Here is a 41,558-nt window from a genome sequence, read left to right on the forward strand (position 1 = left end):
GCCATCGTGCGGTGTCGTCTTTCTGTGTGAGTTCTTGGTCGTTCTCACTGACCATCGCACGATGGCTCACCCCGTCGCGGTCACGACGCCGCGGGCCCGAAAGACCACCACCCCGCGGGACTCCAGGCCCGGTAGCCGGGGAACGACTGGGCCCGGCCGGTGAAACCATGCGCCCACTCGGTGAGATCGTCCAGCCGCCCCCTGTGCGTCAGGATGGGGTGAGACACCAGCACTGCTGACCTTCGCACTGCACGGGGCGAGAACGGACCAATACTGAGATGACGATGACGGTTGCTGACGTCGGCACCGATGATGGGGCTATGGCTCCTCGTGCTGACCGGCCCAAGAGGCGGACGTTCACCGCCGAGTTCAAAGCGGCGATCCTGGCCGAGTACGACGCCGCGGACCGCTCTGGGCGTGGGGAGATCCTGCGCCGGGAGGGCCTGTACACCTCCCACATCATCGAGTGGCGCAAGGCCGCGGCCGCCGGCTCGCTGTCCGGGCTGGGCAGCAAGCCGCGGGACCGGCGCGAGCGGGAGCTGCAGGCGCTACGGGCCCGGGCGGAGAAGGCCGAGGCCGAGCTGGCCAAGACCAGGGCGGCGCTGGACCTGATGGGAAAAGCACACGCGCTCTTGGAGACGCTCTCCGAGAGCGCGGACAAGCCGCCGCGGTCGCCGCGGTGATCAACCCGGCCGTCGACGGGCTGGCCGAGCACGTCGGCACCGCGGCTGCGTGCGCGCTGCTGGGTCGCTCCCGCGCCAGTCACTACCGGGCCAAGAACCCGCCACCGCCACGTCCACGGACACCGCGGCCGGCACCGGCGAACAAGCTGTCCGCCGCCGAGCGGGCCCACGTGCTGGCCGTGTTGACCAGCCAGCGGTTCGCGGACAAGTCGGTCGCCCAGGTCTGGGCCACGCTGCTGGACGAGGGCACCTACCTGTGCTCGATGTCCACGATGCACCGGATCCTGCGCGAGCACGACATGGCCGGGGAACGGCGCCGGCAGGCGAGCCACCCGCCCCGGACCCGGCCCGAGCTCGTCGCGACGGCGCCGGGGCAGGTGTGGAGTTGGGACATCACAAAGCTCAAGGGGCCGGAGCGGGGCGTGTACTACGACCTGTACGTCGTGCTCGACATCTTCTCCAGGTTCGTCGTGGGCTGGACCATCGCGGCCCGCGAGGACGCCGAGATCGCCAAGAACCTGCTCGAGCACGCCATGGGCATCCATGGCGTGCCGGAGGCGATCCACGCCGACCGCGGGACCTCGATGACCTCCAAACCGGTCGCTCAGCTGCTCGTCGACCTCGGGGTGGCCAGGTCGCACTCCCGCCCGCACGTGTCGAACGACAACCCTTACAGCGAGGCGGCGTTCAAGACGCTGAAGTACGCCCCGGTCTTCCCCGAGCGCTTCGGGTCCCTGGCCGACGCCGGCGCGTTCGCCGAGCAGTTCTTCGCCTACTACAACCACGAGCACCGCCACTGCGGGATCGGGCTGCACACCCCCGCCAGCGTCCACTTCGGCACCGCCGGGCAGGTCCGCGCCCAGCGCCAGGCCACCCTGGACGCGGCCTACGCCGCCCGTCCCGAGCGCTTCGGCCACCGCCGACCCCAGGCGCCCAAGCTGCCCGAGGCCGCCTGGATCAACCAGCCCTCACAGGAGGCCCTCATACAGACCGCCTGACGGAATCTGTCTCACCCGCCTTGACACTTTCCGGAAGACCACGGCCTGCTCACTCGCACCGTCTACCCCGAGGTTCCCGCTCGCGTGGAGTACGAACTTACTGACCTCGGACACAGCGCAGCCGCCCCGTTGAAGCATCTGCGCGACTGGGTTGAACACAACGTCGGAACCGACCAGTAGCGACCCCCTCGGCGCTACATCGAGCCAGGAGTCCCGGCCTCCGCGTAATACCGCGTCAACACAGACGAGGCGTCGCGGTCGCCGTCACCGGACACGACAGAGTTCAGCAGGTACCGGTACCCGTCACCGGTCGTCATCACCCTAATTGATAACGTCACACCTAGAAGGTGCGAAGTAACCGACGCGCGAGCACAGGAGCGCTTCTGTCATTTCGAAGGCGAGACTTCGCGCGATTGGGATTCGCCGGGCCATCCTTCTTCTCTTTCGTCGAACGTCACCGCAACACCGTGTCGCTGGGGTTCGTGAAATCTTCTTCCGGAAGCGAAACCCAGGTACTGCGCCATGAGGAACTCGCCGCAGCGATGCACAGGCGTTCGACAGTTCGGTCGCACGAACCGATCGTTTGTTAACGGACGGCACTGTACGTCGATCGAAAGTCGCGCCGACACCCCCTGCGAATTCGCGTCGCGGGATAGTTTGCCAGGATCCGGCGATCAGCGTGGTGCGCATCAAGGAGGTGCGCAGCGGCCTCAGCACGAGGAGCCTGCCCGCGAGGCCGACCACCCCGCCCCTAGGAACGGTAGGAGTGCGACGTCGGGGCGAGCTGGGGGCCACCCCCCGAGACCGAAAGTAGCACCGCAGCGACGATAAGCGCCACGCCAACCAGGGTGGTCGTCAGCTCCCCGACCAACGAACCGATCCATCCGCGTTCCTGGAGGTCTCGGAACATCCTTATGCTCAGCCCGAACGTTCCGTTCGAGCTGCGAACCGATCGTCTCGATGCGTCGTGGCAGACGCCTCAGCTGTCCACCGATGACCTGGAGTTGCACGCGGCCGTCGGCGAACATCTCCCTTGAGTCCATCGCCAGACGTATGAAATGAGGAGTTCGAGCAAGGGCCCGATCGACCAAGTCGTAGTCGGCAACGAGCTGGCACAGCGTTCCCTCGAGTGACACGAAGGAAACGACTGGCGTTCTCCTCCGCTGTTGGGGACGTCGGGTCGGCTGAAATAATGGCCGGGACGATACGGTGGCGAGTCAGAGCGCCGTGATCCACCGCGCGATCTCGTCAGCGATCTCGTCGCTATTGTCTTCGACCATCAGCGAGTGGCCGTTCCCAGCGAGAAGAGGCAGTTCGGACGACCAGAAGGTGACGGCGGCGCCCTGATCGGTGAGCCAGGCCACGATGTCCTGATCCAGCTGCGAGGGGTGGTCGGTATCGGCTCCACCCGTGAAGACGAGAATCGGCTTGTTCGTGAACGCGTCGGTCGGCCCGATCCTCATTTGGCTCCCACCGATGTTCTGACGCTGATAAAGCATCCGGGCCGGGATCGGCCGAAGGGTGCGGCGGAACACCTCGATGCACTCGCGGGGGAACCGCCGGCTGGGTCCGATGGCCTTGTCGTTCACGAAGGCGCTTGTGGGTTCCCAGAAACCCATCTTCGGGATGGTCCAGTCGATGGCCGCTCCACGGATGGAGACCTCCTGGTCGGACTCCCTCACGATCTCGGGCACCGCCTGTATATTTCCAGGCGGGCCCGGAGCGACGGCTACGAGCCCGTCGATGAGATCGCCATGCGTCTCTAGGAGGCGGAAGCCAATCGGACCTGCCATCGAGTGCACGACCAGCACGACGTTCCGGCCGAGACCAGAGAGGAACACGCCCATCCCTCGGCACACGCTCTCATAGTCCAGCCGCGCAGACGCCGCACGATCATCGACGTGTTGGGCCGCCTCATAGGACAACCCCAGCCAGTCCACCACCAGCACACCGTAGCCATGCGATACGAATCGTGCCGCCCAGCCCTGTCGGCCGTCGGGCGTCTCGAGATAGTACTCGTTCGAGGCACCACCCCCGTGCACGAGGACGATCCACCGAGCAGGCGCACCCGACGGCGCCAGTTCGGTGTACGAGATCGGCGCGACGTCGTCTGGGCGTGAAATCGAATCCATAGCTTCCCCAGGCCTGTTAGGCAATGACGGCGTCGAGGGCCCGTGCGAGCCTCTCCGGATGCGTGAGCATCACCAAATGGCTTCCGTCGATCTCGATCGTGCGCGGACTATCAAGCCGCCCGGCCGCGGCCTGGTAGATCTCAGCGGGAACGGCCTGGTCCTGAGCGAGGAACACATAACTTGACGGGATGCTGCTCGCCCAGAACCGGTCGAGGCGGATCGGCTCATCGGACCAGCCTGCCGGCGCTGGGACGAGCCTCGGCTCGAGCGCGGCGAGCTGCTGCTGCTCGAACGGGGACATGTCCTGCATAGACGCGGCCCAGAGCTCAGGCGGCATGACGATGGTGTTGTCGTCGGACTGACTCGCAAGCGCCTTCGTCGCTGCGACCAACGGATCGGGGAGCACGTCGTTAATGGTCTCGCCGTCGCGCAGCACCCAGGCGTCGACGAAGACGACCCGGCCGATGCGCTCGGGCATCGCCTCAGCGACGAGTTGGATGAGCGGACCTCCGCCGCTATGACCGACGAGCACGATGTCGAGCTGGGTGAGCTCTCTTACCTGATCGATCAGATCGCGCGCCATCATGCTCATCGTGACGCCGGAGCGGTCCACGTCACCGTCTTCGAGACCGCGCAGCGTCGGCGCGATCACCTCGTGCCCCATTCTGCGCAATTCGTCGGCGACGCCGTCCCACACCCAGCCGCCTACCCATCCGCCGTGCACCAGTACGATCTGCATTGATCATCCTCTTCGCATATTTATCTGCTGAGCAGAACTTGTTCCTAACTAGAAGACACAATAGCTTGCGCGGCGCCAACAGTCCAGCATGGCTCGAGCTCTCTTCAGAACGCGCCGAACGACCCCTGCACCAGGTCGCAGGGGAAAGAGACGACGAGCCTTCAGGAGGTCAGGTCGGCCAGACGTACGGCTGCCTCATCGAGGAGTGCGACGAGGGTCTTCACCTTGCGGGGAGGCAAGCGGAACACCGGGGCAGATGCGTTGATCGCCAACCGCAGCCCGCTCGCCGAGGGAACGGCCACGGCCACCGAGGCCACGCCCTCCTCGCTCTCCTCCCGGTTCGTTGCATAGCCCTGCTTCGCGACAAGATCCAGTTGTGCGAGGAGCTCGGTCTTGGTACGGATCGACTGCGGAGTCACCTGTGAGAGTTGCTCGTCGGGGTAGAGACGGTCCAATTGTTCTCGCGGGAGCTGCGCCAGGAGAACCTTTCCCGTGGAGGTGCAATGGGCCGGCATCTCCTTGCCCAACCGTGAAGCGACTCGCACCGCCGTCGTCGGTTCCGAGACTGCGAGAAAGCGAGTGGAGTTGCCGTCGAGCGTGCCGAGGTGAACCGTCTCGCCGGCTTGGTGGCTGAGTTCCTCGAGGATCGGTTGCACGATCTGCGGGATGTCCATCTTTCTCAGCACCGAGAAGGCGATCGTGGTCAACGACGGCCCTGGCCCGTATGTCTTCGTTCGCGGGTCTTGCCGCACGAATCCTCGCCATTGAAGCATCGCGAGGATGCGATGCGCCGTTGAGGTCGCGACACCCAGGTGCTTGCTGGCGTCCGTCAGTCGAAGTTCGTTCTTCTCACCGAGCAGGAGCAGGAGTTTCAGGGCATTGTCGACCGACTCGATCGGTATTGCGGAGCCGCATCGACTCCGTCGGCTGCTCTATTTCTCTGCACAACAGAAACTGTATCGTTCCTGCCGGCCCTCAGGGCCGCCATCAAGGGCAAGGCGATCCCGTCCAGGTCTATCCGGACGCCGATTCGAGCAGCCGGCCCAGTCGTACACGAACGTCGGAAAGCGACGATCCCGCTGCGATGGACCGGCGGACTTCGACGAGAGCGCGGGGCCAATTCAGTACCACTGCCCCGTCGAATGACAGACCATTCTGAGAGTACAGAGACGCGATCCGGTCGGGTGTTCGAGGGTCCGTCACCATCTCGGGGTTGACTGCCGTCGTGCGACCGACGATGTGCAGCTTCCAGTTGAACTGGTCACTCCAGACATACTCGACAGGCAGATATGAGCGTCGGTCGTCGGGATGAGCGATGTTGTGCGCGACACAGCGCGCCTGGTCGACCGCATTCGTCCAGTGCTCAAGACGGGTGAGATCGCCGCGAACCGGATGCCGCCACCGCGCAACATCGCCGATCGCATGGATTTCCGGGGCGCCGAGTGCCGTGAGGAATTCGTCGCAGACGAGACCGTCGTCGATCTCGAGCCCTGAGTCCTCGAGCCATTCGACGTTCGGCACTGCCCCGATGCCGATGACGACGACATCACCGTGGAGCTCGGAACCGTCATCCAGGAGCACGCGGAAGTCTCCCTTCGCACCGTCGATCTGCGCGACCGTCCGTCCGAGAACCGCATGTACGCCATGCCGGGAGTGCTTCTGCGAGAAGAGGGCGCCAATCTCGTCACCGAGCCGGCGTGACATCAGGTCGCGTGTCGCCGAGACCAGGGTGACATCGACTCCGAGCCCAAGAGCGGTCGCGGCGACCTCGGCGCCGATGAAGCCCGCTCCGATGACGATGATCCTGCGATCGGGAACTAGCTCGGCGCGCAGCCGGTCTGCGTCGTCGAGTGTCCGCAGCACATGGATTCCCTCGCCTTCACCCCACGGCGACGGCCGCGCGCGGACGCCGGTCGCCACCACGAGGTCATCGAAGCCGACCCGCCGTCCATTCGCCAGCCGGAGCTCCGACAACGCACGGTCCAGACCTACCGCCGGCACACCGAGACGAAGGTCGATGTTAAGCTCGAGCGCCTCCGCCGCCGTGAGGAGCGTGACCTCGGCTGCACCTGCACCGACGAGGTATCCCTTCGACAGCGGCGGCTTGTCGTAGGGCAGCACGGGCTCGGAGCCGATGAGCACAACGTCTCCGCGATACCCCTCTGCCCGAAGCGCCTGCGCGGCCCGTACCCCCGCGATCGACGCACCGACAATCGCTGTCGTCATTCGTCTTCCACCCGGAGCGCGGAAACCGGGCAGCTGTTCGCCGCCTCGGTGACCCGTTTCCGGTCGGCCTCGTCGACCTCTGTTCTGAGCAGGATCACGACGCCGTCGTCATCGAGATCGAAATAGTCTCCCGCGGCCATGATGCAGTTGGCGTAGCCCTGACAGAGCCCGAGATCCGCTTTCACGACAGGCATGTGTCACTCCTCTCCTGCTTCTTCAGGCGTTATCTCAGGGAACATCGGTGCGAACGGTTGGGCGATCATGGCGGAGAACGTCGCCGTAGTCTGCCAGGTCAGCGCCTCGAGCTCGAGCGGATCGAGAGCGACCCACTGCCCGGATCGCGGCGACTCGATCAGGAGCCGGGAGCCGTTGCGTGTCTCCACGCGAGATACCCGGATCTCCGAGAACTCATTGGCGATCGAGATCGGAGCCCCTACCCGCTGGTCTTCGAGCCGCTGACGTTCGTCTGCTGCTGCGATGGCCGCGATGCGGTCGTCCTCTTCGCCTTCCCATTCGAGTTTCATAGGAAGATCGCCAGATTCTGTGTGCGCAAGACCGACTCGTCGACCGTGATGGTTCGGCGTGCGAGCTGCAACCCGCCGCCGACACGTCGCAGAACGTCTTCGCGGCCGGCCGAGATCACCGCGGGCTCGTGCACGTCGCCGCGACTGCGGAAAAGAAGCACCGCAGAATCGACGACGACCTCGCCCGGGACGTCGCTCTCGAAGGTGCGCACGTTCGTGACGAAGTGACGGAGCCGGGAGGGCGGATCCTCTGTCCAGGCGTGTTCCGTGAGGAAGCGGGCGACCCGCCGGCTCAGGGAGTACTTGTTCTCGTCCCAATGCGCCATGCCCGGAGACGTCGAGTACCCGGCGCCGAGCGCGGTAGTGACCTGCACGGGCATGATGTAGTGCACATCGTCGGCGATGAGGTCGAGCCAGTCCTCGTACCGCTGCTCGTCGAGGATGTATGCCTCTTCGACGAGCCACCTGTGCGTCTCCAGATGCAGGCCGTCCGAGAACGACAACGAACTCCCCACCCGCGTGGCTTTGGTCGTATGTGCTCCGAGCGGCGACTCTTTCAGTCGAACCCAGCGCGCCTCGGTCATGACAGCCCCTCCGGCATCCCCACCGACGAGATGATCAGCGCGGTCGGCTCCGTCTCGAGGTAGTCCGCCCAGCGCTCGAGCAGATGCCGCTGGTTGTACTCTCCGTAACCGACGTGGGCCACGCCCGGGCCAGAGAACGCGTCCGGTCCGAGCGGCTCCACGACGAATCTGCCGTCTTTCAGCACGCCCATCCGGCTGTTCAGCAGCAAGCGCCGCGCCATATTCCCTTTCGCGGTGTTCGTAAGGGACACCCAGTTCTCCACATCGTCCTGCTCGAACATCCCCGTGCTGCCGAAGCACATCAGGTACGCCTTGTACGACAGAGCCTTGAACTCCTCCGGTGCCGCTGCGTCGACGGCGAACCAGGAAAGCACCTCGGTCTCGTTCTCGCTGATCGGCTGCCAGGTACGGATCGAGATGAACGGGAGCACGTCGTCGCCGTCTTCCACCTTCGGCCAGTTGTGCACGAAGCTCATGTTCGGGAAGATCGAGGCCGCCGAGATCATGAAGCCGTTCTCGCCGATCACATTGAGCTGGTCCTGGGACCAGACCTCCTTCATCCGGTCGATCATCTCGTCGGGGTAGCCCACGTAGCGCAGCCGCTCCTCGAGCGTTCCCTCCGGAAGCTTGTAGGTCGTGCCTCCGCCGTTGCCCGCCCAGTACGTGTTGCCGTCTTTACGCTTCTCCGCCTTCGGTTCGCGGAAGAGGCCGATCTCGACCACCGAGGTGTGGGTCTGTGGCGTGTGGTACATGTCGCCGGCGAAGTTCTCTGCGCCGATCTTCCAGTTCGCCTTCACCCGCCAGCGCTGCGGGCCGCGGAGCTCGATGCCCGAGGAGCTCTGCTTCGTGTAGTAGTCGAGATAGAAAGCGAAATCGCCGAGGTAGTCGATCAGCGGTGGCGCATCCGGATCCATGCTGATGAAGATCAACCCGTTGTAGCTGTCGAGGCTCGGCGCCGGAAGCAGGCGGGCTCCCTTGCGATTGAAGCCAGCCTCGCCACCGTACGCCTCTTCGTGGAACGGCAGCCCCACGATTCGTCCGTCGTTGCGGTACGACCAGCCGTGATACGGGCAGCGGAAGTGCGAGGCGTTGCCCATTTCCGCCCGGCACACCTGCATTCCTCGGTGCAGGCACATGTTGAACATCGCCTTGACGGAGCCACTCTCGTCGCGCACCACGATGAACGAGTCGTCGAGCACTCGCCGCACCACGTAGTCGCCGGGCTGAGGGATCTCTGATTCGTGACCCACGAAGATCCACGCGCGACTGAACAAGCGCTCCCGCTCGAGCCCTGTGCGTCAGGATGGGGTGAGACACCAGCACTGCTGACCTTCGCACTGCACGGGGCGAGAACGGACCAATACTGAGATGACGATGACGGTTGCTGACGTCGGCACCGATGATGGGGCTATGGCTCCTCGTGCTGACCGGCCCAAGAGGCGGACGTTCACCGCCGAGTTCAAAGCGGCGATCCTGGCCGAGTACGACGCCGCGGACCGCTCTGGGCGTGGGGAGATCCTGCGCCGGGAGGGCCTGTACACCTCCCACATCATCGAGTGGCGCAAGGCCGCGGCCGCCGGCTCGCTGTCCGGGCTGGGCAGCAAGCCGCGGGACCGGCGCGAGCGGGAGCTGCAGGCGCTACGGGCCCGGGCGGAGAAGGCCGAGGCCGAGCTGGCCAAGACCAGGGCGGCGCTGGACCTGATGGGAAAAGCACACGCGCTCTTGGAGACGCTCTCCGAGAGCGCGGACAAGCCGCCGCGGTCGCCGCGGTGATCAACCCGGCCGTCGACGGGCTGGCCGAGCACGTCGGCACCGCGGCTGCGTGCGCGCTGCTGGGTCGCTCCCGCGCCAGTCACTACCGGGCCAAGAACCCGCCACCGCCACGTCCACGGACACCGCGGCCGGCACCGGCGAACAAGCTGTCCGCCGCCGAGCGGGCCCACGTGCTGGCCGTGTTGACCAGCCAGCGGTTCGCGGACAAGTCGGTCGCCCAGGTCTGGGCCACGCTGCTGGACGAGGGCACCTACCTGTGCTCGATGTCCACGATGCACCGGATCCTGCGCGAGCACGACATGGCCGGGGAACGGCGCCGGCAGGCGAGCCACCCGCCCCGGACCCGGCCCGAGCTCGTCGCGACGGCGCCGGGGCAGGTGTGGAGTTGGGACATCACAAAGCTCAAGGGGCCGGAGCGGGGCGTGTACTACGACCTGTACGTCGTGCTCGACATCTTCTCCAGGTTCGTCGTGGGCTGGACCATCGCGGCCCGCGAGGACGCCGAGATCGCCAAGAACCTGCTCGAGCACGCCATGGGCATCCATGGCGTGCCGGAGGCGATCCACGCCGACCGCGGGACCTCGATGACCTCCAAACCGGTCGCTCAGCTGCTCGTCGACCTCGGGGTGGCCAGGTCGCACTCCCGCCCGCACGTGTCGAACGACAACCCTTACAGCGAGGCGGCGTTCAAGACGCTGAAGTACGCCCCGGTCTTCCCCGAGCGCTTCGGGTCCCTGGCCGACGCCGGCGCGTTCGCCGAGCAGTTCTTCGCCTACTACAACCACGAGCACCGCCACTGCGGGATCGGGCTGCACACCCCCGCCAGCGTCCACTTCGGCACCGCCGGGCAGGTCCGCGCCCAGCGCCAGGCCACCCTGGACGCGGCCTACGCCGCCCGTCCCGAGCGCTTCGGCCACCGCCGACCCCAGGCGCCCAAGCTGCCCGAGGCCGCCTGGATCAACCAGCCCTCACAGGAGGCCCTCATACAGACCGCCTGACGGAATCTGTCTCACCCGCCTTGACACTTTCCGCTTCGATTACAGCCCGATCACGGAGCGACCGACGATTTCGTGGCCGAATGGGGCCCGAGTGGCGTTCTATGTCGGGCTGAACATCGAGCACTATCAGATCGACAAGCCCTCCACGAGCATCTTCGGCGGTACCGCGATGCTGCAGCCGGATCCTTCGGGAGCTGGGGTATGACTACGTCCTGGACTGGACGAACGACGATCAGCCGTATCCGCTGAACGTCGACGGGATGTTCAGCGTTCCCTACACGATAGAACTCAACGATGTGACGATGTTCGTGAGTAAGAGCTATACCGGCCCGCAGTTCCTGGAAGCGGTGATCGACCAGTTCGATCAGCTCTATTCAGACTCCGAGCACTCGGGTCGCGTCATGTCGCTGCCGTTGCACCCGTTCATCGTCGGCCAGCCGTTCCGCCACCGCTACCTTGATCGGGCCCTCGAGCACATCACGTCTCACGATGGTGTCTGGGTGACGACGAGCGATGCCATCGCGGCGCACTATCAGTCGACGGGGAACAGGAGAGCCGATTCGTGACGAATACGGAGCTGATCGATGAGTACGCACGGCTGCGCGACGAGTTCAAGGCCAAGGGATTGGGCGGCCGGATCGGCTACGGCGAGAAGCCGGCGCTGCTGATCGTCGACTTGATCACCGGATTCACGGACAGCCGTTCGCCCCTGTCAGGCGAACTGGAGTCACAGCTGGCCGCCACCAATGCCTTACTCGTCCCCGCCCGTGAACTCGAGATCCCCATCTTCTTCTCGACGGTCGCGTACGACACCGAATTGCAGGAGGCGGGGCTCTGGATCAAGAAGATCCCGTCCAACCACCTGTTGGTGGAGGGCAGCGAATGGGTGGAGGTCGACAGCAGGCTGGGCCAGCTGCCCCACGAGATGACCCTGGTGAAGAAGTACGCATCCTGCTTCTTCGGAACTGATCTCGCCGCACGCTTGATCTCACGGGGTGTCGACACCATCATCATCGTCGGCTGCACCACCAGTGGGTGCGTGCGCGCCTCGGCGGTTGACGCCTGCTCCTACGGCTTCCACACCATCGTCGTCGAAGAGGCAGTCGGCGACCGGGCAGCCCTTCCGCACCTGGCCAGCCTCTTTGACATCGACGCGAAGTACGGCGATGTCGTCAGCCTCGACGACGCACGTGCTTACCTGCGGGGGCTTGCGCAACAGAACGATTGACTGCAGTAACGCCGTGGGGCCAACTTCCTCTGTGCGGAATATTGAACCGGCGTGCAGGCCGAGATCCCGCAGATGCTGGCGCAGGGCGGCGGATCCATCATCAACACCGCCTCGTCCCTCGGGCAGGTCGCCATCGCCCACCAGTCCGCCTACGTCACGTCGAAGCACGGCGTCATCGGCCTCACCCGAGCCGCCGCGGTGGAGTACTCCGACAAAGGCATCCGCGTGAACGCAGTGCTGCCCGGGGTGATCCAGACGCCAATGATAGACGCGCTGGAGGAGACCTACCCCGGCTTCAAGGACGCGCTGCTGACGAAGCACCCGATCGGCCGACTCGGCACGCCGCACGACATCGCCGAGATGGTCGCGTGGCTCGGTTCCGACGCGGCCGCCTTCGCGACCGGCGCGCAGTTCGCCGTCGACGGCGGGTACCTCGCGATTTAGACGAGGTGGCCACGACGGACGGGAGGCACGGTGTCAGCTGACACCGTGCCTCACGTCCGTCACCGGTCGCGCCGCGACCCGCGTGTCAGCCGTTCTTCGCGGCCAGTCGGTCCGTCTCGCTGTCGTTCCGCCACCCGGCGGTCGCGCCGCCGTCGACGCTGTAGTTCTGTCCGGTCACCCAAGAGGACTCGTCGGAGGCCAGGTAGAGCGGCATGTACGCGATGTCCTCGCCCGTGCCGGGGCGTTGAATGAGCGCGTTGCCGACCTGCCAGGCCTTGCCCTCCGCATCCACCGCCTTGTCCGTCGCCGGGGTGCTGACGAAGCCAGGCGAGATCGAGTTCGCGCGGACGCCGTAGCGGGCGCCCTCCGCAGCGAGCGACTTCGTCATCGCGATGACGCCGCCCTTCGCGGTGGTGTGCGCGACCTGGCGAGCGGCTCGATCCCGCGACCTTCGCGATCGACGGAAAGCAACTCGAGATCGATCTCGAGTTCGAGGCCTGGGCCAAGAGCGCGCGCCGCATCGGCGCAGCCACCCGGCGTCCGGCGAGGACGTCGCGGGGCGGACGGGCCGATCTCAACACGGTGCGTGAATGGGCCAGTCAGAACGGACACCAGGTCAGCGATCGCGGCAGGGTTCCCGCGTCCATCCTCGAGGCGTACGACGCGGCGCACTGACGCGGTCACTCCTGGGCTGAGCCGCGCGCTGCGCGCCAGTGCTCCGTGACGGGATAACCGGAGCGCACGTGCGCGCGCACGTGGACCTCCCCCGAAGGGGATCCGCTGCCGCCCGGCTCCGGCGGCGGAGGGTTCTGTGTCCAGCCTGAGCCAGGGACCCAGACCGTCCCCGGTTGCACGGGCGCGTCGGCGAGCGCGGGATCGATCAGCTGACGCGCGAGAGCCACGGCCTCACCCAGATCGGTGATCCCGCCGGCTGAGGGCGTGCCGGCCGCGAGCACCCGGTAGGGACCGTCCCAACCGTCCGGGACCGTGAACGTAGTGAACGAGTCGAGCTTTGACAGTGCACGCTTCGCGTCGATGGCCATCTGCAGCTCGCGCAGGTCGACGCGCTGCGTGCGTGCAATGGTGACGATGTCCACCAGGTCTTTCGCGCGGCTGCTGGGGCGGCCGTTGTAGGTGCTCATCGTCGCAGTGACCTTCTCCGCGACCTGATCGGAGATCGGGAACAGCCGGTAGGGGTGCGACGGGACCGGCCGCCCCAGCTGCAGCCGCGTCGACGGCTCGATCGTCTCGACGCGGCCGACCGGGGGAGGGCCGACGACCACGTCGATGGGGATGTCGGAGATCCTCCGGCCGGTGTTCGCGTCCAGACATGTGAACACCAGGCGCCGGGTCGCGACACCCGGCTGGTTCTCTCCTCGCCCGGTCGCACGGGCACGGGTGAGCTGGAACCGCACATGGTCGCCGAGATCACGCGCGGCTGCCTGCTCGAGCGCCTGCTGCGCGGCATCCAGATCGGCGGCGCCGGTCGAGGCCAGATCCAGGTCTTTCGTCGACCGTGACTTCGGCACCCGGGCGAGCATCGCCGTGCCGCCCTTGAGCAGCCACTCGGACTCTTCCCCCTCCGCAAAGACCCGGCTGAGGAAACGATCGTGCTGTGCCTGCACGATCTGCGCATTCACATCCAGCGCGCTCGCGCCGTCACCGGCTGCCTTCGTCGCGGCCGCCTTGATCGCCTGCGCAAGCCCCGTCCAGTCTTTGTAGCCGTCGGGCTCAGGCATCGGCCGGCACCACCGCGTCGACGCCCGCAAGAGCGAGCAGATCAGCCGCGAGCGCGGCACCCGAGGGGTACTTGTTGGGCTTGGCCAGCGGCTCCAGATACTCGGTCAGGCGGGCGGGGGAGAGCAGCTTTCCCGCGTCCGCGGCGTCGGCGAGCGCATCGGCGACGAGGGAGCGGTCGACCCACTGCTCGATCAGGTCGGCGATCGTGCGCTCGACGCTCATGGTCGGCATCCCGTCGACGGAGACCACCTCGGTGGGCGCGAGCTCGCGGGTGCGGAGCCGCACCCCGTCCAGGCGGGTACCGCGGCGGGTGGGAACGACGAACTCGAGTGGCCCGGGGAACCAGTCGCCGATGCCATGCAGCTGCGCGGCCGTCTGGCCTGCGGCGACGACGGGCGGGACGCCGGTGTCTGTGCGGGGACGGTCGGCGCCGCCGAGGGCGAGCCAGGTCGCGAGGATCGCCTCCTGCTCGTGCTCTGGCGCGCCGGCGAGGCGGTAGACGCCGCGCGCGACGCGGATGAGCGCGCCGCTGTTGGCGAGGCGCGTCAGGGTCGGGCGCGCCACGCCAGCCTCGAGCGCCTGGGCGGTGGTCACCAGGCCCCAACGCTGTGACGCGAGCTCGCCCAGACGAGCGAAAGTTGATCCTGCCATGCGCACAGTGTAGCGAGAAACCGCAACAAACGTTGTAGCTCGTTCAGATTGTCGACTTCGAGCCTCTGGGGCCACCCCTTAGCAGTGAGGGGGTTCCAAACCCTCGGGAACGGGTTATATTCGGGAATATAACCATCTGTGAGGAGGAGAAGATGCGGACCCACACCTGCCCGCCGGACCACAAGCACGGGCTGACCTCCACCTGCTACGTCGTCCACCTCTGCGGGTGCCGCGCCTGCATGGACGGCAACGCGCGCCGCCGCCGCGACCGCTACCGTCTCCTGGCCTACGGGCGATACCAGGACGCGCACCAACCCATCGAGCCGATCCGGCAGCACCTGCAGGCACTGGTCGACACCGGGATGATCCCCGAACGGATCGCCATCAGCGCCGGCGTCGGCGGCGCCACGGTCCGTCGCCTGCTCAACAGCGAGACGGCACGGTTCGTCACCGGCGCCACCGCCCGCAAACTCCTCGCAGTCACCCCCGACAGCAGCACTCTCGCCGCGCAGGGCCGAGTCAACGGCCGCGGCACCCGCCGGCGCCTCCAGGCTCTGGCCGCGATCGGATGGAACCACCACGAGATCGCACGCCGACTCGGCTACCCGCGCTGGAAGGTCAACAAGGCACTCGAAGGCGCCTACGTGGACATCCGTGTCCACGACGACATCGCCGCGCTCTACGACGAGCTCTGGGACCAGCAGCCCCCCACCCACACCCGAGCGCAGCGGGTCGGCCGCTCCTACGCACTCACGGTCGCACGCCGGCACGGCTGGCTGCCGCCGCTGGCCTGGGACGACATCGACACCGACCCGGCACCGCCCACAGCCGGGCAGGAACCCCTGCTCGACGAGATCGCGATCGAGCTCGCTCTCGCCGGCCAGAACGTCCGCCTCACCCGAGACGAGCGCCTCGAAGCCACCCGACGCGGGACCGAACGCGGACTCAGCCTCACCCAGCTCAGCGACCTGCTCGGCGTCGACGTCCGCACCATCGACCGCGACCGTGACGACCTCGGACTCCGGCAGGCCGCCTGATGAGCAAGACGCTCGACATCCTCGAAGCCGCCCTGCACGGCACCACCGCCGGCTACCTGGCCGGATGCCGCAGCAAGGGAGGATGCCCGAACCACGGCAACCGCCAGCTGCTCACCTGCACCGAAGCGGCCCGCGCCCGCCGCCACTACTTCTCGCTCGCCTCGCTCGAGGAGACCGAGCCGATCACCCGGCAGATGCTCCGCGACGCCAAGAACAGCCCCTTCGCACCGAAAGAAGCCGCAGATGTCTGACCAGCCGAACACCTTCACCATCGACTCCACCAAAGAGGGAGAGTGGCTGCGGGTCGTCCGCGCGCTCGGCGGCCATCGCTGGGCCCTGTCGCTGCGCTTCAACCCCCTCCCGCTGACTCAGCGAGGCGCCCGGCACACCCGGCCAACGCGGCAGCCCACACCCCACGCGGCAGCAGGCCACGGGCCGAACGCGAGACTGCACCTGCCCAGCTGCGCGATCTCCCCCCAGCTCGGCAACGGCCGCGGCGCCCACCTCAAGCAGATCCCCCACCTGGGCCGAACCGAGGAGCACTGATGACCGACATCGCCGTGCGCCTCCAGGAAGCCATGACCATCCAGACCGGCACACCCGTCACCGTCCGATGGAGCTTCCGCGAGTTCGCGCTCAACTGCACCCGCCGCGACGGCCGCCCCCTCACCCAACGGATGCACAGGCTCTTCCAGACGCTGCTCAACCGTGAAGCGCTCCGCGAGCTCACTCCAGGAGAAGACCCAACGATGGGATCCCGCGCAACCCTCATCGAGATCATCGACGACCTCGCCGTCAGCGCCGACCACCAAGGCGCCCGCGCGGCCGCGCTCGCCGAGGTCCTCCTCAGTGCCGGCATGTTCCACCTCGGCGACCAGCTCCGCCGCCAGAGCCACGCACTCTCAGAGCTCGACGCCGACGACGAAACCCTCGAGGTCATCGACGAGGCACGCACCCAGATCGCCCGAACCATACTGCTGCTCGACCAAGCCGACACCGCACAGGCAAAGGAGCGCAGATGAACCGACGCACCCGCCGCGCCAGCACAGCCCTCGCCGCGGTCGCAGCTCTCGCGCTCGGCTTCGGCGCCCACCAGCTGGGCATCACCTCCTGGATCGACACATGGACGCGCCCGCAGGCACCCGCCCCGGACCCGACCTACGACTACACCGCGCTCGCCGCAGTCGCGCAGGAGCTGCCGCTGATCGATCCCACCGAGGAGATTCCCGAGTATCGCCGCGCCACGTTCGGCGAGCGCTGGATCGACATCGAGGGAAACGGCTGCGATCAGCGAGACGATCTCCTCGCCGTCCAGCTGCAGGACGTCGTCCGTGACGGTTGCACGGTGCTCTCCGGCGTGCTCGACCCCGATCCGTACACGGGCACACGCATTGAGTTCGAGCACGACCGGATCGCCGCCCCTGGAGCCCCGGGAAGCTCCGGCGTCCAGATCGACCACATCGTCAGCCTTTCGGCGGCGCACGCCGGGGGCGCGTGGGCGTGGACCGAGCAGCAGCGCATTCAGTTCGCCAACTCGTTCGACAACATCGTCGCCGTCGATGGCAACACGAATGCGGCCAAGAACGACCACGGGCCAGCCCTGTGGCTGCCATCGAACGCCGACTACGTGTGCACCTACGTCGCCCGCTACACGGAGATCGTCGACACCTGGCACCTCGCGGTCGACGAAGCCGACCGCGGTGCGCTCGTGGACACGCTCTCAACCTGCGCTGCCCAGCAAGCCAGCGACGAGAGCGGGAGCATGTCGTGAAGCCGCTACGAACCCGCGTGGGATCTCGCCGCGCGCGCCTGACGCTTGGCCGCGCGAGCGCGGTCTACGACCTCGTTCGCATCCGTCGTGTCGACACCGAGGGTGCGCCTGATCACCTCGAGCTCGGCGTCGGTCCAGCGGGTGCGCCCTCGCATCCGCTCACCGAACGTGACGACGTTCAAGCCGAGCAGGTCGATCAGAGCCGCCTGCGTGGGAACCTCGGGCGCCCCCGCCCCGTCCGCGATCGCCGCCCGCAACCGCTCCGCGAAAGCCGCATCGCGCGCCAGTCCCGGCATCAGTCGCGGCCGGCGGCCGCGCTGCGAGGGCGCCCTGCGCGCGCGCTCCTGCGCGAATGCGTCGATCGCGGCCTCGTCGTAGAGCGGGGAGTTGCCTTCTATGGCAACCGGCTCGGGGAGCAGAGGACCCTCCTGGCCGGCTCTGCGCAGCTTGTTGCTGATGGAGCGCATCTTGTAGACCGCGACGACGGACACGCCGAGCTTCTCGGCGACGTCCGCCGTGGTGAGGTGCCGTCCGGTCATCAGCGCTCCTCTCAGCTGGATGAATATAACCACTTTCGCGGTTACGGCGCGCCGCGGCAACCAGACCCAACTTGGTTGGGGATGCTGGGGCGCATGGCTAACAAGGACGCGGACGCCATCCGTGAGGAGCTCCGTCGCATCGGCCAGCAGCTCGCGCAAGCGGACGAGCTGCGCGAACGCCGCGGCAAAGTCGTCGACGAGGCGCGCGCGGCCGAGCTGACCCAGCGAGAGATCGCCCTCCTGCTGGGGATGACCGAGGAAGGGCTGCGGAAGGCGCAGAAGTCCTACCACGGACGCGGGCGCTCTTACGGCGGCCGCCTCGCGTCCTAGCGACCCCGCCAGACCTTCATGGAGCGCCCGTCGACTGCGAAATCTGATTGCAATTTTCAAGCACTCTTGACTAATATAACCTGACGAATGAGGGGGTGAGATGGACGAGCTGAACTACCGACCCAAGCCGTGGACGCCGAAGGACGTGCCCACGATCTGGGTCGACCAGACCACCGGGCAAGGCGTCACCGACGCCGGCACGCCCGTTCGCCCCGTCATCGGCGAGCGCCGCAAGAACCCCAACCTGACGGACCTGCTCGACACGGCTGCCTCGTACGGCGCTAACCGCATCATGCTGACCGGGAAGCGCCCCGAGCCTGCGCCTGGCGTGCGGCACTGGCTGTACGTCCAGACCCCGAACTGGAAGCCCGGAGCCCACTGGGTCAACAACGGCCCGCCCACCGGTCGGTTCGAGCACGCGGTCACCGGCTTCAAGATCGAAGTCCGCACCGCGGAGGAGTGGTTCGGCGACGGGCCGCTGACCCCTGCCCAGGCTCGTCTGGCCTGGAACGTCACCGCGTCGATCATTCGCCACGCCGACGAGAACGCGCGCCTGTTCAACAGCCCTGCCGCCACCGGAACGAACCTGTGGGCGCTGTCGCTGCCGAAGAACATCAACCCCGTGCCGGTCGAAGACGACATCGCCCAGGAGATCCACTTCACCTCGGGCCTGCACCACTACGACCACCTGGTCGCGGGGGAGTCGTTCGCCAAGCACGAGGACTGCGTCCCGCTGATCGACCCGGCCAAGACGAAGAAGATCAGCGAGTTCGCCTACGTCGACGGCCGGTTCATGTTCGCCGGCGTCGGGCGCGAGCTCGGTATCGGCCCCGCGATCCGGCTGAACCAGGCCGCCGCGTACGAGCTGCTCGAGCAAGACCCCTACGCGCGCGCCCGCTTCCACGTGCGGTTCCGCGTCCCTCAGGGCTGGAACCACGTTGGCCTGCTCGGTGTGAAGCACCTGGACGTTCGCGAAGGCTGGTTCTATCCGAACCGGCCCGGAGCGGTGCACGACACCTGGGCCGACGGCAGCGAGATCCACGTCGCCCTCAAGCACGGGTGGGAGATCCGCCCTCACGAGGCCGTGGTGTTCCGCAAGGCCAAGCCTCTAGACACCTTCACCGAGCGCATGACGCGCGCCCGCGAGCGAGTCCAGCTGCAGGACGAGATGCACCCGGACCTGCGCCGCGCTGTGCTCGCCGCGCTGCGGAACATCATGCTGCACTCGATCGGTGCATTCGCCGCCGCGGGCCGCGACGAGACCCGCGTCGCCGCGTCGCCCGATGACGTCCCGCCCGAGTACAGGGCCAAGATGCTGCGACAGGGCAACCTCTGGATCTATCGCATCCCGTCGCGCCCGAACGACCGCACCCGAAGCTTCTACCACCCGGAGCTCGCCGCCCAGGTCTGGGGTCGCGCACGCGCTCGCGTCCTCCACGGCCCCAGCTCCCTCGGCGGCTACACCTCCGGTGCTCTCACGGTCGACCCCTCGACGCTCATCGGCATCCAGGGTGATGCGATCTACACGACCAAGCTGCCGGCGTGGTCCCTGCCGGACCGGTTCATCGGCGGCGGCGACGACGGCAAGACCGGGCGCCTGCGCCTGCAGGGCTACCTCAACGGATCCTTCATCACGCCGGAGACGCTGCGGCAGCGTGACGCGCTGAAAGCACGTGCCGAGCGGGCCGGCATCGCCAAGGCGCTCGAGCAGGCAGAGGAGAAGGGCTGATGGCTGACCAGCAGCGCACCGCCCAAGACCTCATCCGCGATCTGCGGCGCAAGGGCATCAGCACGGCCGAGATCGCCGAGGAGCTGCACCGCTCGCCTCGAATGGTCCGCAAGATCCTCAACGGCGAAACCAGCGGCGCCCTCTACCGCCAGGCGCTCCAGGAGCTCGCTGACACCGGACGCCTCACCCACGTCCCGCCGCGGCGCCGGCGCAAGGACGGCTCGATCGCCCCCGTGCGAGGCAAGGCCGGCGCCAAGCCCGTCATCCCCGAAGACCTCAGCGGCACCTACGTTGAGGGTCGCCAGGGTGGTCGGCTGCGCGTCGACGTGGCATACGCCACCGGGGGCGACCGGTACATCGAGATGCGCATCCCCAAGGGCCGCACCGCGAAGGGCCGCGAGCAGGCGAACGCCGAACTGATCAAGCAGGTCCGCAACGCCGCCAAGGGCCAGTCCCACGACAAGCAGAAGCAGATCACCGCCCACCTGACCTTCTCCAACGGCCGCGTGATGGAGGTCAACTCGTACAACGCCTCGACGATGCTCAAGCGCATCCACGAGAACGGCGGCGACGCCCTCGGCTGGTTCCGCGAAGAGTCGAAGAACCGATACGTGAACCTCGACACCAGCCGCGACACCATCACCGGCGTCACCCTCAACGTCGTCAGCACGGCCAAGACGACCGAGTACCAGAGGCAGGCCGAGCGCGGCCGCACTCGCCGCCCCCGCTCGCTGTCGCCGGCGGAGCTCATCAGCATGGAAGAGAAGCGGCGCATCGAGGAGCGCCGCGCTCGCCGCCGTGGAAACCGAGGAGGTGGTCAGTGACCATGGCCGCCCCGAAGAAGCCCACAGCTGCAGCGAAGCCCCGCGCACGCAAGGCCGCGCCCCCCGCTGAGGAAGTCACCAGCGACGTCGACCAGGCAGCGACGTCCGAAGCACCCGCACGCGCACCTCGCGCAAGCCAGAAGCCGGCAGCGGCGAGCGCGACGCCTCCTGAGTCGGCCGAGGCGGAGACGCCACCGCCGGCGAAGAAGAAGCGGGGGCCCTACAACGTCGTCTACGTCCAGAAGAAGCCCGTCTCGATCCGTCTCCCCGACGACGCGCTTGAACTGATGGACTGGGCCAAGCAGGATGCAGCCAGCCGCGGCGACCGCCTCACCAAGGACGAGATCGTCACCGTTGCGCTTCGCGCCTACTGGGGCCGCAAACGGCGCCGCGGGTAATGACCGTCTCCTGAGCTGCTGGCAGGGAAGTCGAGATGAGTGAAACTAACGGGCCGGCCGAGTTGCCGGTCTACTCGATCGCCGAGGCATTCGTGAAGCGATCCGGAATGTATATCGGGCAGCCCGTCACGTTCGAGCGAGTGCACACGTTCCTGCTCGGTTTCGAAACGGCGATGTTGTACGTTCGCGACGAGCTCGCGCGCGATCGCAATGCGTTTCAGCCCGTGGGCGTGCTCGGTCAGTTCCGGGAGCAGCTGCGATCCGAGGGGCGGCTCAGGTGGGACTCCTGGTCCCTGACGATCGTGGCGGAAGCGATCGGCTGGACTGGCGACGAGCCTCCGGCGATCGACGATCTGACCGAAGAGCAGCACCTCGAGGCAGTCCGGGACCTTCTCCCGTTGCTCGAGAAGGTCTTTGCCCTCCCCGCGGAGCTTGTCACCTCGCTCCGTGACTCCGCCTGAGAAGGGTAGGCACCCCACCGCTGTCGGTGTGTCGTCCCGCCCATCGAGTTCGAGAACGCGTTCTATGCTGTGCGGCGATGATCAACCTGACCGCCACCGTCCCGCTTGGACCGCTGACAGAACTTGTCGGACGATCCCTCTCGGCGACTGGGAGATGGGTCAACTCATCCGGTAGCGCCTACCTGTCATATCCATCACTCAGAGGATCCTGACCCGGACGAACGATCGCAGTCGCTCGAGGGCAAAGGACCCGTGCGGATGTCGCGCGTCACACCTCGACCTCGAACGGCAACTTTCGCAGTGTCGTCGCGGAAATCCCGGTGCTCTTGTACATCCGGGCGTGGGCGTACTGGATCTCCGGCAGCAGATCGATGCGGCCGATCGCCTCCAGCATGATCTCGTCGGCCTGACCGGTGAGATGACGCAGTTCGGGGATCGCGTACCCGCCCACGTACTTCCCGGAGTTGAGATCCCAGGAGCGCACGGCCGGCAGCGCCTCCTCGATCCTCTCGCCGAGCTCCACCAGAGCATCGAACGTGTCCTGCCCGTAAGCGTGCGGGGAGAATGGGATCTGCGACATCGTGCCCTTGGTGACGTTGAAGCAGTCGCCCGTGAACGTCCACCACAGGAACGCCAGCCGCGACGCCGCGATCGCGCTGGCCGCGAGCTGGTCCTTCCGGTTCTGAACGAACAGCTTCCCCTCGTTGAGGGGCACCGTGGCGTGCGTGGTCTTGTCGTAGGTGACCGGCGGCACCGTGTACGTGCTCAGGAAGTACGTGGCGGTCTTCTTGAAACCGACGGAGTAGTCGCTCACACGGACAAGCGGCGTCGAGGAGATCGTGCCCTTCGCAAGCAGCGTGTCGATCAGCTCGAACATCGCGTCGCTGCTGGCGCGCATCCAGTTCGGGGTCCGCGAGCCGGCGGGCCGAAGCGAATACCGCAGTGTCGCCATCAGATGCGGACGGAACGCCTCGATCCAGCTGTGGGTGAGCGTCGTGTGCAGCTCGGAGACGCTGCCATACCCGGCGGCGGTGATGATCGTGCTGCGCACCTTCACCTGGAACAGGGCAGCCGGGCGTTCCTGGAAGGTGCTCACCCAGATCGCATCGAACCGCCGCTCGTAGAACTTCCGCAGTGACTCGTCGCGATCGGCGAACTGGCTGCGGATGGGAACGATCAGGCTGAGCCGGCCATCCGGGCGCGTGATCTGCGCCGAGCGCTCGCAGCAGGAGGCGTAGATGTCGTCGACGTTGTCTGTCTCGAAGCCGGTGATGCGGTAGCTGAGCTCGCGCCGGTTGACGTAGGGTGGGTTGCCGATGACGACGTCGAAGCCGCCCTGATTGGGGTGTGACACGTCGCCCCGCACCGGCAAGAAGCGCGGCCCGTACAATGTCCAGCGCATCGAAAAACACCCCGCGACCTTCCGACTACCTCCGGACGTCTTCGAGTACATCAACCAGGCACGCGACGAAGCCGCGGCCCGTGGTGATCGCCTCACCAAAGACGAAGCGATCACCATGGCAGTCCGCGCGTTCTGGGGCGGCAAGCGCCAGCGCCGCCGCTGATCACCACACCGACATAACCGACGAAAAGAACTCTGGAGGCATCTGATGAGCCGTCGATCTATGCTCGAGCAGGAAACCGATCCGCTACACCCCGCGCGGATGCTACCGCGCACCTGAGACGAACGCGCGGTCCTTCACCGAGGATGGCTACATCTCGACATGATCAACCGAGGCAGCGAGAAGATTTCGTGCGAAGAGGTGGAGGACCTCGTCTACCGCTATGACAGCTTCGATCTAGCGGCCGCCGTCGCGATGCTCGACCCCGTGTTCAGCGAGCGGGTATGCGTCTACGTGAGTCTCAAGGAGGGCGGCCCGCTCGGGCTCGAACGGATCCGCGCCGCCATGGAGTCCGCCGGGGTGGCTAAGCATAAGCACCCCGAGCGGCTGATCGCCGTCGACGACATGCCCCTCACCAAGGTAGGCAAGATTGACAAGAGGGAGCGGAGAGGGCTTTGCCCGCCGCGACAGCGCCTAATGGGGCAGACGCTCAGCGCCCGCGCCGCCACGCGAGCCAGTGGCGGATGCTCTCCTCGAGCGCGTGCAATAGAGGCAACATCACCCAGATGACGCACGCGACGGTCAGTGGCGTCGTACATAGGATCTGGAGGTACGGCGGCAGGCCGGTCAGGAGCGGAGCGATGAAGTAGGCGTTGAACATGGCAGGCGGTACCAGCGCGATCCACACTAAAATCGCCGTCCACCACCGCGGGCGCGCGGGACCGGCCGTCGGGATTGCACCGGTGAGGGCGTCCGGAGTCAGTGGACGGGCCTGCCCGATCGTGAGCGGCACGGCCTGTTGCAGGTGCGCCTGCCGCTCCTTACTGTCCTCCCACCGGATGAGGTCATGGGGGGAAGCGAACGTGATCTCGACGACAACCTGGCGCCGGTGCCGTTCCGAGACTCGGACCTTCGACTCCCGGTAGCCGGGGAACGACTGGGCCCGGCCGGTGAAACCATGCGCCCACTCGGTGAGATCGTCCAGCCGCCCGGGGACGGCTGTGCGCGCCACCCGAGCCGTGACCGTGAGGTTATCTGGTTGCATGGTGTCCTCCCGGGGCAGAGGAAGCCCCGTCTCCCAGCGTATTGCGCCGATGACGCGGCACTGAACAGCTTCCGACCATCGGGGTCCGGATCAATAGCGCGAAATAGTGCTCTTCCGAGCAGTGGAGTGTCACCGCCACTGCCGCCTCACGCAGGATGGAAAGTTGAAAGACCTGGATCGACGGGGAGGTCATTTGCACGAGGCGTTTCGCTTGCTGCGGGAAGAAAGGCTCAAACGAGGCCGATACCATCGCCGAGCGACGGTGTATCACCCGGACGTAGAAGAGGTCGACCAGCTCTACGGTGTCCGGCTTCAGCTGGAGTCCTTAGGCGCGCGCCGGACGGTGGACGGATGCTGCGCTCCGAGATCGGCGCTTCGCGCGAGTACGGGACGCTAATGGATGCGGCGCTGGCAGTCGGTGACATGGGCGCCTGGCTGGTGGCGCACCACGCGTTCCTCCGCTGCTGCGTCGCGCGTGCAGACATCCCGTTGGGGCGGGTAGTGGACTCCTACCCGGAACGCTGCTTACACATCTATCAGTTGTGGCACCCGCAGTCGTTCGCCATCGCTCATCGCGAGTACGAGGCCGTCCTCGAGTCGATCGTCAGGCGTCCGACGCCCAGGGGATCGATCTGTCGCCGCTGGCGACCCACGAGTTCGCCTTCGACGATGCCGCCGCCGCCTTCGAGCAGTCCCGCGACGCGTCCAGCAGCCTGAAGGTCCTGCTCCGACCGTAGAGCGCCTGGGCCGTCGGGGCCGTCACAGGGAGCCACGCGGGCGGCGTGGGGTGGCACGGGCTGCAGTGGCACCGCGGAGACGATCCTCCCGCCTGTCGGGTCGGCATCGGAGCGCGCGGTGCAGGAGGAGCGCGCCCACGTTGCAAGTAAGCTTTCTGCCGTGCAGAATCGACAGCTCGGGTCGCCGGGCGATCCACCCCAGTATCCGATCGAGTCGGTCGACAACGCGCTGAAGCTGATCCTGCTGCTGGGTGAGGAGCACGAGCTGCGGCTCACGGACGCCGGTGCCCTCCTCGGGGTGGCGACCTCGACCGCGCACCGACTTCTCGCGATGCTGGCATGGCGCGGCTTCGTGCGGCAGAACCCGGTGACCAAGGCTTACGGCCCTGGCCCGGCGCTGACGACGGTGGCCTTCTCGGTGCTGCGCAGGATGGATGTCCCGAGACTGGCGCAGCCGATCCTCGAGGACCTCAGCGCCGCCCTCGGTGAGACCTGCCACCTGGGCACGCTCGAGGGCAACCATGTCCGATTCCTCGCCGTTGCCGAGCCCGATGTGGCCGTGCGCGTGGTTTCGAGACTGGGCAAGACCCTGCCGGCGCATTGCACCTCGACCGGCAAGGCGCTGCTTGCCGAGCTGAGCGACGAGCAGCTCTTCCGGCTGTACCCGGACGAGCAGCTCGAGATCGTCACACCGAACTCCATACGTTCCCGAGACGAACTCGTCGCCGAACTGGTTCGGACACGACTGGACGGTTATGCCGTGAATCGGCAGGAAAGCGAGGACGGCGTGGCGAGCGTCGCGGTCCCGGTCCACGTCTCGTCGGGACTGCGACTGGCGATCAACGCCTCCGCGCCCGTGCAGCGGTTACCGCCGGGCAAGGTCAAGTCCCTAGCGCGGTCACTGCAGGACGCCGCGATCCGCCTCGCCGAACTGTTGGGGTGAACCGGCCCGGGTCGTCGTAGCGCCCATGGATGCGCTGCGCACGCGAACACGCCGCTGATGAGCGTGGCTGCGGGAGCGACCGACCCGCCGCCGTGGGCCTCAGTGCCCGTTGGCCGGATCGTCCGGGTCGCGGGCGGCTTCTTCGCCTTGATCCAGCCCACTCAGCGTCGCCATATCCTCCGAGCTGAGCGTGAAATCGAAGACGTCGATGTTCTGCGCGAGATGCTTCTCATCGCCGGCGCGCGGGACGGGAACGATCCCTTCCTCGATGTGCCAGCGCAGTAGGACCTGTGCGGGCGACTTGTCATACTTCGACGCGATCGCGGTCACCGCGGGATCGGACAGCAGGGCTCCTCCGCGTCCGAGCGGGCTCCACGCCTCGGTCAGGATGCCGTGAGCGCGCTGGAAGCTGCGCTGTTCGACACGGGCGATGTCGACGCTGAGCTGGATCTGATCGACGTCGGGGACGACACCGGTCGCGTCGACGACGCGCTGAAGGTGGTGAGACTTGAAGTTGGAGACGCCGATCGCCTTCACTCGTCCCTCTTCGAGCAGTCTCACCAGACCCTTCCACGCTTCGACGTATCGGTCGAGGGCCGGAACCGGCCAATGGATCAGGAACAGATCGAGGTAGTCGACGCGAAGGGTCTTCAGCGATCGGTCGTACGCGCGCTGCACTCCCTCGACGCTGTGGTCCTCCTTGTTGAACTTGCTCGTGATGAAGACCTCGTCACGAGGGATGCCCGATGCACGCAGACCGGCACCGACGGCCTCCTCATTCGCGTACTTGTACGCCGTATCGAACAGGCGGTAACCGTAGCCGACCGCCTTCTCGACCATCGTTGCGCACTCGTCTCCCGTGAGTGGCCACGTGCCCACCCCGATTCGCGGGATGCGGTGACCGTGCAGGAGGGGGAGGGTGGTGTCGTCAGCTCTCATCGGGCGGCCGCCTTCGCCGGAGCCGTGCTCGAGGGCTCGAGGAGGGCGCGCAGCCGATGTATCAGCTCGTCCGCCTTCGCTCGCGAGGCGACCGAGCGGCGGGCGTCGACGAGGGCACGCGGCCAGTTCACGATGACGGCACCTTCGGCCTGCCCTTGGCTCTCGCCGTACACGACGGCGAAGCGGTCCTGCGCAGGGTCGCCCACCATCGTCCAGTGATCAGATCCGGTATGCCCGACGATCTGGATCTTCCAGTCGTACTGGTCGCTCCACACATACTCCGTCGGGTCGTAGCTGCGCAGGTCATCCGGGTGAGCGATGTTATGCGCGACAATCAGCGCCTGATCCGTCGCGCTCGTCCAGTGCTCCAACCGGATCGGGTCGGGATGCCGTCGGTTCATGAATCGTGCCACGTCGCCGATCGCATACACGTGGGAGACGCCGACGGCGGCAAGCGTGCCTTCGCAGACGACACCGTTATCCAGCGCGAGGCCCGACGACTCGAGCCACTCCGTGTTGACGACCGCTCCGATACCGAGCAGGACAGCGTCGACATCCAGCGTCGCGCCATCGGTGAGCGTGACCTGGACGCGGTCACCCGTGCGCTCGACGTTCTCGACGGAGACGCCGAAGCGTAGCTCAGCACCCTCCCTGCGGTACTTCTCCGCGAAGATACCGCCCACTTCCATATTCATCGCCCGGCCCATCGGAGCACCGATCGGTTCGATGATGGTGACCTTGACACCGGCCGCAAGCGCTGTGGCGGCCGCCTCGGCGCCGATGAATCCGGCGCCGACCACCGCGAGGTGGCGGCCCGGAACGAGCTCCTTGCGCAGCTCGTCGGCATCGGCGCGGGTACGCAGCACGTGGACGCCGGGAGTGGAAGCCCACGGGGTTCGGCGAGCTCGGGCACCCGTCGCGATGACGAGGATGTCGTAGGTCAGCTCGCTGCCGTCGGCGAGCGTCAGCGTCTTGCCGGCAGGATCCAGCTCGGTCGCGGCGACGCCGAAACGGGTCTCGACCCGCAGGCCTTCGAGCGCTTCCGCCGTCGTCAGCGCGATCTCCGGGTCGGATGCGGCGCCGCTGAGGTACTTCTTCGACAGCGGGGGACGGTCGTAGAGGGGATGGCTCTCCTGGTCCACCAGCGTGATCGCGCCGGTGAACCCCTCCGAACGAAGATTCTGTACGAGCTTGACTCCGGCGACGGAAGCACCGACGACGACGACGTGAGACATGCGAATCGGCTCAACCCTCGACAGACAGCGCCGAGACCGGGCAGCTTCGGGCGGCTTCCTCGACGCGAGTGCGCTCCGCGTCCGGCACCTCGAGCTGCAAGAGCACGACCTTGCCGTCGTCGTCGATGTCGAAGTAGTCTCCCGCGGCCACGACGCAGTTCGCGTAGCCCTGGCAGAGGGAGAGGTCAGCCTTCACCGTGGCCATGGTCATTCCTCGTTGATGATGGGTCGGGGTCGGGGAACACGGGCGCGTACGGCGACCCGATCATCGCTGAGAACGTCTGGACGGTCTGCCAGGTGAGCGCCTCCAGCTCGAGCGGGTCGAGTGCGATCCATTGTCCGGATTTCGGAGAGTCGATGAGCAGACGCGTCCCGTTGCGGGTCTCGACCCGGCTCACCGTGATCTCAGAGAACTCGTTGGCGATCGTGAGCGGCTCGCCGACGGTGCGCGCGACCAAACGTGCGCGCTCCTCGGCGGCGGCGATCGCGGCGGCCCGATCGACGTCGGCGCCTTCCCACTCCAGGGTCACAGGAAGATCGCCAGGTTCTGGGTGCGCAGCACCGACTCGTCGACGAGGATGACGCGGCGCGCGAGCTTGTACTCGCCTCCGACGTCACGGAACACATCCTCCCGGTGGGCGGAGATGATCGACGGCTCGTTCACGTCTCCTCGGCTGCGGAACAGCAGCATCGCGGAGTCGGCGAGCACCTCGCCGGGCACGTCGGTCTCGAACACCCGCACGTTGGTCACGAAGTGACGCAGCCGGGACGGAGGGTCCTCGGTCCAGGCATGCTCGGTAAGGAACCGTGCGACGCGCCGGCTGAGCGAGTACTTGTTCTCGTCCCAGTGCGCCATCCCGGGGGACGTGCTGAAGGGCGTGCCGAGTGCGGTGGTCACGCGGACGGGCATGACGTAGTGGATGTCTTCCGTCAGCATGTCCAGCCAGCTCTCATACCGCTGCTGGTCGAGAGTGTAGGCCTCTTCGACGAGCCAGCGATGGATCGTGGCGTGCAGCTCGCTCGTGAAGGGCAGGGACGAGCCCACCCGGTCGGCGAGGGTTGACGACTTGCGAAGCCGGGAGACTTCGGAAACTGCCTTGCCGGTCTCCTCGATCATCGGACCACCTTCTGACCATTGTTCGTGATGCCCGCAGGTCGGGGCTCGACATCCAGTGGCGGCTCGCCGCCGATCGACAGGGCACGGAAGTCGACGCCCTCGTACTCCGACTCCAGGTAGTCCGCCCAGCGGTGGAGCAGATGGCGCTGGTTGTACTCGCCGTAGCCCACGTGCGCGACGCCGGGGCCGGCGAACTGGTCGGGGCCGAGCGGCTCGACGACCGGCGATCCATCCTTGAGGATGCCCATGCGGCTGTTCAGGAGCAGGCGCCGCGCCATTGATCCCTTCGCCGTGTTCGTGAGCGAGACCCAGTTCTCCACGTCGTCCTGCTCGAACATGCCCGTCGACCCGAAGCACATCAGGTAGGCCTTGTACGACAGTGCCTTGAACTCCTCCGGAGCCTCAGCGTCGACCGCGAACCAGGAGTACACCTCGGTCTCGTCCTCGCTGATCGGAAGCCACGTCCGGATGGAGATGAACGGGAGCACGTCCTCGTCCGAACCCTCCTCGACCTTGGGCCAGTTGTGGACGAAGGACATGTTCGGGAAGAGCGAGGCCGCGGAGATCATGAACCCGTCGCGGCCGATGACATCGAGCTGCTCCTGAGACCAGGTCGCCTTCATCCGCTCGACCATCTCGTCCGGGTAGCCGACGTACCGCAGCCGCTCCTCGAGCGTGCCCGGCGGGAGCTTGTAGGTCGTGCCGCCTCCGTTGCCGGCCCAGTATGTGTTGCCGTCCTTGCGCTTCTCGGCCTTCGGCTCGCGGAACAGCCCGATCTCGACGACCGAGGTGTGCGTCTGGGGCGTGTGGTACATGTCGCCGGCGAAGTTCTCGGCGCCGATCTTCCAGTTCGCCTTGACGCGCCACCGCTGCGGGCCCCGGAGCTCGATGCCGCTGGGGCTCTGCCGGGTGTAGTAGTCGAGATAGAACTTGAAGTCGCCGATGTAGTCCTCGAGGCTCGGCGCATCCGGGTCCATGCTGATGAAGATCAGGCCGTTGTACATACCGAGGTTCGGCGCCGGCAGGAGCCGTGCGCCCTTTCGGCTGAACCCGGCCTCGCCGCCGTAGGCCTCCTCGTGGAAGGGGAGTCCGACGATGCGTCCGTCGTTGCGGTAGGACCACCCGTGGTACGGGCAGCGGAAGTGCGAGGCGTTCCCCATCTCGGCCCGGCAGACCTGCATGCCGCGATGCAGGCACATGTTGAAGTGGGCGCGGATCTCACCCTTCTCGTCGCGGACGATGATGAACGAGTCGTCGAGTATTCGCCGGACGACGTAGTCGCCGGCCTGAGGAATCTCGGACTCGTGGCCCACGAACAGCCAGGCGCGGCTGAAAAGGTTCTTTCGTTCGCGCGCGAAGATCTCCGCGTCGTTGTAGATGTACGCCGGTATCATTCCGCGACGGATCTCGTCGTAGATCGTCATGCTGGAAGTGCTCATCGTCGCGCCTATCCGTAGTGTAATGCTTCGACACCGCTCCGACGTCGCACGTCGAAGCGGGCCGAGGCATAGTTTCTGATGTGCAGAAATTGATTCTGCCACACACGCGCGCCTTACGTCAAGTGGGCCCGAGGAAGGCCTTCGCGGCCGCGCTCGGAGGAGGAGGCGATGCGTCGCGGCTGCGAGGACCATCCTCCCGTCCCAGAGGGTGGGCATGCTCCTCTGGAACACAGAAACCGCTTCTGCTGGAAACGAGGAGTCAATGATGAGCCCGTCGACCGATGTCGCAGACCGGGAATGGACCGTCACTCTCGATGGCAAGCCGTGGGCCAGTGCCGCGCGCTACGAGGTCGAGAACCCCACGACCGGGCGTCCCCTGACCTCCGCCCCCGACCTCTCCGAGGAGGAGGTCGGGCGCGCGGTGGCGGCGGCGCAGGCTGCGCAGCCGGCCTGGGGCGCGATGCCGCCCCGAGCCCGGGCCGCCGTGATCCGGCAACTCGCTGCGACGATCCGAGAGCACCGTGAGGAGCTCGCCACTCTCGACGCACTGGACGGCGGGTTCACCCTCTCGATGATGAGGGGCGATGTGGACGCGGCGGCGGAACTCATGGAGATCTTCGCCGACATGGCGCTCGACCTCGGTGGCCGGACGATTCCGGTGAGCACGAACCTCCACTACACCATGCAGGTGCCCTACGGAGTGGTCGCGCGTATCGGTGCGTTCAACCATCCCTTCTTCTTCGCGGCGGCGAAGGTCGCCGCGCCCCTCGTCGCCGGCAACGCCGTGGTCCTCAAGGCCCCGGACCAGACGCCGCTGTCTTCGTTGCGCCTGGCCGAGCTCGCGGTCGGGATCCTCCCGGACAATCTGTTGATCACCGTCAGCGGTCGCGGCGCGGTGACCGGACGCGCGCTGGTGCGTCATCCCGAGGTCCGCCGGATCGGTTTCATCGGGTCCACCGCGACGGGGCAATCGATCCAGCGGGATGCAGCCGAGACCGGAGTCAAGCACGTGTCGCTCGAACTGGGCGGAAAGAACGCTCAGATCGTCTTCGCCGACGCCGATTTGGAGGCGGCTGCGGCCGGTGCCGTCGCGGGTATGAACTTCACGTGGGTCGCCGGACAGAGCTGCGGCTCGACGAGCCGCCTGCTCGTGCACTCCTCGGTGGCCGACGAAGTGATCGGCCGGGTCGCCGAGCGCATGGCCGCGATCCGGGTGGGAGACCCGCTGGACCCGTCCGTGGACATGGGCCCGCTCGTGTCGGAGGCACAGTTCCAGAAGTCCATCAGCGCCATCGCCGAAGGCAGGAAGGCGGGTGCCACCGTGGCGACGGGCGGCGGCCGTCCCGCCGGCCTCGATGAGGGGTGGTTCGTCGAGCCGACGCTGCTCACCGGTGTCAGCCCCGGGTCGTTCGTCGAGCAGAACGAGATCTTCGGCCCCGTCCTCTCCGTCACCACCTTCGACGCCGACGAGGAGGCCGTACGGATCGCCAACGGCGTCCAGTACGGGCTCACCTCGAGCATCTGGACGCGCGACGTCACGCGCGCCCACGTCGTCGCCCGGCAGATCGAGGCCGGCTACATCCTCGTCAACAGTGGCAGCCGGCACTTCTGGGGACTGCCGTTCGGAGGGGTGAAGGCTTCGGGGATCGGCCGCGAGGAGTCCCTCGACGAACTGATCTCGTACACCGAGACGAAGACCGTGACCGTTCTGCTCTCGTAGGGGGGCAGCGCTGCGCGCTGTACGTCGTCGCAGCAAGCGCGGCGCGATCCATGCCGGCGGTGCTGGGAGGCGCTGTTCCCGTCAGCCTCGGGCAAACCCCGTCGAGGCGAAGGCCGCCTGCAGGGATGCCTGGGCGCCGAAAACGTTCCCCGGGCCATCACAGAGGCGACACAGCAGTACACGAAGTGGTCGGCTGAGATCCCCCGGGCGGAGCGGCTTCCGGAGTTCCTCGAGCGAGCGTTCCAGATCGCTTCCACCCCTCCCTACGGTCCGGTGCACCTCGGCATTCCGATGGACTTTCTGGAAGAGGAGATCGAGTTCACCCCGGGACCGGTGACCGAGTATCTGCATGAGGCGCTCGATCCGGATGCGGTAGAGCGTCTCGCCCAGATTCTCAGGACGGCGGCCAGTCCGGTCATCGTGGTGGGGACAGAGGTCGCGCGGTACGGTGCGATTGCCGCGCTGGAAAGGCTCTCCGACCTGGTGGACGCGTCCGTGCTCGGGGAGATCAAGGGCGCCGACCTCGCCTTCCCGAACACCAATCCGAGGTACGTCGGCAAGCTGACCGCATCGAGCCCTGCACTGGAGGGCGCAGACGTCGTCGTCCTCCTCGGCGCCGAGCTCACCGAGGGGCTGGCGATGCCCCTGCCGGATTTCGGTGACAGCCTCGTGGTGCAGGTCACCGTGGACCCGCTCGCTCTGCGCCGGCAGTACGCAGGTCAGGTCGGCATCCTCAGCCACCCCGGGCGCCTGCTCGATGCGGTCGCCGATCGCCTCGCTGAAGGCGGAGCGGTACCCGTGAGCTCGGGCGGGCGGGTGCGAGGGCTCAGAGAGCGCTGGGAAGCGGGCCGCGAAGCCTTGCGGTCGCGCCTGCTCGGCGAGGCTGATGGCGCGGTATCGGCGGCCCACATCGCGGACCTCATCCATCGCCTCGGCGGCTCCGAGACGATCGTCGTCAACCAGTGCGGATCCGCGGAGGGCTTCATCGACACACTCGTCGACTATGGCGCACCGTGGACGTATTTCGGCCTCTCGGGGAAGGCGAGTGCTCAGGGTTGGGGCGCGCCGGCGGCGGTCGGCATCCAGATGGCTCGTCCCGATCGTCGAGTGATCGCCGTCCTCGGCGATGGCGGGTTCATGTTCAACTCCACAGCGATCCACACCGCTGCCGCGTACGACGTTCCGGTCGTCTACCTCGTCCTCGACAACGGGGGCTGGCGGGACGTCGCGACCGTGACGGGAGCGATGGGCAGCTCGCTCGGAGAGCCCGGCGCAGAGGATGCGATGCGCTGGACCTTCCGGCCCCCGATCGACCACGCATCGTACGCCCGAAGCCTGGGACTGAAGTCTTGGCGGGCGTCCAACCCGGAGGAGCTCGAGAGCGCGTTCGCCGCCGCGTTCGCCGAGGATGGGCCGACGCTGATCCAGGTCGCGTCTGCGATGGGCGATGTCCGGGTCTTCGGGCAGGCGTTCGCGTGAGATGTCGAGCAGGAGTGACAGCGCCGTATACGGTGAGTGAGCCGCGTGTTCGGGCTGACAGCGACACGTACGTCTGCAGTAGGGAGCGATGAAGGATGTCAACTGGTGATCGACTAGGGGTTCGAGAGGATCTCGTCGATGCGAATCGCATTCTCGTCCGCCACGGCATCCTCGATGCTTTCGGCCACGTGAGCGTCCGTGACCCCGACGACCCGAGCAGGTTCCTCATCTCCAGAAACCTGGCCCCCGGCCTCGTCACGCCCGACGACATTCAGGTGATCGGATTGGACGGGACGACCGCGGACGACAGACCGAGCTATCTCGAACGATTCATCCACGGCGAGATCTACCGGGCACGCGCCGATGTCCAGGCCGTTGTCCACAGCCACTCCGCGTCGATGGTGCCCTTCAGCATCTCCAGGACGCCTCTGCAGGCGGTGTGGCACATGGCGGGCTTCCTCGGCGAAGCGGTCCCGGTCTTCGAGATCCGTGACAGCGTCGGGTCCTCCAGCGACCTGCTGATCCGCAGCGGTTCGCTCGGCGCGGACCTTGCTGCGACCCTCGGGGGCGCGGCGGTCGCACTCATGCGAGGACACGGATTCGTCGCCGTGGGCGACTCGATCCCGCAGGCGGTCGCCCGCGCGGTCTACGCGGACCTCAACGCCCGAGCACAGGTGACGGCCGGTCAGCTCGGCGGCTACACCGCCCTCACCGCAGAAGAGGGCGCCGCGGCCGCGGAATCCAACAACGGGCAGCTCACGAGGGCCTGGGAGATCTGGAGAGCCAACGCCAGGCGCGGGGAGAGCGTCTGAAAGCGCGCCTCCTCCAGGCGCGCTGAGCAAATCCGCCCGCTCGCGGCCGGCGCGTCATCGCGTCGGCGAAGCCGGCCGTTCGCCCCTGGTGGGGCGGTCCGGCATGCCGGCACACGCCGCCCGCGCCTAACGGCTCGCGCCATGTTGTGTATCTGACACACACAACAGTAGTAGGGGGGGTCGGACATTTGACGGGCCGGGGTGTAGGTTCCGGTTGGAGTTGTCCATTTCGCAGATGAAATGTCCACGGTGTGTCCATCTGGACATTTCTGGTGGATCTCGGATCGATGGGGCTCCGCTACCTCGGCCAGTCAGCGACGTAGCCGCGACTTGAGGGCAGCCGCTTCGCGATAGCGTGAACGCAGCCCCCGGCCGAACATCTCAGGGCGCCGCGAACACTAGGAGGCTCTTCGATGACACTCGCCCCGGCGGACCCTGACCACCTCACACAGCGTGAGCTTGAGCAGGCCCTGTGGGCAGCAGCGAATGCTCTCCGCGGACCGGTGGATCCGGGTGACTTCAAGGCGTACGTGTTCCCGGTGCTCTTCTACAAGTGGATCAGCGACGTCTACGACTACCGGCACGAGCAGGCGATCACCGACCTCGGCGACGAATGGACGCAGGAGATCGAGGACGAGGACTACCAGACGTTCCTCGTCCCCGATGGTGCTCACTGGGACGACACCTACGAGGTGACGAAGAAGTCCGGCGCAGTGCTCAACAGAGCCCTCGTCGCGATCCAGGAAGCGAACCCCGGCAAGCTCGCCGGCGTCTTCGGCGATGTGAACTGGGCGAACACGGAGCGCATCCCCGAATCAGCCCTGAAGGCGCTTATGGCTGTCTTCGATCGCCTCACGCTCGACCCGGCGCACATGGCCGGCGACATGCTCGGGTCCGCGTACGAATACCTGCTGCGTGAGTTCGCCGAGGCCTCCGGCAAGAAAGCCGGCGAGTTCTTCACGCCCCGGCATGTCGTGCATCTCCTGGTGAAGATCCTCGCCCCGCAGCCCGGGGACTCAGTCTGCGACCCCGCTTGCGGGTCCGCCGGGATGCTCGTCGAGACGGTCGAAGCAGTGAAGCTCGCGGGCGACAACCCGGAGTCGCTCTTGCTGTACGGGCAGGAGCAGAACCTCACCACGGCGGGGATCGCCCGCATGAACCTGTACCTCCACGGGCTCGAAGACTTCGAGATCAAGCGCGGGGACACCTTCCGGGAGCCGAAACTGCTGGACGAGCACGGCAGGCTCCGGAAGTTCGACGTGGTCATCGCCAACCCGCCGTTCTCGCTGGACAACTGGCCGTCGAGCACCTGGGCGAAAGACAAGTACAAGCGCGCCCTGGGCGGGGTCGTTCCGCCGGCGAAGAACGGCGACTGGGCGTGGATTCAGCACATGCTGTCGACCATGCGGGACGAGACCGGGCGCGTGGGCGTGGTCATGCCGCACGGTGTGCTCTTCCGCGGCGGCCGCGAAGCGGACATGCGCCGTTGGGTGGTGGACAACGACCTCCTCGAGGCCGTCATCGGGCTGCCGAACAACCTCTTCTACTCGACGTCGATTCCGGTGTGTCTGCTGATCTTCCGGGCCAGCAAGCCGGTCGAGCGCCAGGGCCATGTCCTGTTCATCGACGCACGCGCGAGGTTCAAGCCGGGCAAGAACCAGAACACCCTCAGCGACGACGATGTCGATGCGATCACCTCGAGCTATGTCACCGCTGAGGACGCAGATGGTGAGGGCGGTGTCGCGGTCAGCCTCGTCCCGCGAGCCGACATCGAAGGCAAGAGCTACGACCTCAACATCGGCCGGTACATCCAGACCGAGACGAGAGCAGAGGCTGACGTCGACGCAGCGCTGGCTGCGCTCCGCGAAGCACAGGAACGCATGGACATTGCGCGCACGGCCCTGGACCTGCGCCTGAGGGAGGCCAGCTTCGATGCGTGACGGTTGGCGGGAGACGACGCTAGGTGTGTTCCTGACGGAGATCGCACGGCCCGTGGAGGTCGCTGACCTCGAAGAGGTTCGATACGCCGGTGTCCGCTGGTACACCGAAGGCGTTTACGCCCGCGAGCCCGTCCCCGCCAGCGAAGTTAAGACGAGGGCGCTCACTCTGCTGCGCGAGGGCGACGTGACGTACAACCGGATGTGGGCGACCAAGGCCAGCTTCGGGGTTGCCGGTGCAGACGTCGACGGATGCCATGTCACCAACGACTTTCCGATCTTCGAGATTGACACCTCCCAGACGAGCGGCGCGTTCGTCGAGCTGCTCTTCGAATCGCCCGGGTTTCAGCCCGAGGCGGCGGCACGGGCGACTGGCACTACCGAGCGTCGTCGGCTGAAGCAGCGCGACTTTCTCGACATCCCCGTCACCCTGCCGCCGGTCTGGGAGCAACGACGGATCGTGGATCTGATCGCGGCCGTCGATGACGCTGTGGAGGCTGCGGAGGGAGAGGGCTCTTCGGCAACGGCTGCGAAGATGAGTATCGCCGACGGCGTGGTTGGCGATGCAACTCCGCTTGGCGACGTACTCAGCGACATCGTCGCGGGTGCAAGCCCCGCCGCTTTGCCTCGACCGCCGCGTCACGACGAAGTAGGTGTGTTGAAAGTCAGTGCGATTGGCGACGACCGCTTCCATGAGGAGGAGTCGAAAGCGCTCGCGGGGTCCGTTCAGATGCCAGACCGAGCACACGTTCAGGCCGGAGACCTGCTCATGACGCGAGCCAGTGGTGCAATCGACCGAGTCGGAGTTACATGCGTCGTGGAGTCCACCGTCGGCAATCTCTTTCTCAGCGACAAGACGTTCAGGTTGGTGCCAGACAGGCGTAAGACGACCGGCGATTGGTTGAACACCATGCTGAGAACCAGGGGCGCTCGTGCGCAGATCGCCGCGCTCGCAACGGGTTCCGACATGCGAAATCTGGCTCAAGCGAGGGCTCGAATGATCTCGCTTCCGATGCCAGATGTGACTACACAGGAACGTCAGGCCGCCGCATTCGCGGGGTTGTCCCGAGTAGCCGACGCCGCCCGCGAAACAGCCCACGCTCTTCGCACGCTGCGGAGCAACCTGCTGACGGTACTGCTCTCAGGGGAGCACGAGATTCCGGCGTCGTACGACGCTCTCCTGGAGGAGGCCCTGTGAGCGAGAGCTACACCGAGAAGAACACAGTGCAGGCTGCCCTCGTGCAGCTGCTGGTCGACGCCGGTTGGACGTACATCCCCGGCAAGGACCTGCCCAGGTCGACCTCCCAGGTGTTCATCGAGTCAGACCTTCGCGCTGCGATCGAACAGCTGAACCCGACTCTCGTCGGCCGCACGGATGCTGTGCTCAGCGATCTGCGCCGCGCGGCGCTCACGGCCGCCGATGAGGGCCTCATGGCGGCGAACCAGACCTTCACGCGGCTTCTGCGCGGGGGCGGGACTGTGATGATGCCGGACACGAACCATGACGAGCCCTACGAGGTGTTCGACTTCGCCCACCCTGAGCAGAACTCGTTCATCGTCTCCGACGAGGTCACCTATCAGGGAGCCCGGTTCGACGTTGTGCTGTTCATCAACGGCATCCCCGTCGTGGTCGGTGAGACCAAGACACCCGTTTCCAGCACAGTGACATGGAAGGCCGGAGCGAAGGACATCCACACCTCGTACGAAGTGCACCAGCCCGTGTTCTTCACATCGAACCTGCTCTCGTTCGCCACCGACGGCAAGGACTTCCGCTACGCCGGCGTCAGGACGCCTCTGGAGCACTGGCACCGGTGGGGTTCCTCGGACGCGCCGGCGACCATCGAGGGCTGGGAGCGGGTGAAGAGGAGCATCACGGGCCTGCTCAGCCCGCGGGTGATTCTCAACCTCATTGAGCACTACGCGATGTTCGATGCGCAGGACGCGGACGGCGCTGTGCGGACGATCAAGCTCCTCCCGCGGTACTTCCAGTACGAGGCCGTGGAGAAGATCGTCGCCCGGGCCACAAGCGAGAAGAACTCACGGGGCCTGATCTACCACACGCAGGGTTCCGGGAAGACGCTCACGATGTCGTGGGTGGCCACGCGGCTGTACTTCGACCCGCGGATGCACAACCCGACGATCGTCGCGGTCGCGGACCGCACTCAGCTGGTGACGCAGACCTTCGCGCAGTTCGCTTCGGCAGGCGTTCCCACGCCCGTGAAAGCCGCGACGCTCGCGTCGCTCCAGACAGCGCTGAAGCAGGAACATCGCGGCATCATCGCCACGACCGTGCACAAGTTCGCCGGCGCCGGGGTGCTGTCCGAGCGGGAGAACATTGTCCTGCTCGTCGACGAGGCCCATCGCACCCAGGAGGGCTCCCTCGGGGAGGCGATGCGCACTGCGCTTCCGAACGCGCACCGGTACGGATTCACCGGCACGCCTGTGGCGGACTTCGACCGGAACACCTACCAGCTGTTCGGCGACGAGCGTGACCCTGGGTGGGCCCTCGGCACCTACGACTCCGATCGGTCGATCGCCGATGGCACCACGGTGCCCATGCGCGTCGTCCCACGCCCGGTGAAGTTCGACATCGCCAAGGACGAGCTCGACGCGGCGTTCGACCTGCTTGCCGACGAGGAAGAGCTGACCGAGACGCAGAAGGAGTCCTACGCCCGCCGCGTCGCGAACGCCCGCGCGATCTTCCACAACCCCGAACGCATCGCCGCGGTCAGCGCAGACATCGTCGATCACTTCTACAAGTCGATCGACCCGCTCGGCATGAAAGCTCAGATCGTCGTGGCCGACCAAGAGCTGTGTCTTCTCTACGACGCTGCGCTGCGGGGCGCTCTCGCGGGCGACGGCCGCGCAGACGAGGTCGCGGTGGTGATCTCCGCGACGGGGAAGAGCGAATACGAGCCGTACAAGCTCAGCGATGCGGAAGAGGAAGCACTGCTGGACCGCTTCCGGGACGTGAATGACCCCCTGAAGTTCCTCATCGTCACCGCGAAGCTCGGCACCGGGTTCAACGCCCCCATCGAGGGCGTGCTCTACCTCGACAAGCCGATGAAGCTCCACACGCTGTTCCAGACGATCACCCGCACGAACAGGCCGTGGCGGAACCCGGACACCGGCTTTGTGAAGAGCTACGGCACCATCGTCGACTACGTTGGTCTCGGCGATGGATTCGCGAGGGCGATAGCGCCGTCCAATCCCGAGCACGCCGGCCGCCAGATCGACACCGAAGAGCTGCTCGTCACCCTCGCGGGGGCGCTGAAGGAGATACGCAGAAGGTTCGTGGGCATCACGCGCGACGGATCCATGGACTCGCTGCAGGCAGCGCTCGAGCGTGTGCCGGCGGACACCGACGACCGGGCAGAGTTCCGTGCTGAATTCTCGCTGGCCCAGGGACTGTGGGAAACCATTGCCCCGGACGCCGTGCTGGACGACTGGGAGGACGACTACCGCTGGTACGCGCAGGTATACGCCGCGATCCCCGCGGAGACAGACGACGACGATCTGCTGTGGGAGCGCCTCGGCCCGAAGACCCGTGAGCTCGTCCATCAGCACATGCGGAACGTCCGCGTCACCGACCGCAACATCGCCGTCGTCATCGCCGACGCCGAGACGATCCGGACGATGTCGGAGAAGGGCCACCTGCCGCCGGTCCCGACCGAGTACGAGGGGAAGTCCGCACAGGAGATCCTCGACTCGCTCACCGCCCGCATCCAGAGGAAGCTCGACGGAGGCGGGGACGGAGCGCTTCGCTACTCCTCGATCGCCGAGCGGCTTGACCAGCTCCGCCAGCGGGTGATCGCGACGGCGGAGGACTCCATCGACTTCCTCACGACCCTCTTCGGCGTCGCCACGGACCTGAAGACCACCGAGACCGAGGACGACGGCGGGCTCCTTACGGATCTGCCTGACCCGAACATCGGCATGCTCACGCGCATCTTCGAAGAGCACCACCCGGAAGGCATGACGGTCCTCGTCTCGCAGGTGGTCGCCGAGGTCGATGCCCTCGTGAAGCAGGCAGTGCACCCGAACTGGGCGACGAAGGACGCTTCGAAGAAGGCGATCCGCCGGCAGCTGCGGCAGCTGTTCCAGAAGTACAAGCTGCCCCTCACCGGTGAGCCCCTCGAGTCTGCATGGGCCTACATCCTCAAGCACTACTGACGAGACCGCTCGGCGAATGGGAGTTTCGCCCCCCAGGCGCGCTGCCTGAGTGAGCGATCGAGGACCGCGCTCCGCGCCCTGTCCGGACATTTCGAGCTGCGCTCAATGGCGGTGGCCGTGGACATGTCATCGGCGAGTTCCGCGGGTTCACTGCTGCAGCGTGGACAACTCTGAGCGTTCCCTACACGGGGGGTGGACACGGGAGCGCCCCGCCGGATCGTCTCGGCGGGGCGCTCGGGTGCAGCGTTATCGCGCCGTCCACCACCGCGGGCGCGCGGGACCGGCCGTCGGGATTGCACCGGTGAGGGCGTCCGGAGTCAGTGGACGGGCCTGCCCGATCGTGAGCGGCACGGCCTGTTGCAGGTGCGCCTGCCGCTCCTTACTGTCCTCCCACCGGATGAGGTCATGGGGGGAAGCGAACGTGATCTCGACGACAACCTGGCGCCGGTGCCGTTCCGAGACTCGGACCTTCGACTCCCGGTAGGGCCGCGTCCGTTTGAGTGGTGGTCTTTCGCTTCGTTGCGATGATCAGCTGTCGTTAGTTTAGGCGGCGGTGATCTCGGGGAGTATCACCGCCTCGTCGATGGTGGGGGTGGTCGCGGTGAGCTCGG

General features: G+C 66.6%; 46 protein-coding genes and 1 pseudogene. 26 read left to right on the forward strand and 21 right to left on the reverse strand.

Annotated elements, in window-relative coordinates:
• Positions 1-284: 284 nt before the first annotated feature.
• Together MA875_RS17065 and MA875_RS17070 are read left to right on the forward strand one after the other, a co-directional pair.
• Positions 285-1,681 (forward strand): IS3 family transposase gene (locus MA875_RS17065; protein ID WP_370428832.1). Its coding sequence is split into 2 segments (ribosomal slippage): positions 285-621 and positions 621-1,681, totalling 1,398 coding nucleotides; the frame shifts between segments, so codons are not numbered across the junction.
• Positions 1,682-1,765: 84 nt separating this feature from the next.
• Complete coding sequence (locus MA875_RS17070) at positions 1,766-1,861, forward strand: hypothetical protein (RefSeq protein ID WP_370651862.1); 96 nt, start codon at positions 1,766-1,768, stop codon at positions 1,859-1,861.
• 1,037 nt (positions 1,862-2,898) lie between these two features.
• Here the strand turns inward: MA875_RS17070 and MA875_RS17075 are convergent.
• From MA875_RS17075 to MA875_RS17115, 9 genes and pseudogenes are all read right to left on the reverse strand, one after another.
• Positions 2,899-3,813 carry an alpha/beta fold hydrolase gene (locus MA875_RS17075; RefSeq protein WP_005054941.1) on the reverse strand — a complete coding sequence of 305 codons (915 nt, stop codon included), beginning with the start codon at positions 3,811-3,813 and terminating at the stop codon, positions 2,899-2,901.
• A 16-nt stretch (positions 3,814-3,829) separates the two neighbouring features.
• Positions 3,830-4,552, reverse strand: coding sequence for an alpha/beta fold hydrolase (locus MA875_RS17080; RefSeq protein ID WP_005054944.1), 723 nt, complete (start codon positions 4,550-4,552; stop codon positions 3,830-3,832).
• Between the two features lie 161 nt (positions 4,553-4,713).
• On the reverse strand, positions 4,714-5,259 hold the full coding sequence (locus MA875_RS17085; RefSeq protein ID WP_223159176.1) for an IclR family transcriptional regulator: 546 nt from the start codon (positions 5,257-5,259) through the stop codon (positions 4,714-4,716).
• A gap of 42 nt (positions 5,260-5,301) precedes the next feature.
• Positions 5,302-5,454, reverse strand: a pseudogene (locus MA875_RS17655) (helix-turn-helix domain-containing protein); the annotation flags it as partial.
• 112 nt (positions 5,455-5,566) lie between these two features.
• On the reverse strand, positions 5,567-6,778 hold the full coding sequence (locus MA875_RS17095; protein ID WP_005054949.1) for an NAD(P)/FAD-dependent oxidoreductase: 1,212 nt from the start codon (positions 6,776-6,778) through the stop codon (positions 5,567-5,569).
• Positions 6,775-6,972 carry a ferredoxin gene (locus MA875_RS17100; RefSeq protein ID WP_005054951.1) on the reverse strand — a complete coding sequence of 66 codons (198 nt, stop codon included), beginning with the start codon at positions 6,970-6,972 and terminating at the stop codon, positions 6,775-6,777. Before MA875_RS17100 ends, MA875_RS17095 begins: the two co-directional genes overlap by 4 nt.
• Positions 6,973-6,975: 3 nt before the next feature.
• On the reverse strand, positions 6,976-7,302 hold the full coding sequence (locus MA875_RS17105) for a hypothetical protein (protein ID WP_005054953.1): 327 nt from the start codon (positions 7,300-7,302) through the stop codon (positions 6,976-6,978).
• Entirely contained in the window at positions 7,299-7,886 is a 588-nt protein-coding gene (locus MA875_RS17110; protein WP_005054954.1) for a 3-phenylpropionate/cinnamic acid dioxygenase subunit beta, read from the reverse strand. The genes MA875_RS17105 and MA875_RS17110 overlap by 4 nt, the downstream gene beginning before the upstream one ends.
• A complete protein-coding gene (locus MA875_RS17115) occupies positions 7,883-9,136 on the reverse strand; it encodes an aromatic ring-hydroxylating dioxygenase subunit alpha (RefSeq protein ID WP_005054956.1) in 1,254 nt (417 codons plus the stop codon). Before MA875_RS17115 ends, MA875_RS17110 begins: the two co-directional genes overlap by 4 nt.
• Before the next feature lie 124 nt (positions 9,137-9,260).
• Here MA875_RS17115 and MA875_RS17120 point away from each other — a divergent pair.
• The 4 genes from MA875_RS17120 (at position 9,261) to MA875_RS17135 (ending at position 12,329) form a co-directional block, all read left to right on the forward strand.
• Positions 9,261-10,657 (forward strand): IS3 family transposase gene (locus tag MA875_RS17120; RefSeq protein ID WP_370428832.1). Its coding sequence is split into 2 segments (ribosomal slippage): positions 9,261-9,597 and positions 9,597-10,657, totalling 1,398 coding nucleotides; the frame shifts between segments, so codons are not numbered across the junction.
• Between the two features lie 260 nt (positions 10,658-10,917).
• Positions 10,918-11,223 (forward strand): polysaccharide deacetylase family protein, encoded by a 306-nt coding sequence (locus MA875_RS17125; RefSeq protein ID WP_005050797.1) that lies wholly within the window; start codon positions 10,918-10,920, stop codon positions 11,221-11,223.
• Entirely contained in the window at positions 11,220-11,885 is a 666-nt protein-coding gene (locus tag MA875_RS17130; protein WP_005050795.1) for an N-carbamoylsarcosine amidohydrolase, read from the forward strand. The genes MA875_RS17125 and MA875_RS17130 overlap by 4 nt, the downstream gene beginning before the upstream one ends.
• 51 nt (positions 11,886-11,936) lie before the next feature.
• Positions 11,937-12,329 (forward strand): SDR family oxidoreductase, encoded by a 393-nt coding sequence (locus MA875_RS17135; protein WP_005050794.1) that lies wholly within the window; start codon positions 11,937-11,939, stop codon positions 12,327-12,329.
• A gap of 85 nt (positions 12,330-12,414) precedes the next feature.
• Here the strand turns inward: MA875_RS17135 and MA875_RS17140 are convergent, their stop codons facing one another.
• The gene (locus MA875_RS17140) at positions 12,415-12,858 is read right to left on the reverse strand and encodes an SDR family NAD(P)-dependent oxidoreductase (RefSeq protein ID WP_082157159.1); all 444 of its coding nucleotides are present in this window, start codon (positions 12,856-12,858) and stop codon (positions 12,415-12,417) included.
• Here MA875_RS17140 and MA875_RS17145 point away from each other — a divergent pair.
• A complete protein-coding gene (locus MA875_RS17145) occupies positions 12,849-13,004 on the forward strand; it encodes an Lsr2 family DNA-binding protein (protein ID WP_425488716.1) in 156 nt (51 codons plus the stop codon). The two genes, MA875_RS17140 and MA875_RS17145, sit on opposite strands and share 10 nt — an antisense overlap.
• A 5-nt stretch (positions 13,005-13,009) precedes the next feature.
• Here MA875_RS17145 and MA875_RS17150 read toward each other — a convergent pair whose 3' ends face one another.
• Positions 13,010-14,068 (reverse strand): nucleotidyl transferase AbiEii/AbiGii toxin family protein, encoded by a 1,059-nt coding sequence (locus tag MA875_RS17150; RefSeq protein WP_005050776.1) that lies wholly within the window; start codon positions 14,066-14,068, stop codon positions 13,010-13,012.
• On the reverse strand, positions 14,061-14,720 hold the full coding sequence (locus tag MA875_RS17155; RefSeq protein ID WP_005050774.1) for a type IV toxin-antitoxin system AbiEi family antitoxin domain-containing protein: 660 nt from the start codon (positions 14,718-14,720) through the stop codon (positions 14,061-14,063). The genes MA875_RS17150 and MA875_RS17155 overlap by 8 nt, the downstream gene beginning before the upstream one ends.
• Before the next feature lie 152 nt (positions 14,721-14,872).
• Between MA875_RS17155 and MA875_RS17160 the strand changes: the two genes are divergently transcribed.
• Genes MA875_RS17160 through MA875_RS17180 form a run of 5 tightly spaced genes read left to right on the forward strand, consistent with a single transcriptional unit; the run spans position 14,873 to position 17,528 of the window.
• A complete protein-coding gene (locus tag MA875_RS17160; RefSeq protein WP_005050771.1) occupies positions 14,873-15,757 on the forward strand; it encodes a hypothetical protein in 885 nt (294 codons plus the stop codon).
• Positions 15,757-16,008: a hypothetical protein gene (locus tag MA875_RS17165; protein ID WP_005050769.1), complete on the forward strand. Its 252-nt coding sequence runs from the start codon at positions 15,757-15,759 to the stop codon at positions 16,006-16,008. The genes MA875_RS17160 and MA875_RS17165 overlap by 1 nt, the downstream gene beginning before the upstream one ends.
• Entirely contained in the window at positions 16,001-16,303 is a 303-nt protein-coding gene (locus MA875_RS17170) for a hypothetical protein (protein WP_005050767.1), read from the forward strand. The genes MA875_RS17165 and MA875_RS17170 overlap by 8 nt, the downstream gene beginning before the upstream one ends.
• The gene (locus MA875_RS17175; protein ID WP_005050765.1) at positions 16,303-16,779 is read left to right on the forward strand and encodes a hypothetical protein; all 477 of its coding nucleotides are present in this window, start codon (positions 16,303-16,305) and stop codon (positions 16,777-16,779) included. Before MA875_RS17170 ends, MA875_RS17175 begins: the two co-directional genes overlap by 1 nt.
• Positions 16,776-17,528, forward strand: a complete 753-nt coding sequence (locus MA875_RS17180) for an HNH endonuclease family protein (RefSeq protein WP_005050763.1) — start codon at positions 16,776-16,778, stop codon at positions 17,526-17,528. Before MA875_RS17175 ends, MA875_RS17180 begins: the two co-directional genes overlap by 4 nt.
• A 5-nt stretch (positions 17,529-17,533) precedes the next feature.
• Here MA875_RS17180 and MA875_RS17185 read toward each other — a convergent pair whose 3' ends face one another.
• Entirely contained in the window at positions 17,534-18,067 is a 534-nt protein-coding gene (locus MA875_RS17185; RefSeq protein ID WP_005050761.1) for a helix-turn-helix transcriptional regulator, read from the reverse strand.
• Between the two features lie 93 nt (positions 18,068-18,160).
• Here MA875_RS17185 and MA875_RS17190 point away from each other — a divergent pair, with 93 nt between their 5' ends.
• The 5 genes from MA875_RS17190 to MA875_RS17210 all read left to right on the forward strand — a co-directional run bounded on the left by MA875_RS17190 (position 18,161) and on the right by MA875_RS17210 (position 21,809).
• The gene (locus MA875_RS17190) at positions 18,161-18,397 is read left to right on the forward strand and encodes a hypothetical protein (RefSeq protein ID WP_043340519.1); all 237 of its coding nucleotides are present in this window, start codon (positions 18,161-18,163) and stop codon (positions 18,395-18,397) included.
• Between the two features lie 100 nt (positions 18,398-18,497).
• Positions 18,498-20,126, forward strand: coding sequence for a hypothetical protein (locus tag MA875_RS17195; RefSeq protein ID WP_005050756.1), 1,629 nt, complete (start codon positions 18,498-18,500; stop codon positions 20,124-20,126).
• Complete coding sequence (locus MA875_RS17200) at positions 20,126-20,950, forward strand: hypothetical protein (RefSeq protein ID WP_047801722.1); 825 nt, start codon at positions 20,126-20,128, stop codon at positions 20,948-20,950. Before MA875_RS17195 ends, MA875_RS17200 begins: the two co-directional genes overlap by 1 nt.
• Complete coding sequence (locus MA875_RS17205; RefSeq protein ID WP_005050751.1) at positions 20,947-21,348, forward strand: hypothetical protein; 402 nt, start codon at positions 20,947-20,949, stop codon at positions 21,346-21,348. The genes MA875_RS17200 and MA875_RS17205 overlap by 4 nt, the downstream gene beginning before the upstream one ends.
• Before the next feature lie 62 nt (positions 21,349-21,410).
• Complete coding sequence (locus MA875_RS17210) at positions 21,411-21,809, forward strand: hypothetical protein (RefSeq protein ID WP_043340515.1); 399 nt, start codon at positions 21,411-21,413, stop codon at positions 21,807-21,809.
• A 268-nt stretch (positions 21,810-22,077) separates the two neighbouring features.
• Here the strand turns inward: MA875_RS17210 and MA875_RS17215 are convergent, their stop codons facing one another.
• Positions 22,078-23,328 carry an Eco57I restriction-modification methylase domain-containing protein gene (locus tag MA875_RS17215; protein ID WP_082157161.1) on the reverse strand — a complete coding sequence of 417 codons (1,251 nt, stop codon included), beginning with the start codon at positions 23,326-23,328 and terminating at the stop codon, positions 22,078-22,080.
• A gap of 205 nt (positions 23,329-23,533) precedes the next feature.
• On the opposite strand from MA875_RS17215, the gene MA875_RS17955 reads away from it, so the two are divergent.
• Positions 23,534-23,941: an AMP-binding enzyme gene (locus MA875_RS17955; RefSeq protein ID WP_005050745.1), complete on the forward strand. Its 408-nt coding sequence runs from the start codon at positions 23,534-23,536 to the stop codon at positions 23,939-23,941.
• Here MA875_RS17955 and MA875_RS17220 read toward each other — a convergent pair.
• The gene (locus tag MA875_RS17220; protein WP_005050743.1) at positions 23,862-24,416 is read right to left on the reverse strand and encodes a putative antibiotic biosynthesis monooxygenase; all 555 of its coding nucleotides are present in this window, start codon (positions 24,414-24,416) and stop codon (positions 23,862-23,864) included. The genes MA875_RS17955 and MA875_RS17220 overlap by 80 nt on opposite strands.
• Before the next feature lie 351 nt (positions 24,417-24,767).
• On the opposite strand from MA875_RS17220, the gene MA875_RS17225 reads away from it, so the two are divergent.
• Positions 24,768-25,133: a hypothetical protein gene (locus MA875_RS17225; protein WP_062633834.1), complete on the forward strand. Its 366-nt coding sequence runs from the start codon at positions 24,768-24,770 to the stop codon at positions 25,131-25,133.
• A 138-nt stretch (positions 25,134-25,271) separates the two neighbouring features.
• Positions 25,272-26,096: an IclR family transcriptional regulator gene (locus MA875_RS17890; protein WP_005050741.1), complete on the forward strand. Its 825-nt coding sequence runs from the start codon at positions 25,272-25,274 to the stop codon at positions 26,094-26,096.
• 99 nt (positions 26,097-26,195) lie between these two features.
• Here MA875_RS17890 and MA875_RS17235 read toward each other — a convergent pair whose 3' ends face one another.
• Genes MA875_RS17235 through MA875_RS17260 form a run of 6 tightly spaced genes read right to left on the reverse strand, consistent with a single transcriptional unit; the run spans position 26,196 to position 30,826 of the window.
• Positions 26,196-27,035: an aldo/keto reductase gene (locus tag MA875_RS17235; RefSeq protein WP_005050739.1), complete on the reverse strand. Its 840-nt coding sequence runs from the start codon at positions 27,033-27,035 to the stop codon at positions 26,196-26,198.
• The gene (locus MA875_RS17240) at positions 27,032-28,270 is read right to left on the reverse strand and encodes an NAD(P)/FAD-dependent oxidoreductase (RefSeq protein ID WP_062633832.1); all 1,239 of its coding nucleotides are present in this window, start codon (positions 28,268-28,270) and stop codon (positions 27,032-27,034) included. The genes MA875_RS17235 and MA875_RS17240 overlap by 4 nt, the downstream gene beginning before the upstream one ends.
• Positions 28,271-28,280: 10 nt before the next feature.
• Positions 28,281-28,475, reverse strand: coding sequence for a ferredoxin (locus MA875_RS17245; RefSeq protein WP_062633830.1), 195 nt, complete (start codon positions 28,473-28,475; stop codon positions 28,281-28,283).
• The gene (locus MA875_RS17250) at positions 28,456-28,800 is read right to left on the reverse strand and encodes a hypothetical protein (RefSeq protein WP_085603657.1); all 345 of its coding nucleotides are present in this window, start codon (positions 28,798-28,800) and stop codon (positions 28,456-28,458) included. The genes MA875_RS17245 and MA875_RS17250 overlap by 20 nt, the downstream gene beginning before the upstream one ends.
• Positions 28,797-29,387: a 3-phenylpropionate/cinnamic acid dioxygenase subunit beta gene (locus MA875_RS17255; RefSeq protein ID WP_062633826.1), complete on the reverse strand. Its 591-nt coding sequence runs from the start codon at positions 29,385-29,387 to the stop codon at positions 28,797-28,799. Before MA875_RS17255 ends, MA875_RS17250 begins: the two co-directional genes overlap by 4 nt.
• Positions 29,384-30,826: a Rieske 2Fe-2S domain-containing protein gene (locus MA875_RS17260; protein WP_228164524.1), complete on the reverse strand. Its 1,443-nt coding sequence runs from the start codon at positions 30,824-30,826 to the stop codon at positions 29,384-29,386. Before MA875_RS17260 ends, MA875_RS17255 begins: the two co-directional genes overlap by 4 nt.
• Before the next feature lie 265 nt (positions 30,827-31,091).
• Between MA875_RS17260 and MA875_RS17265 the strand changes: the two genes are divergently transcribed.
• From MA875_RS17265 to MA875_RS17290, 6 genes are all read left to right on the forward strand, one after another.
• Positions 31,092-32,546: an aldehyde dehydrogenase family protein gene (locus tag MA875_RS17265; protein ID WP_062633835.1), complete on the forward strand. Its 1,455-nt coding sequence runs from the start codon at positions 31,092-31,094 to the stop codon at positions 32,544-32,546.
• A 273-nt stretch (positions 32,547-32,819) separates the two neighbouring features.
• Entirely contained in the window at positions 32,820-34,025 is a 1,206-nt protein-coding gene (locus MA875_RS17270) for a thiamine pyrophosphate-dependent enzyme (protein WP_062633824.1), read from the forward strand.
• Positions 34,026-34,120: 95 nt separating this feature from the next.
• Positions 34,121-34,837: a class II aldolase/adducin family protein gene (locus MA875_RS17275; RefSeq protein WP_062633823.1), complete on the forward strand. Its 717-nt coding sequence runs from the start codon at positions 34,121-34,123 to the stop codon at positions 34,835-34,837.
• Between the two features lie 413 nt (positions 34,838-35,250).
• On the forward strand, positions 35,251-36,777 hold the full coding sequence (locus MA875_RS17280; protein ID WP_248243439.1) for a type I restriction-modification system subunit M: 1,527 nt from the start codon (positions 35,251-35,253) through the stop codon (positions 36,775-36,777).
• On the forward strand, positions 36,770-37,972 hold the full coding sequence (locus MA875_RS17285) for a restriction endonuclease subunit S (RefSeq protein WP_248243440.1): 1,203 nt from the start codon (positions 36,770-36,772) through the stop codon (positions 37,970-37,972). The genes MA875_RS17280 and MA875_RS17285 overlap by 8 nt, the downstream gene beginning before the upstream one ends.
• Positions 37,969-40,947: a type I restriction endonuclease subunit R gene (locus MA875_RS17290; RefSeq protein WP_248243441.1), complete on the forward strand. Its 2,979-nt coding sequence runs from the start codon at positions 37,969-37,971 to the stop codon at positions 40,945-40,947. Before MA875_RS17285 ends, MA875_RS17290 begins: the two co-directional genes overlap by 4 nt.
• The last annotated feature ends 611 nt before the right edge of the window (positions 40,948-41,558 follow it).

This window comes from Microbacterium kunmingense, from assembly GCF_023155745.1.
Classification (GTDB): Bacteria; Actinomycetota; Actinomycetes; order Actinomycetales; family Microbacteriaceae; genus Microbacterium; species Microbacterium kunmingense.

Coding starts and splice junctions, on each gene's coding strand:
- MA875_RS17075 (WP_005054941.1), bottom strand. CDS start 3,813: ATGGATTCGATTTCACGCCCAGACGACGTCGCGCCGATCTCGTACACC.
- MA875_RS17080 (WP_005054944.1), bottom strand. CDS start 4,552: ATGCAGATCGTACTGGTGCACGGCGGATGGGTAGGCGGCTGGGTGTGG.
- MA875_RS17095 (WP_005054949.1), bottom strand. CDS start 6,778: ATGACGACAGCGATTGTCGGTGCGTCGATCGCGGGGGTACGGGCCGCG.
- MA875_RS17100 (WP_005054951.1), bottom strand. CDS start 6,972: ATGCCTGTCGTGAAAGCGGATCTCGGGCTCTGTCAGGGCTACGCCAAC.
- MA875_RS17105 (WP_005054953.1), bottom strand. CDS start 7,302: ATGAAACTCGAATGGGAAGGCGAAGAGGACGACCGCATCGCGGCCATC.
- MA875_RS17110 (WP_005054954.1), bottom strand. CDS start 7,886: ATGACCGAGGCGCGCTGGGTTCGACTGAAAGAGTCGCCGCTCGGAGCA.
- MA875_RS17125 (WP_005050797.1), top strand. CDS start 10,918: ATGTTCAGCGTTCCCTACACGATAGAACTCAACGATGTGACGATGTTC.
- MA875_RS17150 (WP_005050776.1), bottom strand. CDS start 14,068: ATGCCTGAGCCCGACGGCTACAAAGACTGGACGGGGCTTGCGCAGGCG.
- MA875_RS17155 (WP_005050774.1), bottom strand. CDS start 14,720: ATGGCAGGATCAACTTTCGCTCGTCTGGGCGAGCTCGCGTCACAGCGT.
- MA875_RS17160 (WP_005050771.1), top strand. CDS start 14,873: ATGCGGACCCACACCTGCCCGCCGGACCACAAGCACGGGCTGACCTCC.
- MA875_RS17165 (WP_005050769.1), top strand. CDS start 15,757: ATGAGCAAGACGCTCGACATCCTCGAAGCCGCCCTGCACGGCACCACC.
- MA875_RS17170 (WP_005050767.1), top strand. CDS start 16,001: ATGTCTGACCAGCCGAACACCTTCACCATCGACTCCACCAAAGAGGGA.
- MA875_RS17175 (WP_005050765.1), top strand. CDS start 16,303: ATGACCGACATCGCCGTGCGCCTCCAGGAAGCCATGACCATCCAGACC.
- MA875_RS17180 (WP_005050763.1), top strand. CDS start 16,776: ATGAACCGACGCACCCGCCGCGCCAGCACAGCCCTCGCCGCGGTCGCA.
- MA875_RS17185 (WP_005050761.1), bottom strand. CDS start 18,067: ATGACCGGACGGCACCTCACCACGGCGGACGTCGCCGAGAAGCTCGGC.
- MA875_RS17190 (WP_043340519.1), top strand. CDS start 18,161: ATGGCTAACAAGGACGCGGACGCCATCCGTGAGGAGCTCCGTCGCATC.
- MA875_RS17195 (WP_005050756.1), top strand. CDS start 18,498: ATGGACGAGCTGAACTACCGACCCAAGCCGTGGACGCCGAAGGACGTG.
- MA875_RS17200 (WP_047801722.1), top strand. CDS start 20,126: ATGGCTGACCAGCAGCGCACCGCCCAAGACCTCATCCGCGATCTGCGG.
- MA875_RS17215 (WP_082157161.1), bottom strand. CDS start 23,328: ATGGTGATCGCTTCGTCTTTGGTGAGGCGATCACCACGGGCCGCGGCT.
- MA875_RS17955 (WP_005050745.1), top strand. CDS start 23,534: ATGATCAACCGAGGCAGCGAGAAGATTTCGTGCGAAGAGGTGGAGGAC.
- MA875_RS17220 (WP_005050743.1), bottom strand. CDS start 24,416: ATGCAACCAGATAACCTCACGGTCACGGCTCGGGTGGCGCGCACAGCC.
- MA875_RS17225 (WP_062633834.1), top strand. CDS start 24,768: ATGCTGCGCTCCGAGATCGGCGCTTCGCGCGAGTACGGGACGCTAATG.
- MA875_RS17235 (WP_005050739.1), bottom strand. CDS start 27,035: ATGAGAGCTGACGACACCACCCTCCCCCTCCTGCACGGTCACCGCATC.
- MA875_RS17240 (WP_062633832.1), bottom strand. CDS start 28,270: ATGTCTCACGTCGTCGTCGTCGGTGCTTCCGTCGCCGGAGTCAAGCTC.
- MA875_RS17245 (WP_062633830.1), bottom strand. CDS start 28,475: ATGGCCACGGTGAAGGCTGACCTCTCCCTCTGCCAGGGCTACGCGAAC.
- MA875_RS17255 (WP_062633826.1), bottom strand. CDS start 29,387: ATGATCGAGGAGACCGGCAAGGCAGTTTCCGAAGTCTCCCGGCTTCGC.
- MA875_RS17260 (WP_228164524.1), bottom strand. CDS start 30,826: ATGAGCACTTCCAGCATGACGATCTACGACGAGATCCGTCGCGGAATG.
- MA875_RS17265 (WP_062633835.1), top strand. CDS start 31,092: ATGAGCCCGTCGACCGATGTCGCAGACCGGGAATGGACCGTCACTCTC.
- MA875_RS17275 (WP_062633823.1), top strand. CDS start 34,121: ATGTCAACTGGTGATCGACTAGGGGTTCGAGAGGATCTCGTCGATGCG.
- MA875_RS17280 (WP_248243439.1), top strand. CDS start 35,251: ATGACACTCGCCCCGGCGGACCCTGACCACCTCACACAGCGTGAGCTT.
- MA875_RS17285 (WP_248243440.1), top strand. CDS start 36,770: ATGCGTGACGGTTGGCGGGAGACGACGCTAGGTGTGTTCCTGACGGAG.